The organism is Alteromonas sp. AO-Serp (assembly GCF_017849675.1).
In the GTDB taxonomy this organism is placed as follows: Bacteria; Pseudomonadota; Gammaproteobacteria; order Enterobacterales; family Alteromonadaceae; genus Alteromonas; species Alteromonas macleodii.
In genome coordinates, this window is the sequence record NZ_JAFLMX010000199.1 from 1 (window position 1) to 45,117 (window position 45,117).

Annotated in this window: 57 protein-coding genes; 39 read left to right on the forward strand and 18 right to left on the reverse strand. The window is 44.9% G+C overall.

The annotated features are described in order from the left end of the window. Positions 1-270 precede the first annotated feature (270 nt). The 15 genes from QVA83_RS13390 to QVA83_RS13460 all read right to left on the reverse strand — a co-directional run bounded on the left by QVA83_RS13390 (position 271) and on the right by QVA83_RS13460 (position 8,719). Complete coding sequence (locus QVA83_RS13390) at positions 271-1,272, reverse strand: phage integrase central domain-containing protein (RefSeq protein WP_287498549.1); 1,002 nt, start codon at positions 1,270-1,272, stop codon at positions 271-273. Between the two features lie 3 nt (positions 1,273-1,275). After that, positions 1,276-1,482, reverse strand: a complete 207-nt coding sequence (locus tag QVA83_RS13395; protein WP_118494580.1) for a DUF4224 domain-containing protein — start codon at positions 1,480-1,482, stop codon at positions 1,276-1,278. A 1-nt stretch (position 1,483) separates the two neighbouring features. Further along, entirely contained in the window at positions 1,484-2,989 is a 1,506-nt protein-coding gene (locus QVA83_RS13400; protein ID WP_287498550.1) for a DNA cytosine methyltransferase, read from the reverse strand. Between the two features lies 1 nt (position 2,990). Next, complete coding sequence (locus QVA83_RS13405) at positions 2,991-3,254, reverse strand: hypothetical protein (RefSeq protein WP_287498551.1); 264 nt, start codon at positions 3,252-3,254, stop codon at positions 2,991-2,993. 5 nt (positions 3,255-3,259) lie between these two features. Next, a complete protein-coding gene (locus QVA83_RS13410; protein WP_287498552.1) occupies positions 3,260-3,484 on the reverse strand; it encodes a hypothetical protein in 225 nt (74 codons plus the stop codon). Further along, positions 3,481-3,894, reverse strand: a complete 414-nt coding sequence (locus QVA83_RS13415; RefSeq protein WP_287498553.1) for a hypothetical protein — start codon at positions 3,892-3,894, stop codon at positions 3,481-3,483. The genes QVA83_RS13410 and QVA83_RS13415 overlap by 4 nt, the downstream gene beginning before the upstream one ends. Next, positions 3,891-4,286: a hypothetical protein gene (locus QVA83_RS13420; RefSeq protein WP_287498554.1), complete on the reverse strand. Its 396-nt coding sequence runs from the start codon at positions 4,284-4,286 to the stop codon at positions 3,891-3,893. The genes QVA83_RS13415 and QVA83_RS13420 overlap by 4 nt, the downstream gene beginning before the upstream one ends. Further along, positions 4,286-4,468, reverse strand: a complete 183-nt coding sequence (locus QVA83_RS13425) for a hypothetical protein (protein ID WP_287498555.1) — start codon at positions 4,466-4,468, stop codon at positions 4,286-4,288. Before QVA83_RS13425 ends, QVA83_RS13420 begins: the two co-directional genes overlap by 1 nt. 4 nt (positions 4,469-4,472) lie before the next feature. Then, complete coding sequence (locus QVA83_RS13430) at positions 4,473-4,640, reverse strand: hypothetical protein (protein ID WP_159613765.1); 168 nt, start codon at positions 4,638-4,640, stop codon at positions 4,473-4,475. 39 nt (positions 4,641-4,679) lie between these two features. Continuing rightward, on the reverse strand, positions 4,680-5,537 hold the full coding sequence (locus tag QVA83_RS13435) for a DUF2303 family protein (protein WP_287498556.1): 858 nt from the start codon (positions 5,535-5,537) through the stop codon (positions 4,680-4,682). 2 nt (positions 5,538-5,539) lie between these two features. Next, positions 5,540-5,908 (reverse strand): YfdP family phage-associated protein, encoded by a 369-nt coding sequence (locus tag QVA83_RS13440; protein ID WP_118494597.1) that lies wholly within the window; start codon positions 5,906-5,908, stop codon positions 5,540-5,542. Between the two features lie 29 nt (positions 5,909-5,937). Next, positions 5,938-6,141, reverse strand: coding sequence for a hypothetical protein (locus QVA83_RS13445; RefSeq protein ID WP_118494599.1), 204 nt, complete (start codon positions 6,139-6,141; stop codon positions 5,938-5,940). Beyond that, entirely contained in the window at positions 6,141-7,016 is an 876-nt protein-coding gene (locus QVA83_RS13450; RefSeq protein WP_287498557.1) for a hypothetical protein, read from the reverse strand. Before QVA83_RS13450 ends, QVA83_RS13445 begins: the two co-directional genes overlap by 1 nt. A 517-nt stretch (positions 7,017-7,533) precedes the next feature. Beyond that, the gene (locus tag QVA83_RS13455; RefSeq protein WP_287498558.1) at positions 7,534-7,668 is read right to left on the reverse strand and encodes a hypothetical protein; all 135 of its coding nucleotides are present in this window, start codon (positions 7,666-7,668) and stop codon (positions 7,534-7,536) included. 604 nt (positions 7,669-8,272) lie between these two features. After that, positions 8,273-8,719: a helix-turn-helix domain-containing protein gene (locus tag QVA83_RS13460; protein ID WP_287498559.1), complete on the reverse strand. Its 447-nt coding sequence runs from the start codon at positions 8,717-8,719 to the stop codon at positions 8,273-8,275. Positions 8,720-8,926: 207 nt separating this feature from the next. Here QVA83_RS13460 and QVA83_RS22445 point away from each other — a divergent pair, with 207 nt between their 5' ends. Beyond that, on the forward strand, positions 8,927-9,160 hold the full coding sequence (locus QVA83_RS22445) for a helix-turn-helix domain-containing protein (RefSeq protein ID WP_353844110.1): 234 nt from the start codon (positions 8,927-8,929) through the stop codon (positions 9,158-9,160). Positions 9,161-9,166: 6 nt separating this feature from the next. On the opposite strand, the gene QVA83_RS13465 is transcribed toward QVA83_RS22445, so the two are convergent. Next, positions 9,167-9,334, reverse strand: a complete 168-nt coding sequence (locus QVA83_RS13465) for a hypothetical protein (RefSeq protein ID WP_287498560.1) — start codon at positions 9,332-9,334, stop codon at positions 9,167-9,169. Positions 9,335-9,416: 82 nt separating this feature from the next. Here QVA83_RS13465 and QVA83_RS13470 point away from each other — a divergent pair, with 82 nt between their 5' ends. Further along, positions 9,417-9,893: a hypothetical protein gene (locus QVA83_RS13470; protein WP_287498561.1), complete on the forward strand. Its 477-nt coding sequence runs from the start codon at positions 9,417-9,419 to the stop codon at positions 9,891-9,893. On the opposite strand, the gene QVA83_RS13475 is transcribed toward QVA83_RS13470, so the two are convergent. Beyond that, the gene (locus QVA83_RS13475; protein WP_287498562.1) at positions 9,835-10,035 is read right to left on the reverse strand and encodes a hypothetical protein; all 201 of its coding nucleotides are present in this window, start codon (positions 10,033-10,035) and stop codon (positions 9,835-9,837) included. The two genes, QVA83_RS13470 and QVA83_RS13475, sit on opposite strands and share 59 nt — an antisense overlap. 85 nt (positions 10,036-10,120) lie before the next feature. On the opposite strand from QVA83_RS13475, the gene QVA83_RS13480 reads away from it, so the two are divergent. From QVA83_RS13480 to QVA83_RS13655, 37 genes are all read left to right on the forward strand, one after another. After that, positions 10,121-10,276: a hypothetical protein gene (locus QVA83_RS13480; RefSeq protein ID WP_287149881.1), complete on the forward strand. Its 156-nt coding sequence runs from the start codon at positions 10,121-10,123 to the stop codon at positions 10,274-10,276. Beyond that, entirely contained in the window at positions 10,273-10,527 is a 255-nt protein-coding gene (locus QVA83_RS13485; RefSeq protein WP_287149883.1) for a hypothetical protein, read from the forward strand. The genes QVA83_RS13480 and QVA83_RS13485 overlap by 4 nt, the downstream gene beginning before the upstream one ends. Next, a complete protein-coding gene (locus tag QVA83_RS13490; RefSeq protein WP_287498563.1) occupies positions 10,527-11,021 on the forward strand; it encodes a hypothetical protein in 495 nt (164 codons plus the stop codon). The genes QVA83_RS13485 and QVA83_RS13490 overlap by 1 nt, the downstream gene beginning before the upstream one ends. An 83-nt stretch (positions 11,022-11,104) precedes the next feature. Continuing rightward, on the forward strand, positions 11,105-11,848 hold the full coding sequence (locus QVA83_RS13495) for a hypothetical protein (protein ID WP_287149886.1): 744 nt from the start codon (positions 11,105-11,107) through the stop codon (positions 11,846-11,848). A 43-nt stretch (positions 11,849-11,891) separates the two neighbouring features. After that, positions 11,892-12,494: a replication protein P gene (locus QVA83_RS13500; protein WP_118494621.1), complete on the forward strand. Its 603-nt coding sequence runs from the start codon at positions 11,892-11,894 to the stop codon at positions 12,492-12,494. Between the two features lie 2 nt (positions 12,495-12,496). Then, positions 12,497-12,847 (forward strand): hypothetical protein, encoded by a 351-nt coding sequence (locus QVA83_RS13505; RefSeq protein WP_287498564.1) that lies wholly within the window; start codon positions 12,497-12,499, stop codon positions 12,845-12,847. Positions 12,848-13,028: 181 nt separating this feature from the next. Continuing rightward, complete coding sequence (locus tag QVA83_RS13510; protein ID WP_232368916.1) at positions 13,029-13,466, forward strand: M15 family metallopeptidase domain-containing protein; 438 nt, start codon at positions 13,029-13,031, stop codon at positions 13,464-13,466. A 9-nt stretch (positions 13,467-13,475) separates the two neighbouring features. Then, a complete protein-coding gene (locus QVA83_RS13515; protein WP_287498565.1) occupies positions 13,476-13,880 on the forward strand; it encodes a hypothetical protein in 405 nt (134 codons plus the stop codon). A 72-nt stretch (positions 13,881-13,952) separates the two neighbouring features. Continuing rightward, on the forward strand, positions 13,953-14,201 hold the full coding sequence (locus QVA83_RS13520; RefSeq protein WP_159613732.1) for a phage holin: 249 nt from the start codon (positions 13,953-13,955) through the stop codon (positions 14,199-14,201). 105 nt (positions 14,202-14,306) lie between these two features. Then, positions 14,307-14,786, forward strand: coding sequence for a hypothetical protein (locus tag QVA83_RS13525; RefSeq protein ID WP_287498566.1), 480 nt, complete (start codon positions 14,307-14,309; stop codon positions 14,784-14,786). After that, positions 14,719-16,785, forward strand: a complete 2,067-nt coding sequence (locus tag QVA83_RS13530) for a phage terminase large subunit family protein (protein ID WP_287498567.1) — start codon at positions 14,719-14,721, stop codon at positions 16,783-16,785. Before QVA83_RS13525 ends, QVA83_RS13530 begins: the two co-directional genes overlap by 68 nt. After that, positions 16,785-17,297, forward strand: a complete 513-nt coding sequence (locus QVA83_RS13535) for a hypothetical protein (protein ID WP_287498568.1) — start codon at positions 16,785-16,787, stop codon at positions 17,295-17,297. The genes QVA83_RS13530 and QVA83_RS13535 overlap by 1 nt, the downstream gene beginning before the upstream one ends. 3 nt (positions 17,298-17,300) lie before the next feature. Then, positions 17,301-18,860 (forward strand): phage portal protein, encoded by a 1,560-nt coding sequence (locus QVA83_RS13540; protein ID WP_287498569.1) that lies wholly within the window; start codon positions 17,301-17,303, stop codon positions 18,858-18,860. Beyond that, a complete protein-coding gene (locus QVA83_RS13545; protein ID WP_287498570.1) occupies positions 18,857-20,746 on the forward strand; it encodes a phage major capsid protein in 1,890 nt (629 codons plus the stop codon). The genes QVA83_RS13540 and QVA83_RS13545 overlap by 4 nt, the downstream gene beginning before the upstream one ends. 59 nt (positions 20,747-20,805) lie before the next feature. Further along, positions 20,806-21,054 (forward strand): hypothetical protein, encoded by a 249-nt coding sequence (locus QVA83_RS13550; protein WP_118494640.1) that lies wholly within the window; start codon positions 20,806-20,808, stop codon positions 21,052-21,054. A 2-nt stretch (positions 21,055-21,056) separates the two neighbouring features. Next, complete coding sequence (locus QVA83_RS13555) at positions 21,057-21,338, forward strand: hypothetical protein (RefSeq protein ID WP_136781622.1); 282 nt, start codon at positions 21,057-21,059, stop codon at positions 21,336-21,338. A gap of 2 nt (positions 21,339-21,340) precedes the next feature. Then, a complete protein-coding gene (locus tag QVA83_RS13560) occupies positions 21,341-21,892 on the forward strand; it encodes a hypothetical protein (RefSeq protein ID WP_287498571.1) in 552 nt (183 codons plus the stop codon). After that, the gene (gene gpU, locus QVA83_RS13565) at positions 21,892-22,290 is read left to right on the forward strand and encodes a phage tail terminator protein (protein WP_287498572.1); all 399 of its coding nucleotides are present in this window, start codon (positions 21,892-21,894) and stop codon (positions 22,288-22,290) included. Before QVA83_RS13560 ends, gpU begins: the two co-directional genes overlap by 1 nt. 2 nt (positions 22,291-22,292) lie before the next feature. Beyond that, a complete protein-coding gene (locus QVA83_RS13570; protein ID WP_287498573.1) occupies positions 22,293-22,712 on the forward strand; it encodes a phage tail tube protein in 420 nt (139 codons plus the stop codon). A 38-nt stretch (positions 22,713-22,750) separates the two neighbouring features. Further along, a complete protein-coding gene (locus QVA83_RS13575; protein ID WP_287498574.1) occupies positions 22,751-23,179 on the forward strand; it encodes a hypothetical protein in 429 nt (142 codons plus the stop codon). 29 nt (positions 23,180-23,208) lie between these two features. Then, positions 23,209-23,487, forward strand: a complete 279-nt coding sequence (locus QVA83_RS22495) for a phage tail assembly protein T (RefSeq protein WP_502711465.1) — start codon at positions 23,209-23,211, stop codon at positions 23,485-23,487. Continuing rightward, the gene (locus tag QVA83_RS13580; protein WP_287498575.1) at positions 23,487-25,886 is read left to right on the forward strand and encodes a phage tail length tape measure family protein; all 2,400 of its coding nucleotides are present in this window, start codon (positions 23,487-23,489) and stop codon (positions 25,884-25,886) included. The genes QVA83_RS22495 and QVA83_RS13580 overlap by 1 nt, the downstream gene beginning before the upstream one ends. Then, on the forward strand, positions 25,887-26,480 hold the full coding sequence (locus QVA83_RS13585) for a hypothetical protein (RefSeq protein ID WP_287498576.1): 594 nt from the start codon (positions 25,887-25,889) through the stop codon (positions 26,478-26,480). After that, positions 26,477-27,103 (forward strand): hypothetical protein, encoded by a 627-nt coding sequence (locus QVA83_RS13590; protein ID WP_287498577.1) that lies wholly within the window; start codon positions 26,477-26,479, stop codon positions 27,101-27,103. The genes QVA83_RS13585 and QVA83_RS13590 overlap by 4 nt, the downstream gene beginning before the upstream one ends. 3 nt (positions 27,104-27,106) lie before the next feature. After that, a complete protein-coding gene (locus QVA83_RS13595; RefSeq protein ID WP_287498578.1) occupies positions 27,107-29,998 on the forward strand; it encodes a phage tail protein in 2,892 nt (963 codons plus the stop codon). Positions 29,999-30,044: 46 nt separating this feature from the next. Next, entirely contained in the window at positions 30,045-31,403 is a 1,359-nt protein-coding gene (locus tag QVA83_RS13600) for a hypothetical protein (RefSeq protein WP_287498579.1), read from the forward strand. Further along, complete coding sequence (locus tag QVA83_RS13605) at positions 31,393-34,290, forward strand: hypothetical protein (protein ID WP_287498580.1); 2,898 nt, start codon at positions 31,393-31,395, stop codon at positions 34,288-34,290. Before QVA83_RS13600 ends, QVA83_RS13605 begins: the two co-directional genes overlap by 11 nt. Positions 34,291-34,301: 11 nt before the next feature. Continuing rightward, complete coding sequence (locus QVA83_RS13610) at positions 34,302-35,096, forward strand: hypothetical protein (RefSeq protein WP_287498581.1); 795 nt, start codon at positions 34,302-34,304, stop codon at positions 35,094-35,096. Between the two features lies 1 nt (position 35,097). Next, positions 35,098-37,905, forward strand: coding sequence for a PKD domain-containing protein (locus tag QVA83_RS13615; protein ID WP_287498582.1), 2,808 nt, complete (start codon positions 35,098-35,100; stop codon positions 37,903-37,905). 290 nt (positions 37,906-38,195) lie between these two features. Beyond that, complete coding sequence (locus tag QVA83_RS13620) at positions 38,196-38,888, forward strand: tRNA-uridine aminocarboxypropyltransferase (RefSeq protein ID WP_014949607.1); 693 nt, start codon at positions 38,196-38,198, stop codon at positions 38,886-38,888. A 74-nt stretch (positions 38,889-38,962) separates the two neighbouring features. Then, positions 38,963-39,460 carry a thiol peroxidase gene (gene tpx / locus QVA83_RS13625; protein WP_014949606.1) on the forward strand — a complete coding sequence of 166 codons (498 nt, stop codon included), beginning with the start codon at positions 38,963-38,965 and terminating at the stop codon, positions 39,458-39,460. Between the two features lie 122 nt (positions 39,461-39,582). Then, entirely contained in the window at positions 39,583-40,413 is an 831-nt protein-coding gene (locus QVA83_RS13630) for a sulfurtransferase (protein ID WP_156078392.1), read from the forward strand. An 82-nt stretch (positions 40,414-40,495) separates the two neighbouring features. Beyond that, positions 40,496-41,221: a Sir2 family NAD+-dependent deacetylase gene (gene cobB, locus QVA83_RS13635; RefSeq protein ID WP_101564704.1), complete on the forward strand. Its 726-nt coding sequence runs from the start codon at positions 40,496-40,498 to the stop codon at positions 41,219-41,221. Positions 41,222-41,233: 12 nt separating this feature from the next. Further along, entirely contained in the window at positions 41,234-41,860 is a 627-nt protein-coding gene (locus QVA83_RS13640; protein ID WP_156078391.1) for a LysE family translocator, read from the forward strand. 82 nt (positions 41,861-41,942) lie between these two features. Then, positions 41,943-42,674, forward strand: a complete 732-nt coding sequence (locus tag QVA83_RS13645; protein ID WP_014949602.1) for a YciC family protein — start codon at positions 41,943-41,945, stop codon at positions 42,672-42,674. Continuing rightward, positions 42,667-43,458 (forward strand): glucosaminidase domain-containing protein, encoded by a 792-nt coding sequence (locus tag QVA83_RS13650; RefSeq protein ID WP_014949601.1) that lies wholly within the window; start codon positions 42,667-42,669, stop codon positions 43,456-43,458. The genes QVA83_RS13645 and QVA83_RS13650 overlap by 8 nt, the downstream gene beginning before the upstream one ends. Then, entirely contained in the window at positions 43,455-44,102 is a 648-nt protein-coding gene (locus QVA83_RS13655; RefSeq protein ID WP_014976627.1) for a DUF2987 domain-containing protein, read from the forward strand. Before QVA83_RS13650 ends, QVA83_RS13655 begins: the two co-directional genes overlap by 4 nt. A gap of 14 nt (positions 44,103-44,116) precedes the next feature. Here the strand turns inward: QVA83_RS13655 and QVA83_RS13660 are convergent. Then, positions 44,117-45,117, reverse strand: a 1,001-nt coding sequence (locus QVA83_RS13660; protein WP_287498583.1) for a patatin-like phospholipase family protein, incomplete at its 5' end; no start/stop codon positions are given.

Sequence of the window (45,117 nt, forward strand, 5' to 3'; positions counted from 1 at the left end):
AATATAATTATATCTTATTGATAACGTTGTTTTTTATATTGTGATTTAAAATCCCTCGCTGGTAACAGCGTGCCGGTTCAAGTCCGGCCCCGGGCACCAATACAAAACCTTTTAAATACAGTAACTTACAAGGCGTATTCACTTCAATCAAAACGCAGCAAAAACCCATTTCATAATATTTCAGAATATAATTTCAGAATATTATCGCTTTTCAGGCACAAAAAAACCGCAACTAAGCGGCTTTTCAACTTACCGGAAATTCCGGATAGTTCACTTCTTACTCTCCACTGTTGGTACCACTGCGACCTTTCTGTCATACACACGAACCTGGCTTTCTGTCTTGTGGCCACTGGCTTGTTGTTTTTCGCTTACTGTTCCTTCAAAGTCACTAATTCCTTTTGCTTTGATGTCATGGAACGTGAAATCTAAAGGTAGCTGAGTTTCTTCGCGCGCCTTGATGATAGCTTTGCGCCAGCGCTGATCGAAACTCGCTACTGCGAACGGGTGACCGTTCTTCTGGTGAAGTACAAACATGCTGAATACGTCTGGGTTTATTTCATTTGCTGTGCTTACAGCCTTGCGTAGTCGTGGGCCCCATTCCTTAATTTGTTTCTTACCCGTTTTACCTTGCTGTATGAAAATACCGTCTTTAAGTAGCTGGCTTTGATGCAATTTGACTACGTCAGCTTTACGGGCCATGCACAAATAGCTAATTTCCATTGCTGCTTTAACTACTGGGCAAGCTCTCTGATAAACCGCGTCATACTCGTAGTCTTCAATATAGCGGTCTCTCGCTTTCTCTTTGAACTGCTTAACGCCTTGGCATGGGTTGCGCTGCACTTTGCCGCGTTCGTATGCCCAGCGAAACACCCGAGATAAGAACGCTTTGTGTCTATTCGCTTGCACTGGTGACTTTTGGCCAAGAATGTCCATGAACTTTCTAACATGAACAGGGGTAACCGTGTTCGGGTCCATTTTGCCAAATGCACTAAGTACTTTCTTGCTGTACTTCTGATAGTCTTTGCGTGTGTGTAACGATAACTCGCGGAAATCAGCGCTCTCAAAGAACGTTTCAATTAGGTGTTGAACAGTGTGCTTGTTGTTGGCTATGGCCATATACTTTTCGTAAGCAGCCCATACTTCCGATTGTTTGGCATCGATATCACAAAGGCGCACAGTTCCACCACCTACAGGTTTAAACTCGTAAGCGCTGCGCCCCTTGTACACTCGCTGAGGCATCCATTGATCTTCTACTTTACGTTTACGTGGCATAATCTATTTCAAAAAGTTAGGGTTAAAACCGTCATCATTTGCTGCAGCTGGCGCTTTGTCGCGGCCATTTAGCCAGTCGTCGGTTGTCCACACTTCCCCTTTAGCATTTACGCGGTAGGTGATACCGTTCTCTTCAAACCAGCGTACTTGAGAGCTTCGCTTTTCGTACCCGGTCATTGTCGTTATATCTGAGCCTATTACAATTTGCATCTTACGCGACCTTTGATAAACGTTGTTTGCACATTTCTGGTAGGTTTGCTTCTACTAAAGCTTTGGCGAATGGAGGCGGTACCGCATTTCCACACCTAGCTACTTGCTTAGTTTTTGAAATAGGCTTTCCGCTTGGATCAACATCAATGATGTAGTCTTCAGCAAAGCCTTGCGCTTTGAATAGCTCACGCGGCTGAAGCATGCGCATACCAATATCAACAATCTGATAATCGACACCGTGTATAGTTACTAATCCGAAGCGCTCTTTGGTTGTAATAGTTTGAAGTGGCTGATCGGCAGGGTGGCCAATATTGGTGCCGTAATACTTTAATAAAAAGGCTCTAACTTCCCCCAAATGCAACCCGCCGGCTGTAATTGTATGTGCTGGTTCGTCTGCACGGTGCCCAATGTTAGTGCCGCGCATCTTGATTAAATGACTAGTTACAAGTGCGTTGTGATCTACAGTTGTAACTGTTGGGGTAGGGTTATCAATTGGCGCACCAACAACACCTGTATAGTGTTTTGCTAGAAACGCAGAAATCAATTGACTCTTACCTCCACCACCACAGGTAATGGTAGCTGAAGGTATATCAATAGCGTGCCCAACGGATTTCCCAAACTGACGTCCAATAAAAGGTGAGATAGTTGCATCTACGATGTAGTGATGATTACCTGTTGTTTGAGTGGGAAGAGGGGGTTCGACATCGCTAGGAGCATGCCCAGTAGTGTTCGTGACGATGAACGGTTTTTCACATTCAACAACAAACTTGTGAATGCCTTTAGCAATCCTTTTAAGTGTGTTTTCAGCCAACGGCTTTTTACGTTCAAAAATAGAAGGGCATGGAATTGACCAATCGATGCATTCTGCAGCTGTGCGCCATGGCTTCAACTTACCGCTTTTAACTTCTGGTGCATCTGGTTTGCCGTGGGTAGGTTTCGGCCACACAATTGGACGACCATCGCGGCGAGCCACCATGAAAAGACGCTTGCGGATAGTAGGTGCACCATAGTCACATGCGCGAAGCTCTTTGAATTCAACCTGATACCCTTGGCGCTCTAAGGCTCTTACAAACGACTGAAAAGTTTTACCCTTGCGTTCCGGGCAAGGTTTGCCGTCCACTATTGGCCCCCAAGTTTTAAATTCTTCCACGTTTTCCAACATGATTACTCGAGGCTTAACCGTCGCAGCCCAGCGAACAGCCACCCATGCTAATCCACGAATTTTCTTTTCAACCGGCTTGCCACCTTTAGCTTTACTGAAGTGCTTACAATCAGGGGAGAGCCAGCACAGGCCAACAGGTAAACCATTTACAGCTTCACGTGGATTAACATCCCAAACGCTTTCGCAATAATGCTTTGTTTCTGGGTGATTAATAGCGTGCATAGCAATAGCATCAGGGTCATGATTGATAGCAATATCAACACTTCTACCAGTAGCCATTTCAATTCCCGAAGAAGCACCACCGCCCCCAGCAAAATTATCAACAATGAGCTCTTTAAATAACATGTTAAACCTCAAACATTTTAGCCTGGTGTGGCTCTAGCGGCTCTGGCCTGTTCGTAACTTCGAATACCTCAATTAATGAGTCATGAACGAAGCTGCTGCAGATTTCAGTGCAAAATACCTTTTTACTATGCGCTTCACAGGTGCCGAACTGGGTTCTGTCTTTCGCACGGCCTGTATACTTTTCAACGTAAGGGCAGTGCTTATCTTGCTTATACCCTTCAACTGAAAAGTGATTACAGGCTATACATGCCTTAGGTAACTTCATTTGCATTACCATGGCGCACCGAATAGAGTAAAAAGCCCCATAGCGATGGTGAATATCAAAGCAAACATCCACACTTCACATATTATTTCCATCACCTTTGAAAAAACTGGCGGCTCTGGGTTTTCTAACGTGTTATAGAACGTGAATAGTAAGTAGAGGCCTACGCCGATCAAGAGAGAAGTGACAACCAACACAACCCAGCTTACGTTAAACATTATTTGGTAAATCATTGGTCTTGCTCCTTGCGTAGCTGTTCTTCACCTATTAAATTGGCCAAATTAACAATGCGCTTGTAACCAATTCTAATGACCTCTTTTAAATCCTCATTCGGCGCGTTATTTAATTTTTGTGCCCACCAAATAAGAAGCTCTGCGGCTGCATTCCCGTTTATATTTTCGCACTCTAATTTAGCAACACGCTCATTAGCCTCTGCTAGCTGCTCTTTGAGGTTCTTTATTTCATCAGACGCAGCTTGTGCCAGCTCATTAATACTGACTTCACACGAACCTTCGCGGCCTTGGTTGTCTTCGCCAAAAACCTCCATGCCACCGTCTTCAATCATTTCCACTTCAGCAGCAGCGAACTCACCAAGGATGAAGAGAAGAGCACCCCCAAATTTATTTGTGTTTACATTACTCATGCGCTGGCCACCTCTTTCCATTGATCACGTTCACGAGTGACCTGGTTGATTTGTTCCTGCAGCTGCTCACACTGTTTTTGTAATAGGCCGCATTCGACGTTACCGTCATTAATGGTTTCTTCATGTTGCTGCAGTTCAGACATAGCCAAACGCTTTAAGCGCTCATTTTCTGCATTAACGCGCGCCAGCTCCTGAATAATTGCATCAGCTACACATTCACCTTCGCTGACCAAGTTGTTAACACCACAATGCTCAAGCAATTTTTCAAGGCTTTGCTCATTACGTGTGGCAGCTTCAACGATTGGGGAAAATGCTTCTCTAACCTCATTAGCTGAAATTAGGGCGCCATTAACAGGGCAGTGGCCTAAGACCTTAAAATCAAGCTTAATCATTACTGCATCCCCAAATCTTCAAGTGTTACGCCTAGTTCTTTCGCCATTTCATGTGCTTCTATGCGACGACGAACGCGGCAAGCTTCAAGTGACTCTTGCTTAGTGCGGCGCTTCTCAGTTGATCCTTTGCCGCGAAAACATGAATCTGTGAATTGTTGAAATACATCGTTATGCGGTCTCATTTGCCTAATCCTTTTTGCTTGTTTCTTCTAGCGCTTCAGCGCGTTCTAACTGAATGGCAAGGCTCTCTAACTGGCGAACCTCATCAACGCTAAACTGAACCGGCAGGTTCGAACCAATCACCTTGGCCAACGCGCTTACTCCGGTACCGTTCAATTGAAATATATGTTTCATAGTTACTGAGTGGGGCAGCGCCCCACACCTTATTGATGGTTAAGCGCGAAAGCCGCCGATAAAGACTTCAACGGGCAACTCGTGTAGGTTGTCTGAAATCTTCTCTTTGAACTCTTCAGAGATTTGTTCGTTGTGCTCTTCTTCACCCACAATGCGCAGCGTGAAGGCAATGCGCGCATCACCAGTGAGCATTGAAACGCGAATTCTGAAAGTAACTTCTGATAGGCCTGCATAGGGCACGCATGTAAAATTAATATAGGCTGGCAAGTCTTTCTTGTTCTTGGCCGCTTCACGTTCAGTCACGCTTGCGCTGTTCTCGAACTGGTCTATTGAACTTTCAATTTCTCGTACACGCTCAACGGTTACCGTTCTTACTGCGTTAATGGCCACAGCTAGATTCATTTGTTCGCCTGAAATACCGTCTACTGTGATGCGGTCTTTCCAATCTTCAATGAAATCACTAAGGTCTTGCTGACCAGAACGTCCACCGCATGCAGAAATCAACGCCTTATAAGCAGCTGTTTTTGGGATGCTTAGTGTAGCTTTGTGATCACAGTGACCAGGCACAACTAAATCACCCACGTTTAAAACGGCCGCGGCTTTCATGTCTTCACCGTCGATAAATACTTGCGCGTTAGGGTAAAGCGGCGTTTCTTCACCTACGTACTCACTCACGTACGCAACAAAGCTTTTAATATCTTCAGTAGTGAATGAGCCGCGAAAGCGTGTACGGTTTTGCAACTTATATTCAATATCAAGCATGGCAAAATTATCCGGCACTATCAGCGCAGGCATATGTTCTTGCTGGTTTGCTTCAACTGCGTCTAATAACTGCGTGTTTACTTGCTTGTAAAGCTCGCTTTTTTGAAGCTCTAAAAGTGTGTCGCGATCGAACATAGTTATTCCTTAGTCATCTTAGTTACATTGGCTTGACCCGCGAAAAGGTCATCGTGGCTTTTGGCAAGCAAACTGATTGAGCCATCCTTGTTCACCCACATAGGGGTTTCAGTGGTGGTCTCTTCGTTAATCTTGCCCGTTGGGGTAGGACGTGAATATTTGGCAGTAGAAACCACCTTCACTTTAATGCCTGCGCCGTTTTGGGCAGACGTTGCAGCCGGTTCAATTTTGAAGGTAACGTCTAACTTGCCCCCCTTATTGAATCGAAAGATTGATTTGCTCACCTCTGTAAGAAAGGCAGTTAGCTGACGCTCAAATGCACCGCTATCTACTTCAGCGAGAAATTCATTTAATGGGCCTTGTTCGCTCATTGTTTTTCCTTTGGTTAAGCTGCTAGCAGCTATTCAATAAAATCGTCTAAACCGCGTTGCTGTGCTCTTCGCTTGAACTTCTCAAGCGCGGTTTTTTCTAGTTTGTCGATGCGGTAAACGTTGCAGCCGCATACTTCTGCAATAGCGTCACGAGTAATTATTTGCCCTGGCTCGATAAGTACACTTAGCACTGCCAAGCCAAGGTCAATGTTTAACTCGTCTTCGCGCTTCATTAAGCATTAGCAGCTAGCGCTGCAGCTTTAGCTTGCAAACTGAAGTAGCGGTCTAGGAATAGTTCTTTGGCGCCCATTGGTGGAAGCGGATGAATGACCTCTTCACAAGGCACTTGATCACTAATGAATGCCCAGTGAGCAGGGTGAGGTGTCATTAGGTCGCGCACCTCGGTAGCTAGCATTTTTACGTCAGCGTCTTTTACGCATGCATGAACTGGCCATTCAACGCCGACACTTCTGTAAAGGTTCTGTTCAATAGTGGTGTGAATACTTTGGTAGACAGGTAGCAACTGATTTAAAGGGGAAACCATGTCACCACAGTATGCTTCTGCAGCATCATGAAGTAGGGCAGCTAGCGCATGTTCTTCTGGTACCAACTCACTAACAAGAACGGAATGTTGCGCAACTGAGTAAAATTTATTGGTGTGGCCGTTGAAGCGGCACATGTTAGAAAGCGCGTGTGCAATGTCTTCAATATCAAAAAGCATGTGCTTAATGTTGGTGTAATCAAACACGGTACCAGAGCGCAGCTGAACTTTCGGAGGAACGTGAGCGTTTGATAGAGGTACCACATTATTCGGCTTAGGCTGGCTACTGGTAACTTCAACATTAAATTCTTTGCAGATTTCACGAAGCTTACTTACTGTCTCTTGGATCTTCTCAAACAGATAGTTTTCACCAGGCCATGAGTTCGCATTGCTTAAATAACAATGATTGAGACCATCTTTCCAAACATCGATAAAGAAATAACCTTTATCTAGGGCTATTTGGTGCTGAACACTAAAGCGAACATCATCGGCGATAGCATTTGTAAGAAGCAGCATTTCATCTTTGCCAGCTGCGATTGATTCTTTAAGTATTGAATTTGATTGCATGTTGATACCTTGTACACAGTTGTGATGTTTTTAATTTTTCAAAACGTGTACTCAGTATTTTTCATAAATATGAATTTGTCAACACGAAACGTGTACAAATGTAAAACAAATTGATATGATGCGCTTCGTAGTCGATTGTTAGTGAAGCTCAATACCTTTAGAATCATTAGGCCTGAAAATAGTTTTTGGCAATAATATCTAAGGATTTACATGAAAAAGCATTACCAAACAATCGCTTGCATTTTATGCTCTGCCGCTGTATTTTTATTCACTCCCGCTGCAATGGCGAGTGGTAACGGAGGCGGAGCGGAGCCGCCCAGCACAACAACAAGGAGTTCGGTGAGCTTTTGCTCTATCTTGCCTTTTATCTGTTTTACGACGAACAGTGGTAATGGGGGAGGAGTAGAACCACCAATCAAGCAATGATTGAATACTTATTCGAAATTAATAAGATGTCGCTAGCAATAGAGTTGGCGGCTCTTTTTATATTAGCCACGATTCACTTTTTAACTTCACGTCATTCACGGATATTCACTGCTTTTCCATTGGTAGTGTCTTTAATGTGTGCAACATCCTTACTGCATATTGGAATAGAGTTCGCTTCTCGTATGCTTTGGAGCTCAGAGTCCACATTGGCGTTAGGGTCTGCCATCTGGTATCTAGGCTTTGCTTTAACTGATTTTTTGTTTGTTGTTGCTACTGTTTTAGCGTGCAGAAAATATAATTTGAAGCGAGACTCTTTGAGCGTTTTTATACTAATTGCGTTCTTTATAATGGGTTTTATCCAAGTCGCCCGATACTGTGATCGATACATTATCCAGATGAATGCGCTAGGAGACTTTTACACCTATTCCATCCTAATTTTGAACTTAATGACCACAGTCGGCACAAGCCTTTTTGCGCTTAAGTTTTTAGCTATCGCACTGTTTATTAAAAATTCGAAAGGCGTCCAAGCCACCAAGGGGGCATTATAATGATTCTATCTGGCACATTTGAATATGTATTATTACTAGCATTGGTTGGTGCATTAGCTGGATGGTTCTTATATAGGTTCTTGAAGGATGATAAATACAAGCATGATCACTCGGCCAGTAAATACAGGGAATCTGACGAACTTATAGATTGGTTCTTTAAAATCAACAAACTTTCTGATTTCAAAGTTCAGCGTGAAGAAATGGCGGCATGGAAAGAGGCTGCGATAAGAAACCACGAGATTCGACACAGACAGAGTAGTTCAACTCTACCTGCAAATGTCACTAGCGTGCTTGAGCATCGCGCGAGAACTCGTGGTCAGAGCTAGCGTTTGATATTTTTGCTAGCTCTTCAGAGTACACTTCAACCAGTTCGGTGGCGCTTAAGCCTGGCTCCAACTTCAAGCGCCCAAAATCCATTGCATCGCCGATGACACTTTTGAATACCTTAATTGCTTTATCAATTGTAAGCGCTGGCAATTGAATCTTAGAATTAAGCTCACTTGGCCACAGGCCTTGGACTAAGTAAAAATTCACGTATTTACCTAAGAAAGGTTCTAGAGCGTCTGATATTTTATTTATTTCTTCTATACCTGCAGCTCTAATGCCGTTTTCATAATTGGAAAGTCGTGATTTTGTCCAGTCACATCTGAAGGCGACTTGATCTACAGTAAGCCCTGCCTTTTCACGCGCCGTTCGAATTCTTTTCCCAACCAGAATCTTAGTTTCCATGCCTGTTTCCCGATTTTCATACCGCGTATAAGTATATCAAAAAATAATATAATTACACGTTCTGTGTTGCTTAACCAATCAAAACGAGCAACAAGCCTCTTTCAATCTGCAACTCACAGCAAATTAACTTTATTGAAAAACACACTATTGTCTTTGGGACACGTATCGTGTACTTTATAAATATTGAAACGTGTACTTGTGAGAATTATGAACAACCTTAAGCAATATCGAGAGGAAGCAAATTTAACTTGCAATGATTTAGCAGCCTTGTGCAATTGGAAGCGCGGTTCGCGAGTGAGCAACTATGAGCAAGGCATTCGCATCCCTACTTTAGATGACTGCAGGAAGTTGGTTTTTGCGATAAATCGTCAGGGTGTTTACTGCACTCTGGATATGGTTTTCCCACCCAGAAAAGATATACAGCAAGGGTCTGCAGCATGACTCTAGCTAGGACTTCTCATCAAGAAGCGCTTTATGAATGCTTAACTCGCACTTCAAACATTGCACGAATAACGCTAAATCGTCGTCACAGCCATTCAGCGAAAGTGGCCGCAACGCTTCAACAGCTTCTTTTAATAGAGCAAAAGCCGCTTCTAGGTTTTTTTGTTGTTTCATCACAATACCTTTTAAACAGTGTTTCACTCGAAAGCATAACTGAAGCGCTGCAAACCTATAACTGTACTAAGGAGCGGAAATCGTGAGTGCAATTAACCAGACACATGCAACAGTCATAGACGGTATTACTGTTAGCCTTTCTTTTGAGATTTCAAAAGAAGCTTGTGAACGCCTTCTTGACAACCCAGAACTTTGCGATAGAGATTTATTGATTTCGCATCTCCAGAATCCATTAGGGGCCGTAGCAATAGACCAGCTTCATGAAGCAGCTTCGAAGCTTGTTCTAAATCTTTCTGTTCAATCATGTAAGTTCCTTGAGTCAAGACAGACTCATTCATCTTTAGCAAATGAAGATCCTCAAGAGGTCGAGCCTGCAGACGATGTTTGGCAAATAAGCATTCGTGGCGAAAAAGCTTCATTAACCAGATTAGAAAACGGTAAGCCAGCAGAAAGCTACCGGGCTACCGATAAATTGATGGCATTAACAAACTTGGGATTAATCATTCAAGGTTATCAACCTGTACGTTTCCCTCGTCATCTCGATAAACCATCTGATTAAACTCAACTTGGATAAGGGTGTCAGAGCGACGTTTTAATCGGTAGAAATCAAGTGAAGAGAAGTCGAGCTTCATATTGTCATCGATACCTTTTAGCTGCTCTTTGAATTCACCGACTGTTATTAGCGGTAATTGTTTTTTCATAGTTTCATTCCTTTGGTTGCGGGCTGTTTTTTTGTCCGATTTGCAGCTTAGCAGCCTTTGGAATGACTTTTAATAGGTAATGGTTATGTCTACAAAAAATAAAGCAGTTAAAGGTCACCACCATATGTGGCACCAGCCACCACTTTCTGTGCGCTTGGTTAGAGCAGCTTTGCTCACCATTTCGCTTTTTGTAGTCGCTATGCCGTTCGCTATTGCCGCTTACGCTTTGGTGACCTTATGAGCGCACAAGGCCGAATGATGAAGTACATGGGCTTACCACCAACCCGAAAGAAAATTTTTAAGGTTGGTGATGCAGTTCGGCCAATGCCAGGCGCACGCACATTAACTGAATCCACCATTCTTGATGGTAAGAGCTACGGAAAGGTAGCCATTGTTTTTGAACGCATCATACACGTTGATGACGACTTGAACGGGCGCATTCATTTAGCGCCTGAAGACTTAATTCTGATCACTGCCGCAGAGGACCAGTAATGTTTACTGACACTGATTTACTGAATTGTTTTAAGCCTAACTGCACATATAGCCGCGACGCTCTCGCTGAAGCAATTGGTGCTGTTGAATTGCCACCACTTTCTGCGGCATTGGGCAGGCTAAGCGGGCAGGGCTTTATCATTAAAGATCTTGCTGAGAAGACATGGACGCTCACGGCCAAAGGTAAAGCAGCTATTTACTTCGAGCCGATTGGCGGTACTGTGGCTTCACTTAACGACAAAGTGAAAGATATCAGCGCAGCACGAACTGCTAAAGACCAAAAGCAGGAAGACCCGGTTCACACATCCATTAAAAGCTTGGAAGCATTGTTCATCGCAATTAGACGTAAACCGCAAGACCTTAGCATTAAGCGCGAAACACTAAATGCGTTAGCCAGATTCATGGATCCAACCATATCAAGTAAGCTAGTTGAAATAGCAGACGACCTGCTGCAGCTGGAAGCGATAACCAAGCTAGGCGAGGGCATGCAGTGAATCAGGCCGAGTATGAAGCGCTAAGCGATAACTGCTTGCCTCCATTCGCAGTTACGCTATACATACGTTGCTTTCGAAAGAAAATGAGATATAGTGACGGCTTAGTGCATGTTTCCTTACGCTCTATGAAAGAGGAAATGGAGCACACCCCCCCTCGTGGCTCTAACACGGTTGAGCCCAAGCCTACCACTGAGAAAATACGAACAGCAGTTCGACAATTAGAGCGCGCAAACCTAATCGAACTGGTTAGAAAAGGCTCTATTAAAGAACAAAAAGCAGCCTGTTATCACTGCTCTTTAGCCTCGACAGATTTATCAGGTTCAAATGAGGAACAACACGAGAGCAACACGGGAACAACACGCAACAAAAAAACGCCACAACCCGCACCACATAAGCGATACGGCGGGAATGTCTTAAAATTTCAAAAGTCCGATGAACAACACATATCCGTTATATCCGATATAGAAGAAGAAGATAGCGCGTGCGCGCGCGAAAATCTGAATTTCTGTAACGACTGGGTAGGTTTGGCCAAGCAAGTTGGTCTTTCAGTCAGTACGGATGAACTACAAGCGATTTTCAACAAGTGGAAGTTTAGCGATACGGGTAACACCTATCGCCACATAGCCACACATCGAAAGTACTGGATGCGTTATTGCGCAACCATCAAGCACAACCAAGTCAAAGGGGGCAGTCATGCACTCAAGCAGCAATCTAGTCAACAAAGTGGGTATCGCAATGCAACCGCAACCGCATGGCGAGACTGTTATGAACGAGCGCAACGAGGTGAAGGGGTCGAAGCGTTCGACTTCTCTACCGAGCAGACTTGATACTGTCTACCAGTTTTGCCTAACGAACTTGAAACCAGTGTTGATGGAGTACTGGCCTGAATTCGTGAACAAGTACCCAGAACTGGATATGCAGCAATGGGCCATTCGTGAATACGCTAAGCAGATGGTTGACGAGGGTGTTTCCAGTAGTCGACAAATTCAATCGGGTATTGCAAAGGCGTGTAAGCAGCAATATCGCCCACGGCCTACAGAGTTTGCGAAGCTTTGTAAGCCTACGCCTGAGGAGCTTGGAATACCCTCACTGCGTGAAGCTTACGATGAAGTGATCGCCAGACGCGGAAGATTCAAAGGTAAAGACTTTGAATTTAGCCATCGCGCGGTTGAGCTGGTAGACGAACGTGTTGGTCATCGTGTTTATCAAATGCGAGACGCAGACTTCATGGAACTGTTCAAAGGTGAGTATGAGTACTGGGTAGGCAGAGCTATGACAGGTGATTTGCCTGAAGCGAAAAAAGCGCTTGAATACTCAACACCGAAAAAGCCGGTTATCGACAGTTACGTGGCTAAGCACGGCAAGCCTATGCTTGGGGATGACCTGGTTAGTCAGAAAATTAAAGAGCTTGGCATGCTAGTTTCTAGAAAACGCCAAGCGCACATAAGTACACCAGACGATAAGGTAGCGTAGTAGTGACAGACGTTCAGCACGATACAAGCGAAACCGAGACTTTGCTTAACGAGTGGGGCAAATGGAGCCGAATGGGATTAGGGCTCAATATCGGCAAAAGCGATAACAACAACGTGTATTTCATCAATGACGATATGGCGCTTTTGGTAGACCGTCTTGTTGCAGAACTGAAGCGAGAGCGACCCGTATTGGCCAACATAGTCATCATGTACTATCGAAGCGATTACAATTATCCAATGATTTCTAACGCGTTAAATATTGGTGAGACAAAAGCAAGAAGTCTACATAAATCAGCTATTTGTTGGGTTGATGGGGCTTTGATTGGTTTCACCCTAGACGTTAAATTGGCATAATTTGAAAAAACTTGTTGATCTGCGCGCGCGGATCATCTACTTTACTTCACGTAAGCTAAGCGAAGCTGCACTCGACAGAAAGGTCACTCATTGAGTGGCCTTTTTTTGTGCCTGCTTTTCTCTGCTTGTTGTGTCTTGTTTATCCCAACCTTGCCTCACCTTTGGTGGGGCTTTTTTATGGATGAAGATTATGTTTCCCTACGGCAAAACTTCACAAGCCCGTCTTGATACGTGCCATGTTGATACTCAAACGATATTCAACGAGGTGAAGAAGTTCATTAACGCGTCGATCTTTTGCGGCTATCGCGGTAAAGATGAGCAGAACAAAGCCTTTGCCGATGGTTTGAGTCAATTGGAGTGGCCTAACTCAAAGCACAACACTTTTCCTTCCATGGCCATTGATGCTGGCCCTTACTTCGTAGAATTAAGTAACACAGACTGGAAAGACGAATTGGCTTTCGCTGTATTCGCAGGACATGTCATGTGTATTGCTCGTCAGCTATACGCTGAGGGTAAAACAACCCACTTGCTTCGCTGGGGTGGTGATTGGGATATGGACGGTAGAAGCCGTGATGAGCGTTTCCGCGACTTACCACACTTTGAGTTATATAAGCCATAAGGTGAAATAATGAATTGGTTAAAACCTCTAAGCAGCGCTATTGATGGTGTTGTTGGTATCTTCAAGAGTAAGCAAGAGCAAAAGGCAAACGCTGAACAGGCTAAGGCAAAGCTTAAGCAAACTAAATTACAAGGTGAGCATGAGGTTACACTTACTGACGCAGAGGGAGAAGCGCTATTAGCCCAGGGCTTAGAGAGCAGCTGGAAAGATGAGTACGTTACCGTTCTCGTTACCTCACCTTACGCTTTGTTGGTATTAGGCGCCATATCGTTAGCTGTATTCAATGACTCTCGCATGTTGGATGCAGCAGTACTGGCCATCAGTAATCTTGAGAAAGCCGGTGTTGATTTAGACTTTCTGTTCAAGGCTGTAGTGTTATCTGCTATTGGCCTAAAGGTATGGCGTGGTAAATAATAACCTTACGTCTAATACACAATGGAACAACAATTGAATAATCATGTTATGGGCCCTACAGGAGTGCATAACATGTCAGCATATAGCGACAGATTTAAAATGAGTGATAAGACCACAGCTACTAACTACACAGCCAGTGGCCTTACGGCTTTATGGGGAATGGTAAACATCGACCATCTAGTAGCAGTGATAGGTATTATCATAGCCATAGCCACCTTCGGCGTTAACGTCTACTTCAAGCGCAAAGAAGACAGACGACAAGAAGAGCTTCATGCCAAACTTATGGAAGCATCACCTAACAACGAATGCATTCCTAAATAACTTTCATAAGAATATTTTCGCGGGTCCTTTTGGAGGCACCCCCTCACACGGCGCATAGACTCGCGTTTTTTTAACAGCTATAAAATCCCATAGGGGGGTTATATTTTGTTTGATTTAGATGATAAAGCTAAACAAACAGAATTCGCTTCTTTGGTTGGTGCTTCACAACCGGCCATTCACAAACATCTCGATAACGGAACCTTAGTTCGTGGCGGTACCTACCGCCAGTGGTTACGTGCTTATTGCGAAAAACTACGCGACGAAGCCAGCGGAAGAACCGCAAGCGACCAGCGCTTGAAGTTAGACGAAGCGCGAACGCGCGAAGCTTCTGCCAACGCGAGAATGAAAGAGCTCATGCTATTCAAAGAGGAACAGCTAATTCTCGACAAGGCACAAGTTCGTGAGGCTATCGACGGTTGGATTGCCCTGGCGAAATCTGAGTACACAAACTCGATAGAAAAAATCTTAGCTATGCTGGAAAGCCAGCATGGTATCACCATAGACAGAGAATCAATTGATGGAACCACAGCTGCTGCCATGCGAGTTATTGCAGACTTCCAGTTCCAATCTACAGACTCTGATTGACGAATGCCGTGCTGGGTGGCTACCACCTGAAAACATTCCAACGCGCGAATGGCTTGAAAAATACTTTCGACTACCTGCTGAAGACGCAGACTTTGCTGGTTTGTATAACGCGGATTATGTGCCGTACTTCTGGGGTGTAATGCATGCCCTAGATAATGACTTTGTTGAAATGGTCGGCTTAATGAAAGCCGCGCAAATCGGCTGGACGCTGCTTGAAACTGGCTGGATAGCAAAGCGTATTTGCTGTGAGCCCAGTCGAATTCTTGGGTTGTTTCCTAAAGATGATAAAGCACGCGACTTCATTGAAGAGAAGTTCGAACCTGTTATCAGGGCCACGCCAGAGCTTGCTAAAAAAGTTGATGTTAGCAGCAGTAGAAAGGCGGGTAACCGAAGTAACAAAAAGAATTTCCCTGGGGGTTCTCTTAAGGTTTTTGGCTCTAACTCAGTCAGTAACGTTAAGTCGACGCCATCGCCAGTGGTGCTGGTTGAAGAACCCGACGACACAAACGGTAACGTTGGTGATCAGGGTGATGCGATACGCCTAGCGCGTGAACGCATTAAGCGCTTTCGAAAACGTAAGTTTGTTCTTGGCGGTACCCCTTCCGTCGAGGATTTAAGCGAAGTTGAGCATTACATCAACCTCGGTACCCAGCGAACTCTGCCAGTGGCCTGCCACGATTGTGGCGAAAAGCACGTTTTAGACTGGGAAAATGTCAGCTGGGTAGAGCAAGATGAAGGCCCCGTTCACCCTGTTTACGGTAGAAATTTACCGGAAACGGCGGTTTATGCCTGTCCTCACTGTGGTAGCGCGTGGAATGACTGGCAGCGTCAGCAAAACATTTTCAATACCTGCAGAGTTGCAGAGGAAGAAGGTGATAAGTTCTGCGGTTGGGTGCCAACAGTTAACACTGATGGCGTAATTGAAACCTTCAAAGGGCTGTCTGAACTTTACGTTTGTATTCCTGGTACCTCGCTTTCTAGTTTGGTTAAGGACTTTCTTGAAGCAGAGCATGAAGCTGCAGCTGGTGATGAAGCCGGTAGGATAATTTTTCAGAATTCTAAACTGGGTAAGCCTTACGCATACCGCAGTAAAGATAACCTGAATCACGAGCAGCTGCAGGCGCTTGCCGACGACTACCCAGAGTTAACGGTACCAAAAGGCGGCTTAATTGTTACCGCTGGTGTCGATGTTCAGCACGATAGGCTAGCTATCATCATTCGGGCGTTCGGCAGAAACGAAGAAAGCTGGTTAGTCCTTTGGAAAGAGATAGCCGGTGACTGTGTTGATAAAGCTGACCCGGTCTGGGATGAGTTAGATCAGATACTTTTCAACGGTTTTGAGCACGAAACCCTAGGCAGGATTTACTTGTCAGCGGCGAGTATTGATAGTTCTGACGGTGGTACCAACCAAGCGGTTTATCACTACGTTAGAACGAGAAGTAAGAAACATAGACGCGTTCACCTTATGGCTATCAAGGGTGACAGTAACGATAACGGCAAGCGTGAAATATTCCGCTTACCTTCTGCCAAACTTGACCACAACAACGCCAAACGCTCAACCAAAGCCGATAAACACGGCGTTCTTGTTTACCTGGTTGGTACTCACAAGGCTAAAGATCTTCTATCAAAACGGCTTCAAGGTACCAGTGCTTTCATGCACAGCTACAAAGATGCGCGCGCTGACTACTGGGAACAAGTCACGGCTGAGGTCAAAGCGCCAAGTAAAAAGCTTCGCGGCCAAATGACTTGGCAATGCCGGAGCGGTAGACGAAACGAAGGTACCGACTGCGAAGTGTATGCGCTTCACGCGGCCATGTCTCAAAAGGTTCATGCCAAAACGAGCGCTCAGTGGGATGCATTAGAGAGCAGTTTAAGCCAGAAAGACATGTTCAGCGCTGAATTAGAAAGCGAAGTTGAACAGAAAGCTACCAAGCGAAAACGCCAATCATCTGCCACTCGCCCACGGCGAAAGCGTGGCTTTAGTACTCAGGTTAGATAATGAATGAACCAAAACGTTTAGTAAAAGGTGACTACGCCAAGTGGTCACGCAAAGTGGCGAACTCATCACACACTTACCAGTACATTCTGGTTGGCCCCGAAAGCAAATTTACCATCGACACGACTGTGGTTGATGGGGCGCTTCATGTTGACCTTGGTTCTGAAGAAACGAAAGCGTACCAGTCTGGTGAATATCGCTGGCATTTGTTTAGTGATGATGGCACTGGCCGCAAAACAGTAGACCATGGCTACATCATTATCGACGCTAACCCTCATGATTTAGAGTATTGCGACACAACCAGCCATGCAGAACGTGTTTTAAAGGCGATAGAAAAGCGTATTGAAGGCCGCATTCTTTCTGATCACGAAAACTATACCGTTGATGGTCGCAGCTTAACTCGCATACCTATTGAGCAGCTTGAAAAGTTAAAGCGCAAATATAGCTGGCGCGTTCGCAGTGTTAGGCAGAAGAAAGGCCTAACTAAACCCCCACGTCGAGCTTACTACAGGTAGTGTATGTTTAATCTCTTTAAAAAGTCGAAAGGCGAAACCGAGCGAGTTGAACCAGTTCTTGGGAAAGGCGCTGGTTCTAGCCGTGATCGTCAGCGTCATAAATTGCATGCACAGGAACGCTTTGCTGCAGCAAAAAGTCCACGTATCAGTTCAAATAATTTCTTTGGTTCTGGTCTTAGCATTGATGAAACGTTAAGACGCGATTTATCAAGAATTAAGGCTGCTAGTCGCAAAGCTGGTGAAGACGTTGGCTATATGAAGCGCTTCTTTTCCATGGTGCAGACTCACGTTGTTGGTGATAAGGGGCCGCGCTTACACGCTGAAGTTCGCGGAAACGATGGGAATTTAGACCGCGTAGCTAATCAATCTATCGAAAAAGCGTTCGCTAAGTGGTGCAAAATTGGCGTGTGTGAAATAAGTGGGCGCATGGACTTCATTGGGGCCATGCAGCTCATTGCAAAAACCGTATGCCAAGACGGTGATATTATCATTCGTCATATTCACGGCGCGCCCAATAAGTTTGGATATGCCATTCAGTTGATTGAAGCTGACCTGTTGGACGCCACTTTAAACAAAGATTTAGGGAACGGCGTTCGCATTAAAATGGGCGTTGAAATAGATAAGTGGGGCAGACATGTTGCTTATCACTTATTAACCAATCACCCTGGTGAACATACGTGGCGCCATGATAATACTGGCAAACGCTACGTTCGTATTCCTGCAGATGAAATCATTCTTCCTTTTCCAATGTTCCGCCCTGGTCAAACTCGCGGTGTTCCATGGGCTCACGCATCACTCTTAGATTTTCACGATATAGGTGGTTACCGCGAATCAGCGCTAGTGGGTAGTAGGGTTGCAGCTAGCAACATGGTTATCTACGAACGCGACCCAGAGCAAGAAGCCCCTGAAGAAGAGGATGAAGGTGATTTCATTTTCGAACTTGAGCCAGGTGGCGCAGCAATTACCCCAGAGGGTTACCGCGCAAAAGAAACAAACTTTCAGCACCACGGCGATACGGTTGAAGGCTTTCAGAAAGCCTCGCTAAAAGGTGCGTTTGCTGGTGTTGATGTCAACTACAACACAGGCGCGAACGATTATGAAGGTGTTTCTTGGTCAAGTCTTCGTCAAGCAGTACTCGAAGATAGAGAGCACTGGAAGCGACTTCAAGGCTGGTTGATAAGTCAAGTGGTTGGCGCGATATACCAACGCTGGCTTAAACATGCACTTTTGAATGGCGCCATAGATAACTTAAGAGGTTATGACCTAGAGCGCAGCGTTGATGCATTCTCATTCAAAGGCCGCAGATGGCAATGGGTTGACCCATTAAAAGATGAGCAGGCCATCGGCGCTGCCATGGATAACTTCACCGTGAACCCGATGGATGTTCTGAATGAAAAAGGTGTTGATGTCGACGAAATGGCTGAAGGCTGGCAGCAATATCTACAGATACTAGGTCCAGCGATGGAGCTGGCCAAAGGTTTTGGTATTGGCAAAGGGGCAAAAGTTGCAGCTGCAGCCAATAAGAACGCCCCTAAAAATGATGAAGAAGAGGGCGAACAGTGAACGTAAACAAAGTTACTGCAGCCATGTTGCGCAAAGGGCAATGCCCTGTCATGCAGCGCGACATGGAAGCGCAAATTGAAAAGGTAGACGAAGAAAGCCGTATCGTCACCCTTAGCTTTTCCAGTGAATATGAAGTTGAGCGCTGGGGATGGGTAGAAACCCTTGGTCACGAAGAAGGTGAGTGTGACCTGGCACGCATCAACAATAAAGGTCCGTTCCTTAGTGATCACAATTGGAACGACCAACGCGGCGTTATTCAAAAAGCATGGATTGAGAAAGGCCGCGGCTACGCTGAAATAAAGATGAGCCGCAACCCGCTCGGTCAGCAGCTTCTTATCGATATGCAAGATGAGATTCGTGTGAATGTATCTGTTGGCTACCGTATCCACGCCGCGAAATTAACCCGCGAAGAAAACGATTTAGATTACTACCGCGTTACCCACTGGGAACCGCTAGAAATATCTTCTGTATCAGTACCGGCAGACCCTACCGTAGGTGTTGGTCGAAACGCTGAAACAAACGACAACCCCGTAAAAATAACCACCACTGAGGTACGTAAAATGGATGATATCGAAATCCAAGACAACAACGCCCCGGATGAAACAGCCGAACGTTCGGTATCACCGGAAACGACTAACCAAACTAAGCGTGAATTCGCAGAGCCACGTAAAGTTAAAACTTCACCTGAAGCAAGCGATGCTCAACGTATTGCTGAAACTGCACGTCAGTACGGCGCGACTGAACTAGGTAACGACTTCATTGCTAAAGGTCGCAGCTACGAAGAGTTCAACAAAGCGCTTATTCGTGAGCTTCACGGCAAGCGAAAAGATCCCGAAGCCGAGTCCACTATGATTAATTTGGACATTGGTGAAAACGAGCTTCGCAAGTACAGCGTTATTAATGCGCTTCGTGCGGTTGCTACGGGCAATTTTAAGAAAGCTGGCCTTGAACGTGAAGTGTCAGAAGCTATCGCTAAACGTGTTGGTCGAGATGCTGACGGTATTTACCTTAGCTATGAAGCAATGGGTTATGGTTTGCGCCAAATGCAACTTGCGCGCATGCAATCAGCTGGCGGTGCGGGTAAAGGCGCTGAGCTTGTAGCTACCGAACTTCATGCTGAAATGTACATTGAAGCACTTCGCGCACAAGCAGTGGTGGGTCAATTAGGTGCACGCATGGTGTCTGGCCTTGTGGGTGATGTTGATATTCCTAAACAGAATGGTTCGGCAACCTTCTACTGGGTAGAAGAAGATGGTGCGGCTACAGATAGCGACCTGTCTTTCACTACTGTACAGCTGCGACCTAAAACGCTAGCTACTGCAGTTCCTATCACTCGCCGTATTATGAACCAGTCTACGCCAGATATTGAAGCGCTGGTTATGGCTGACATCATGCGTGGTCAAAGCTTAGGTTTAGATCAAGGCGCGCTTTACGGTTCGGGCATTGGCAATGAACCTACAGGTATCGCTAACACCAGCGGTATCGGCGCAATTTCGTTCGCTACACCAAATAGCCCTACATGGGCTGAAACAGTTGCATTTGAAACTGACGTGGCAGAAGCAAACGCAGACGCTAACACTATGGCTTATCTAATGCGCCCGTCTTTACGTGGCAAGCTTAAAACAACTGAGAAAGCTTCAGGTACAGGTCAGTTTATTTGGCAGAATGGCCGTGTTAACGACTACAACGCTGCAGTAACAACACAAATGAACGCTGGCCAGATGTTGTTTGGTGACTTCTCGCAAGCGCTAATTGGCTTGTGGGGTGCGCTTGACGTGGTACCTGATCGCGCTACCAAAGTTGCTAGCGGTGGTCTTGTTATGCGTTTGTTCCAAGACGCAGACGTTGCGGTTCGTCACCCTCAAGCTTTCTGCTTGGGTGAGTAATTCACATAATTTTTAACTAGCAAAGCACCTTCGGGTGCTTTTTTTTAAGGTAAAAGAAAATGGCTAGAGATAGTAAAAAAGTAAGCTTTGAGCTTACACGCGGTGTGCGCCTTATGGGTAAAAGCTACTTTCCTAAGGCAAAGGGTAAAACAATCATCTCGATTGATGCTTCGATGGCAAAGGAACTGCAGGCAGCGTCGAAAGGTAAAATTGTCGACGCAAAAGCTAATACTGAAATCGAAGTGCCAAAAATCGATGACGGTTTAGACGCGGCGTTTGGTCCAGAAACCGATGGTGAAAGCGAATAGCTATGAGCTTTCAAGATGATCTTGCCGCAGATATGGAGTCAGTTTTTTTTGCTGACTTTAAACATGTGGCGGTTATCTCTGGTGTAGAGGTGAACGGATACCTTTACACCAGAGCGCATGAGTTCGGTGAGTTGGACACTAACCAAGTTCAGTTCGACACGCCGAAAACATCGCTACCAGCCATAAAGCGCAGGGAGCCTATCACGGTAAATGGCGTTAAATACCTTTTCGTGACAAAGCAAGAGTCGGGCGAAGTTACCAGCTTGATCCTTGAGCGAGTTTAGTAATGTCAAAAATTGTATCGGTTAACTCAAAGCAAACCTTAGATGAAATGAAACGGATGAGTCGGCGCTTAGACTGGCACCGAAAAGGTGACGCGAAACGTGCAGTCGCAGCTGCAATTAATCACAGCTTAAACAAGTCGAAAACAAAAATAGTTCGGCGCGTGTCTGATGCTATGCAGATTAAGCAAAAACCTATAAGGCAGCGTGTAAAAATCACACGAGCAAAAGTGACTGCATTAAATGGGAAGGTGTGGATCGGCACCAATAGGATAACCGCCTCAGGGGCAGGCGCTAAGCCGCGAGGTGATGGCCATGCGGTTGGTCCTTACGAGTGGCCAAACACATTTTCCAATAAAAGTTTACGTAATATCTACGTTCGTAAAGGTCAGGGCAGAGGGAATATTGAGGTCGCCGGTTTTGGAGAAAAGTTCTCAGAAGTACTTCTTAAAAGAGCTGCTGTCGAAGAAACAAGGGATTCTCTGAATAAAGATTTTCCTGTAGAGCTATTTCGTCAGTTGACCTGGCGATTAAATAAAGCGCTAGGAATTAAGTAATGGCCACACGTTCGCAGATACGAGAAGCAATCCGCGCGATAGCGGAGCCTGCTGGCTTCTCAGCTACATTTAATTACTCTCCAGCGCAGATATTCGAAGACGAACTACCTGCGTTAAAGGTGTTCTTTAATTCTGGTGAAACTGAATATGACTTCGATGACACCGGAATTACAGAGGCACAAGTCATTGTTGAAATCATGCTTCGTGATCCGGGCAATATTGATGATGCATTAGACCAAAAAGCCACTGCAGTGCAGCAGCTGCTGCGCGAAAAACCCCAGTTAGACGGCCTGATTGAAGGCATGAATAGAACCAACTTTGCATACGACCGTGACAGTGAAACGACTATCGGTGAATTGCAGCTTACTTACACAATACAATACCTAGACGAGGATTAATCATGAAGGGTAAATTAGTCTCATTGCACTTATCGCCGGATGGTGGCACTTCTTTCGGTGAATCAATAGCAAATATTATGACCATGGAGCCTGGTGAAATGACCAGTGAAGTGGTTGATGCAACCCAGTATGGTACCGAACATGACTGGAAAGAGTCGGATTACGGTTTACGTGATGGCGGTGAATGGAATGTCACGGTTCGTTATCGCGAAACGCAGACTGATATTGAAAGTATTATTGATGCTTTCCATAACGGCACGAAAAACCACGTACAGGTGCAATTCCCCGCGCCAATTGCTAAAACGTTGTCATTCCGATGCCTAACTACAAAAGTTGGTTATGCAATCCCAAAAGAGGGGCAAGTAGACAGAAGCTTAACGCTAAAAGTCGACGGTCCAATTCTTGAAGAAGATCTAGTTTAATGCTTGGCTTCTTTAAGTGTTTTATCGCTGAGCGTAAGATGCCGAAGGATAAAACCTTCGCGCATCGCGCGCAAAGTGCAGTAGCTAAATTAGGGCGATGGCTTATTGTTGAGCTTTCTGCAGCAGATGCTGTAGTGATCATGGACCAACTCAATCTTATTCAACGTTCCCATGCTGACTTGGAAGAGAAAGGGCGCAATGTAATGGCACTAAGGTACCAGGCTATTGCAATGTCGTTACGTACAAAGTCTGGGCGTATACCTTTAAAGTGGGATAGTGAAACTGACCTTCTGTTTCTTGCATCATTCCCGCAGTCGAAAATTTCATTAGTGCTTGCAGAGATTGCCAGTGTTTCTGATATGCCTTGGATAGACCCCCTCTATCAACCGCCGAAAAGTGAAAGTGACTCTCAATCAGAAGAGCCCGAGCCGCTAAGCGACGAGGATTTAGCAAGAAACCCCTCATAGGCCAGCCCTATCGAACAGCCACACTTAGGCTGGCCTTAAAGCTAGGCTGTGAAGATGCAGATTCCCTTCTAGATAGACTCAGCGCTTCAAAGCTTCTCGAATGGTTACGATTTGGCGAAATCGAGCCCTACGGGGGAAAAATAGACCAGTTTCAAGTGGCTGGTTTGCGCGCTCAAGTGGCAAATTACTTAAGTAAAAAGGGTGATAAACCCTTCGAATCTAGCGATTTTATTGTTGGATATCGCCCCAAAATGCAAATCAAACCTATGTCTGTAGACGAGCTTTATAAGCGCTTTACGAGAAGATAATGAATAAAAAGAACTACGAAGTTGAGTTAACAGGTAATACTCGGTCTTATCGCAGCGAGTTAGGGCGTGCGATTGCAAGTAGCGACCGCTTTAACAACTCAATGCGTGGATTATCACAGGGTGCACAAGCTATTCAGGGCCCAATGGGTGGCGTGGCAAGTCGGGTATCTGTCGTTAATTCATTGTTTTCTTCTGGTGCTGCAGTCACTAGCGGATTAGCTGCGGCATTAGCTGGCCTAGTTGCGGTTGGCTATAAGTCGCTGCAGGTGTTCAATGAATACGAAAAAAGCCAATTAAGAACCGAAGCACTAGTTAGGGCTACTGGTAATGCGGCTGGTTTCACTGCTGAGCAACTACAACAACAAGCAAACCAAGTTGCGTTAAGCACGCTGGCGAGTGTGCAGGGAATAACCGAAGCGCAGAACGTTCTTCAGACGTTTAAGTCTGTAAGCGGAGAAACCTTCACCCAGGCCGTGGAACTTTCTCAGGATATGGCCGCTGTTTTTGGCGGTACCGCTAAAGATAAAGCCCTGCAATTGGGTAAAGCATTAGAAGATCCTGTAGCGGGTATTAATGCACTTAAGCGCAGTGGTGTTAGTTTCACTTCTGCGCAGAAAGACATGATTCGCTCAATGGTAGAAATGGGCGATACTGCAGGCGCTCAAAAGGTCATTCTTGAACAGCTTGCGGGGCAAGTAGGCGGGGCTGGTTCTGCCGAAGCTGGCGGGTTAGCAGGTTCAGTAGACACGCTTGGCCAGCGTTGGGATGAATTATTACTCAGTTTTTCTGAAAGCTCATCTTTAGGTGGTGGCGTTAAGAAGTGGCTAGATGGTATCTCGTATTCACTTGATAAGTTGCGCGGCAAAATTGCGCCAACTATTGAAGAGTTACAAATAGAGCTCCAGTACCTCGAAAACACCCAGCAGAAATCAGCGACTAAACGCGGTGCCAACGCGGCAAAAGCAGCTAATGCTATTCGTTCAGCGGAAGCCGATGAGCTCAGAGACCAAATTCTGCAGATGAAAGCAGAACAGGGCGACCTGCAGGCGTTAGATCAGCTGATAGAACAACGAACCAGTGAACTTGGCAATTTACGCCAGCGCCTACCAAATGCGAGTTCGGAAGGTACCGGCTGGTTCGGAAGTGGTGAGTCAGAAAAAGAAGAGTTACAGAAGCAACAAAGAAAAGCTGCTGCAGAACTTCAAGAATTTAAGCGACAGAAAAAGCAACTTGAAGCAGCTAACCAGGCGCACGTAGAAACGCAAGCCGCTATCAAAGAAGAAGCAGATCAGACTGCACAAGTTAAGCGCGAAGAAGAAACTGAGAAAATGGCTTCAAGCCTTCGTGCGCAGTATCAGCGAATCTACGACGAAGCACTGGCAGCTGACGGTAGAGAGGTAGAGTTAACTAACTTGCGCTACGAGCGCAAGGTTGAAGAGATGAACGCAGAGCTTGAGCTTATGCGTGAAAAGGGGCTGCTAACTCAAGAGCTCGAAAAGGAACATCAAGAAGCACTGAATAATCTTCTACTAACGAAAGAGGAGAAGGTTGCAGAACTGAACCAGCGCGAAATAGATGCGGCAACGGAGAAGTATGCTGCAATACGTGAAGCTGCGCTTGAAGCTGGCGGAAAAGATGAAGAATTAGCCCAGTTTAGGCATGACAAGCGTGTAGAGGAAATTGAAGCTGAGCTCGACATGCTACGCGAAAAAGGCTTAGCGACACAGGAAATTGAGGCCGCACATAAGCAGGCAATGGAAGACCTGGAAGCCACTCACCAAGGAAAGCTTGCTGAAATTCGCGATGAAGCAAGAGAAGAAGAACGCAAGAAGGAAGAAGAGAAGCAAGCTCGTCAGCAAGAAGGTTACGGAGTTCTCTTTGATACGGCAAACAGCTTTTTCGATGGTATGGAAGGGCGTGAAGCCGGCTACGCACGCATGGCTTTATCAATCGGTGAAACGTTACTCAACGAGAAGAAGCGAAAAAGCCTGCAGTCTATATGGACTAACACCATGGATGCGGCAATGGGTGCTTATAACGCCTTGGCCAGTATTCCCTATATTGGGCCAGTGTTAGGTGGTGCTGCTTATGCTGGCGTAGTCGTAACAGGTGCGGCAGCAGCGGCAAAGTTAACGGGTATGGCGCACAGCGGTATGACAAACATCCCTTCCGAAGGTACCTACCTATTAGACGGTGGTGAACGGGTTGTTCAACCAGAACAAAACCGTGATCTCACACGCTTCTTAAGTTCATCAGAAACCAATAATTCTCAGAGTATGAGCTTTAAAAACGAAACGCATATTCACGGCGATGCATCAAACCGCGACTGGCGAGAGGTGGCATTGCGCGACAAGCGTTTCATTCGCTTGTTCAAAGCACGTCTTGAGAGGCCAGTATAAATGTCTGCTTTTCCTATTCAGTTTTTTAGACAAGTCGAAGTTACGTTAATTCTCGACATTATCAAGCCAGAAGAGCGACTTTACGAAAACAAATCATTGGGGAGCGAAGACCCTTATTACCTCTTCGCGCTTACCTCAGTGCCTGTTAGTCATGATGATGCTATGGAAATCAGTGGCGTTCTTGACTGGTACAACGATTCAATTAGGAATTTTCTTCTACCAAACCCACTAAAGTCGGTTAGAAAGCACAACGGTCTTTATCTAACAACGAGTGGATTTGTTGGTAGTCAAGTTTTACATGTTGCAGGTTTGCCACCATCACGCGCAAAGGCGGTGTGGGGTGGGGATTTTGTTCAACCCGACATTAACACCAAAGGCTATCGGATTGCCTTCAGTGCCAATTCAGACGCAACAGGCCGCGCCACAATAACGCTTACTCAACCACTTTTACACAATATTCCTGCGGGTACACAGATTCGCTACGGCGATGATGTCAGCTTTCAGGTGTGTGTAAAGAACCGTAATGGTGGTGAGTTCGGCGTTAAAGATGCGGGAAAAACCATCTTCGATTTAGAGTTAATGGAGCAGCTGTGAAGAATTTGTCAGCGTCAGAGATTGAACGTTTAAGAGGTTATAACCCGACTCGCTATCAAACATACCTGGTCAAGATGAATATAAATGGAAATATGCTTTATCTGACAGATAGGGATGCCCCTGTTTTCTATGGAGGCGTTTACTATCAACCGGGTTACATAACGTCTGACAGTATTGATGAAATTGAGGTTACGTCTGAACCATCTACAAATGAATTTAATACTACGTTAGATGCGCGCGACGGCTCGTTTATCCCTTATTTTCTAAATAAAGGCTGGAATAACTCTGAGGTAACAGTTTATGAACAGCACGGCGATAAATTAGGCGTAATCATTACCCTTAATGTGTTCGAAGGCTTCATAGATTCTCGCGATATTCTGAAAAGAACTAGGAAAATCGACGCGGTTTTAGCATCAGTCTGGGCTGACTTCGAAAAGCAAGCTGGTACCAAAACCAATTCAGGGTCACATCAAAAATACTACCCAGATGATACGGCTTTTGAGCATGTGGCCAGAGCCAAACGAAAGATTTATTGGGGCAAAAATGCGCCCGTTGCGTCAAGCAGTGGCGGTTCCTCTGGAAGCGGCCGCTTCAATCCGCCAGGTATAACACATCAGGTTTAAAAAATGGGCTTTTTAGAAGATTTAGGCGGAGCTGTATTTGGGTGGTTAGCACCTGAAGCGCCGGAGCCGTTGCCACCTGGTACTGAGCTTACGTCAGCGCAGACTGATGCGCATATTGGCAAGGTGATTGGTAAGGTCAACAAAATAACAGGCAATATTATATTCAAAGAGACTAATGATGGTGACTCTGACGATATTAAAAATGACTTGCTACATATCATTGTCGTGTGGGCTGAAAAAGTCGTGTCAATTGATGAGGTTTATGTAGACGATATTCCTGTTTCTTCTGATAACCCTGCGTTTTTCCATGATGATGGCGGGCGCGTGGTGCACATGCGTAATTTTCCTGATGGCATGGACAGCTATGAAGATCCGCTACTTACTGCTGCAGGGTGGAGATTATCAGACAAAGCTTCAGGGAAAGCGTGTAGCTACATTCGTCTTGAATATCATGGCGGTGAATTTGCTATCTCTTCAGAGCCAAAGATTACCGCTGATATAACGGGTACAACTCATTCAAACCCTGCTTTAGCGTTACTTGACTACCTCAAAGATCCGCTATACGGAAAGGGGCTATCTTCTCACCTAATCAATACAAACTCTTTCTACAAAGGTAGGGACCTTTGTGATTCTTTAGTCGATGAAGTTGTTGGTCAGCCCAATCAAAGACCGCTATTTAGCTGCAACTGCAAGCTAGACACCAGTAAAGATATATTGGAAAACGTCAATGTACTGTTAAAGCCAATGCGGGGCTGGCTACCTATTATAGATGGCCAGTTAACTTTAGTTATTGAGCAAGATGATGACCCCGTAAACATACCAATTCTCGAAAAAGATATTATCGAGATGGATGGTGTTTCTGAAGGTAGCAAAAACAAGCGGTATAACCGTGTTGCTGTAACGTACTATGAGCCTGCAGCAGATGGTACTGCTCAGGAAGCTGTTTATCCACCGAAAGGTAGTGCGTTAGAAGCTCAGCTATTAGAAGAAGATAACGGCTTCATTAATGAAGGTACGGTAGACCTAATTACTTGTAATAATTATTACGAAGCTATTGAGTTCGGTAAAACGTGGCTTGAAATTTCACGCGAACAAACAAAAACCCGCATACATTTGCCTAAGTGGGCGTTGATTTATGACGTGGGTGACATTGTTCCTGTTTACGATTCGTTTTTAGGCTGGGAAGGAAAGCTATTTCGGATAGAGCGAATTTCCTCTAATAAAAAACGGGTAACACTAACAGTTCGAGAGCATCAGCCTTATATATATGACTTCTTTGGGGAGGGGAATAAACCCGAAATACCTGATACCACATACAGCTTTACTAATCCCGATGAGCCAAGCGACATAACGATTGAGCACGTATATTCAGCGTTCGTTCAAGTTAAAATCTCTTGGTATTCTGAAGCATCACGTTTTCTATATCAGGTGTTAGATGAACAAGGATTGCTAATAGAAACTGACTCAATAGCGCGTTATCACGTAAACCTTTCAGGCTACGCGCTTGGTACCTACCGTTTTAGAGTGATGGCGTTAGGTGGGCTTTCTGCACGAAGTGGATGGGCAGAAATACCGTTGATAATGCAAAAGCCTGGCGTTCCAACTGACATTACGATAAACCCCACAGCTACAGAGTTGGAAGTTATCCCATACTTGGCCGGCTCTGATAGCTCAACCGCGTTTTTGTATTCCATTAGTCACGACCCAACAGATGAAGAGCCGCCTTTGCCATATCGTGGGCCAGCTCATGCTTATACGTTCCCTGGCTTAGCACCAGAACGTGATTTCAAAATATGGGTTTGCTCATCCAATGCTCTGGGCGAGTCGCAATGGACATTCGTAGTTGCACGAACCTCTGCAGTTGATGAATTTTGGGGCAATATTGTTAGAACGGTAATGTTACCAGGCTTACCTGAAAACCTTGGTAACACTATAAACAGTGTAGTCAATGATGTGGCCAACTGGTCACAGCAGACTAATGAGCTAGGCGAAGAGTACTCGACGTTGCTCTACAGCGTGACTGAAGTAGCACAAGAAAACCAAGTGATCAGCTTGGACGTGCTTGGCGTCAAGCAAAAGATAGGGAATAAGAGCGTTCAAGCTCAAATTGCAGATTTCAAAAATGCTCAGATAGGCTATGAAGATGAAAACGGTGAATGGATAGAAGGCGCTGCTTTCGCTCAAGCTTTCCAAGAGATAAAAATAAACAACTTGGATGGTGATCAGGTTAGCGTTTTTTCATACTTCGAAGCACTGGAAAATGCAATCGGTGAAGTAAGGGGGCAGATTCAATTCGCTATCGATGTGAACGGCCGCTTAACTGGTATGTTCATTGAAGGTAGTGAAAGCGCCAGTTCAATTATTCTGGCTGCTGAAAACGTTAAGGTCACCAGTCAAGATGGTGTCGTTTGGCAAGAGTGGGACAGTGTATCAGGCACCGTTAGGTCTTATGCAACAATATACGCAGAAAACATCGAAGGGGATATAACAGATGGGGCTGTGTTAGATATGCGGCCTATTACGTTTGATGGTTCTGGCACACCAACCCAAGAGCACGTACTTGTTAATTTTCTTATCAAAAAGCAACCATTCGAACGTGTTGCTTATGTTCACCCCATTCCAATTCAGTGGGGTAGCCTGGATAGCTTATTCATCACTGCAGATGTTAATGGCAGCTCAGTACATGTTATCTCAACACCCGGCGATACATTCAAAGGAGACAGCCTTTCTGGTGTCGTTGTGAGAGTACCTTCAGATACCGATGTCGTTGTGAATGTCAAAATTCAGGGTAACAGCAACAATGGAACATGCATCATAGACGGTGATGTTTTCGTGCAGGTATTTAAACAGGCATTTGGTATACAACAGCTTCAGCAGGGCCAACCTGTCCAATAACAACGGCTCTAAATAAAGCCGTTTCTTCTCAGATATCGGAAAAACAATGAGTACCTACGTTTTTAGTCTCAACGACATCAGTGTTGAAGACGGTAGCCCACTAGTGTCTGTAAATAACTCAGATTCGTTCTTTGGGTTGATCGAGGGTAGCCAGTTATTCATCGCTGGCAAATTACCAGCAACAATTATTGATCATGACACTACCGCCAACACGCTAACGCTTAAATATAACTGGCAGCAAGGTGATTTAAGCAACGTGGCAGCTCAAGTAGTGCCAATAGGGGCGGTGGGTGTACTTCTTCAAGCGTTAGAAAATAACAGAGCTGCTTATGCCGCATTTTTAGAGAATGCGGGGAGTGGTGAAGTTGAATGGGAGAGTATAAACAACCCTCCACAAACTTCGCTTAGATGGCCAAACTTTTCTGAGCTGGCTGGCAAAATATCGAAAGAGCAACTGCCAGACGATATTGACACAGACAACAAAAAAACTCAGGCGATGAGCCCTCCGGTTCGCCAAAATCAAAGTCTAACTCATATTTTGAGTGACTACCCAACGCTGAAAAAAACTGAAGAGTTGCCCAGCGATTCCCCGAACAATGAGCGCCAAATAAGATTTGATGACGTTCGCGGATTAGTACATCTATCTCTAACAGATAAGTGGTTAACGATTCCAACAACTATAGCGACGAGAAAATTCGCGATCTTCTGGAGAGGTCTAATCATTCGGCTTAACTCGGCCTATACGGGCAGCATAAAAATGCGCGTATATCCGATGGGAGTAGGCGGTAATGGGCTTCCTAATAACCCCACATTAGCGAATCATCAATGGCATGAGTACGAAACAACTGTAACAAACCTATATAAAATTGGTGAATTTAACAGTGAATACTTCGAAGGGATTATAGATTACGTTGAACTTGATAGTTCATGGGCTTCTTTAGATTCTGACCATTCATACTATCGTGACTTAAACGGCTATTTTGATGTCGCTTTTGGCACGCTAAGAAGCCCGTTTAAAACATTCTATCTGCGCAGCGATAACCATTGGTATGGGGAAGACATAACTCCTCAGACGCCGAATTACATGGGAGCTAGTTGGCAACAAGACCCGAACGACTTCAGGCGATATACCGTCACTGATGCGGACGGTGGTACTGATGCGCTTCGATTGTTTGGTGATAACTCGGACGAATATAGCTTCGAAATTATTCTCATTGTTCACTCTCTCAATCGTGACATGGCTATAACTATTTCAAATAGCGCTCCAAACATAGCTTACGCCGCCGAGCCATATCGCTTCATAACCGAAGCTGAACGCATCTACTTTAAAAGAAAAAATGGGGCTATTACAGGAACAATGACCATTGAAGCAGTAAGAATTAGGATTCCAGCTCATGAGTATTAATCGCCTTTTTGATGTGAACTTAAAAACCGCTCAAGGGTGGACACAAGGCGAAGATTGGTCTGAGTGTAACCCTGTTCAAGATTTGAATGAAATCTATCATCGTGTATACAGTAATTCTCCTGAGGATGATCCTAACTTCAGACTTGAGAGAGGTGATAATTTCTACATAGGTGCGCATCCTTCAGAAATACGCGACTGGACGCCCAGAAAAGCACCATGGAACTTTGATATCGACGAGGCAAGAGAAGGAGCATGGTTCTCTTTTTACTTTGGCCTGCAAGTTGGTGAAAGCGAAATAGACACGAGTTTAGATAATCATTCACCTTGGATTATCAACGCGCCTGAAAACTTCATTTTATTAAGCGCGGATTACCACCGCTTTTACAGCGTAAAAATCAAGGACTCTCAAAACTTTCTAAAACTGACTAAAGACAATCGTGGCACCGAAATACATGGCGCGATTATGAGTAACGCAGGGCTAATAAACACAGGTGGATACCGTATGTTTGATTGGGTTTTGAGAAGTTTAACGTTTATAAAAACCTTACTAAAAGCTTTAGATATTCCTATTGGCTCTAGCAACGTATCTATGCAAGGTTTTGATATTACCGGCTCTGGCGATATTGGCATTGCAGTGAGAGCTGGCCATTCTGAAATAGAGATTATTGGCGGTAAAATTGTAAATGAGAATAACTTGTTTGCTGAAAATCCTACGCCTTTTATTGGGGTCCATTTAGAGCAAGGTTCTAAAGCGATTGTTCGGTATGTCGAAACTCAGGGTTTCAGCGATGAAGGGTTTAGGTTTGAATGCCCTGTTGATGTTAAGGGTTTAACGTCAAGCTACGATTGTAAGGGTATTCATTTTTCTGAAACTTCTACCGCTAGAGATTGCATGGTTTCATGGACGCGCAGAGTGCAGGGTGACGGGTTTGCTTACGAGTTCAAAAAAGATGGTGAGCTTAACAACTGTGGATGCAACTTAGATGAAACCAGCGGGCTTGGTGTAATTGTAGGTCATGCTGGCTCTACTATTACTATTAACGGGGGTGATTATAAGGCACTAGCCCCCTTGCCGTTTGTGTACGCTCGTGGGGCTTGTACCTTTATTTTAAACAACGTTACCGTGAACGGTGAACTGTATAATGAAACCGTAGAGTTAAGTGAAGGCGAAAGCTGGCGTGGTGTAAAAGCTGAAGTATTTGACGATCTACTACCAGTGTACGCAAATAAAACACTGTCTCTACCTTACATGCACATTCCGCAACTAGATAATGCGGTGTCAGTGCAGGGTGCTGAAAATGCTTTTTCTAGCCAGATTGATTTGCCTAGTGGGGCGAGAATCGTGCCTACAGGTGATGGCTCTTTAAGGTACATGCCTTTAGATAATTGGTTGCATTTAGACCCGGGTGAAGAAGCTATCGATTACTTCAGATACAGTACTGAAAACTTTATCTACATGCACCGATTTAAAATACTGCCTTCACCCGAGGTAGGTGCAAAGGTAGTTCAACCTGATGCGTTTAGCGGTTCTGGCTGGTCTAAAAGTGGTGGTAACTATTATGCAAACAGCACAAGCAGCCCGCTAAGTGCCAGTTACAATTTTGAAGAAGGTGAGGTTTATCAAATCTCTTTAAAGTTGGTAGGAAGCGAAGCCGGTTCAGTTACACCCAAAATTGGCAGCACAGTAGGCCAGTACAGCCATAGTTTAGAAGGTACAGAAGTTTGGTTAATCCGTGCGCCAGCTAACGCCACGCAAATACAGGTAACGGCTTCTGACTACAAAGGCAACGTTCAAAATATTTTTGTGCGTAAGCTGCTTAGAACCGAAACCCCAGCAGTACCAGAACTAAATGCAACGGTTAATGGTAATACCGTCAATTTAGAGTTCGATGTAATGCCAGTGCTTCGTCTTAAATACATTCATACCGCTGACGTTTATAAAACAGGCGTACTTGCGCAAAATGAACAAGACGGTTACAGAGCGTCAGATTCTTCGAAACATTACCTTTTTGAAAACGTCGAGGTAAGCAATCGTAGGAACGGTGTAAACCTTCGTGGTGCAGAATCCCTCGAGGTTTATAAAATGAACTTCCTCGGTGGATACACTGGCACAAACGAACGTTGGCAAACGGCGATAGTAGGTGATTTGCACGGCCCGTTTGTAAAAGTGCAGCAAATACTATTCTGCACCGTTGATTTGATGCTTGATTCTAACTACGGCGATTACCAATCCCAGTTCGGGAATTCCGACTGCGTTGTAGTTAATGGTGCTTACCACGGCGAAGACGCGTTCAAATATTCTGCGCATATATACGGAAACGATTTTAGAAATAGTTCGGATGGAGTAACGGATCTCAAAAAGCGAAGTGAGATAAATTACTCGCGATACGAAGGCGGGTGCAAAATGCTGCGATCCCACTCCAAAGGTTCAGTTACTGTGTGTAATACAGAATTTGTTAGAACTTCTGGAGTTCGTGAGGTCTTCTATCCAAGCCACTCAAGCCCCTATATCGAAATTTGGAACTGCGCTGTAGATAACGTTAGGTGCGTAAGCAAAGAGCAGCTAATGAACCAGCCGAAAGGCTTTGGTACCTACAGCACCTTCAGTCCGTTAAGGACTCGACCCAAATTAGTCCATGTTTTAAAAACATATCCCACATTGAATGATTTAAACCGTGCGGCAATGACAGACATGGAGTTTCAATTTTCGAGCAATGCTGGCGCAGACTGGCAAACTCTTGATGTTCCTAACACTGGTTTACCCGGTGTAGTTGGGTGCTTTAAGCGTTCACTGAACTTTTCTTCAGGCACATACAAGATCAGATGCCGTTGCCTAAACGGTGCGCTAACTGGCGCATGGTCTAATGAAATTACAATTACAGTATAAGGGCTCTAATTATGGCTACTTTAAATTTTGATGGGGCAAATGGTAACTATGGGGATGGCTTCTTACAGGCTGGTTCATGGATTTTAGAAGATGGAATTTTAAGAATAACGGGGTCAGCCCCAAGTGGCGATGCTCGTATTCTGTGGGAATCTGCAAGTAATGGTTCGTTGACGTTGCGCGTCCTCGACCCGAAAACAAGTCCCTCTTATGCTGCGATTTTCTTCAGGGCTACAGACTTAAATAATGGCTTTCATTTTCTAAATCGCGCCCAAGATAACCGTCTTCGCCTTATCAAGGTTATTGATGGTGTAACCCAATCCCCAGACTTGTTGGATATAACGCCGGCAGGAATTGGAGGGGCATCAAATAGAACTTTGAGCGTAGAGTTGGATGGAGACACAATTAGATGCTTCCAAAATGGTACGCAGGTCGGTGGAGATATAACAGACACGTTTAATCAGAATGCAACCTTGCACGGTATTCGTACAGGTTCTGCAGACTATGACTTTGACTACATCACAATTCCTGATCCTGCAGTAGCGGCGACAAAGAGTATTACTTTTGATTTGCATCAAGACTTAGTTGGGGTTTCAGGCGTCAACTTCTTAATTTCACCTACTCCTCTAGGTGACTCGATTACTTCAGGCGCGTTAGATACTTCTTCTAGCACCGTAACTATTGATTTAGATGCTTTCCCTTCAGTAGCTGCTGGTGAAACTCTTATGCTTATTGCTACTGATAAACAAGCTGCAAATGACGATGCCGACATTATTGCGTGGTCTTCAGCGACTGTAACGGAGGCGTAATATGGCTAACTCAGCATTATGGCCACAGCGCCTAAGTTCATTTAACTACGTTGATAGCGGTGGCGCTATTCCTGACTTGCCTGCTCTACCTCTACCCCAGTTTGTCAGCGGGTTCAAAAGAAAGATAAACAAGATAGGTAAGTTGTTTGATAAACCTGCCTCTATGGTTGATGACGAGGAGTTTTGGGCTCGTGTCTATAAGACCGTTTATATTCCTGGTTGGCCGAGTGAAATTTACCCGTTAATCATGTACTCATCTTCTGACCATAGTACAGGCAATGGCGGTATTTATGTTCGTGTATGGAGAAAAGCAGACGGGCCACTAACAGACGGGGCGGCGTGGCACGAATGGCAAGATGTATCAAATGAAACATGGTTCGATCACATAGTTCAGAAAACTAACCCTATCTACTACAAAGAGGTGCAGACGGAAACACCACAAATGATAGTAGATCAGGGATTGGTTTATTTATTTACTCACGATGGTGCTGTGAATGCGGGTAGTGAATACGGCGGTAATGTACAAGCAACCACATACGCCACAGGCTCAAACGGAATAGATTTTACGTATAAAGGTATCATCAATGCCTACAACCCTAAGCTTTTCTCAGGGAACGGCCATGGTGGTTACTTTGATGTAGGGCTAAACAAAAACCCTGCTATCCCGTTTAAATGGATTGCTAAACAAACCAAAGGCGGTGGCTTTGACAACCGTGGACCCAGTGTTCGCATAGTGGGTTCAAATACCCTAAGCGCTCGATACTGGACTGAAATTGCAGACGTAGGCCGAATGCAAGGTCAACTTAAACAGTACAGCCCCGCAGGGAAAGAAGACTGGATTTACATACCAGAAAATCCGCATAACCAAATTAAAGAAGGCGCTTACTGGAAAATTAAAGGCACTTTTAGACCCAACGTTGTAACTGGTGGTGTAGATGCGGGGGCGGTTCCGTGCGAATTTTTAGTTGATGACTACTTTAATTTTGTGTCAGAGCCTAATGTTATGGGCGAGCTTGGGGCCGCTGGCGAGTTCGATGATGATGAACTTCAAAACTTTCACGAACTTGAATATGAAGGTGTTGTGTATGGCTTTTATAAAGCCATGCAGAATGGCGCTTCAGTTAGCTCAATCGGTATTTGTACGGTTACCGAAGAAGCCGCTGACTGGGAAATTTTCAACCCTTTAAGTCAAAGGGCAGTGCAGCAATCCTATGCCTCTGATGGCGTTAATTTACCCACAGGGCTAGCGGTCACCCCCAGCCTATCAAACTACGATTTAGAAGGGTTGAGCTGTGTATCGTTGTTGTTGGACATGGATGAATCTGAATCGTCCATAATCTCAACGCAAGGCATTACCCCTAAAGACCACGACATCATCGATGTAATGTTCAAGAACATCGGGAAAGACACGTCTGATGCGATGCTTGTTGAATTTGGTTTAACCGATAGTTTGACCGCGCCAACGGTTCAGTTTAACTATCGATGGAATCCTAGAGCGACAGCAACTACAAGTGCCGCACGCTCTGAGAAAATGGCTATAGACACGTTAGGTACATCAAGCGATGGTACTACGTTATCGCGTAACTATTTTGGGCAAAGTGGTGGGCGCAACTCAGACAAAGAACAAGATGAGTCTAGCCAGTCACGCCACAATGTTGGCTTGCGCCTTGTGCCCGCAACTGGCCAGTTGATCGTACTTGAAGGTGTAGCTGGGCAAGAAATTATTGATATAAGCGGGTTTGACTATAACAAGCCACTTTATGTCTTTATTAAAGCGAAGCTGGACAGCTCATTAGGTGCTGACCCTGCAACGGCTGACGCTGCCGTTACATTTGAGAAAATAGACCTAATCACATATAGCGCTGAAGCAGTAGCTGTGCCGCAAGCGCCAAGCCTCGCGACGTCTAAAACCAGTGAGTCAATTGCTTTAAGCACTAACACCGTTCCTGGGGCTACGGGCTATAAATTCTTTTTAGACAACCAACAAAATGAAACAGGTTCATTTACTGGCTTAGAGCCAGAAACAACCTATACCGTTTATGCTCGTGCGTTCAATACCCATGGCGATTCAGCACCGAGCGCAATACAAACTGTGACCACAGATGAGGCAATACCAGTGAATCAACCCCCAACAGCAAACGCTGGCACAGATCAATCAGTAGCGGCTGGCGTCGAATTTACACTTGATGGAACTGGCTCCCAAGACTCTGATGGTACAATAGTCGAATGGCGCTGGTCGCAAACGGCTGGCGATCCTGTCATTCTTGATACTTCAAACCCATCACAACCAAGAGCAACAGCACCAAGTAGGATCTCAGCACAAACGCTTACCTTCCAGCTAATAACGGTTGATGATGAGGGAGAGGAGAGTGCGCCTGGTACCGTAAATGTAAATGTTGCTGCTGTGGTTTTATCTGAAATTTTGAAGGTCTTAGAAAGACTAGATTTTGATTTGGTAACGCAAGGTGATGTCAACGCGTACTATGGGCGCGCCAACAGAGAAGTTATGAAGCTTAAACCGTCAGACCCCACAGGGCTGGCGCTTGATGCAAATGGCTTCATGATGCTCGACAGTAACACCATAGAAGAAGTAAAAGTGATTGCTGAAGGCAGCTCAATATCCTCCAATACTGATTCAATTAATCTGGACGGTTCAGAAATGTTGGTTAGATTGGGCGATTTGGAGGCCTCTAAAAACGGTAATATTTACTTCTCAATTGTCGTTTTTGTCGAAGGTGATACTAAAGGCGTTGTTGTATCTTCGAAGGGGTCTAGTGGCAATAAACCGATGTCATACGTGACACTTTAGCTTCATAATATCGGTGTTTTTTTAACGGTATAATGCGGCCTCTAGGGCTGCATTATATTTTGAAATATAATTATATCTTATTGATAACGTTGTTTTTTATATTGTGATTTAAAATCCCTCGCTGGTAACAGCGTGCCGGTTCAAGTCCGGCCCCGGGCACCATTTATCTACTCCCAATTTTCCAAACTTTAGTTCAAAAAATTGATAAGACAATTGCGCTCTTTTATCACAAATTACTATGGTAAAATCCATAAAAATATTGGCAAAGACGTACTATCTTGAATTCTGTTATGTCACTTCGTTTAGACGAGTTATCTCGTGCTGAACGTCCATTCCACGCTCGTGGGAGTAAAGTAGTTCGCTGCGACGCGTGTCTGCTTCCAACGCAAAACTGTATTTGTGAATTTAAGCCTGAGGCTGGCACTGATGTGGCGGTTTTGTTCTTGATGTACAAAGGCGAATATTATAAGCCTACTAATACCGGTCGTTTAATTGCGGACGTGGTTAAAGATAACCACGCATTTTTGTGGAAGCGCACCGAGCCAGAAGAGGCGCTATTGGCGTTACTTCGCAACGAAAAATATTTTCCTATCGTGGTATTTCCACACGAATATGCTGCAGCTGAACGTTGTATTGATACGCCACCATTGAATACTGGGAAAACGTTACTATTTATTTTCTTGGATGGAACGTGGCGTGAAGCAAAAAAAATGTTCGTGAAGAGCCCTTACTTGCATGACTTTCCTGTGTTGGGCGTGAGTATGGACGTAGCGTCAGATTATTTACTACGCGAATCTACCCATGATTTCCAACACTGTACTGCTGAAGTTGGTATTAGCGTTTTAGACCTTGCGCAGCAGAAGCAAGGGGCGCAAACCTTAGCGCATTATTTCAGTGTGTTTAGACGGGAATATTTAAAAGGTAAGCCGCATTTGCAGCATAAGCTTGCGTTTGCAGAGTCGCAGGTTAAAAGTAACATTTAAAAAGCGTCACTTTTATTTGCGAAAGTATTGTTTTCCATCCACTATTTCATATTAACAAAACACGGAGAAAGCGAATGGCATCAGTTACTTTTCAAGGCAATACAGTTACGACAAAGGGTCAGCTTCCTGAAGTAGGCACATCTGCACCAGACTTTACATTAGTGAAAGCAGATTTGGGTGAAGTAACACTGTCTGAGCTTGCAGGAAAAAATGTGGTATTAAACATTTTCCCTTCTATCGACACGGGAACATGTGCAATGTCTGTCCGTAAATTCAACGAAGAAGCGGCAAAATTGGATAACACTACAGTTATCTGTGTATCGGCAGATCTTCCGTTTGCAGCGGGTCGCTTCTGTGGTGCTGAAGGTATTGAAAATGTACTTACAGGCTCGACTTTCCGCTCAAGCTTTGGTGATGACTATGGTGTTACCTTTGAATCAGCGCCGCTTACTGGGCTGCTGTCTCGTTCAGTAGTGGTTATCGATGCCGAAGGCAAAGTGGTTTACACAGAGCAAGTTGCAGAAACAACAGAAGAGCCGAACTACGACGCGGCTATCGCAGCTCTTAGCTAAATAGATCCGCAACATAGGTTAGTTAATTAGCTAACTATGTGATGTGTTTGAATACGTACCGATTTGTTTTATCGGGGTATTACAGGGCACTCACTGATGTGGGTGCCTTTTAGGAGAATGTAATGGCATTGGTATTGCTCTCAGTTGGTGAATTAGCCAATGTAATGCAACAAAAGCCGGTAACGCTTGTACGAGCGTTAATGGACGACCCCGTTTCAAAAACACCAGATACGCGCACGGCAATGGTTTTACCTGCGTCAGTCGACTTTGACTTAGATAGTGAAGGTAGCGATCACACTACAGGTCTCCCTCACAGTATGCCTTCTGCAAATGACCTTGCTATTTATCTTGGTAATCAGGGCATAACAGCGAATACACCTATTACGGTATACGATACCCGTGGAATATATTCTGCGCCAAGAGTGTGGTGGATGTTAAAAGCGTTGGGCCACCAAGATGTTTATATATTAAATGGCGGACAGCCTGCATGGGAAAAAGCAGCGCTGCCGGTTTCAGAACAACAACAATACGGAAAATTAACCTATCAAGCTACACCTAGGCCTGGTTGGTTCGCAAATTCCGGTGCAGTACTTCAGGCAATAAATACTGAAGCACAACTTGTTGATGCGCGCAGCGCGCCGCGATTCAAAGGAGAAGTGTCAGAGCCTCGTGAAGGAGTACGTTCAGGTCATATGCCTGGTGCGTTTAATATTCCTTTTGACACCTTACTCAAAAGCGGGCATTTTTTGCCAGTTGAGCAGCTTAAGGCTGTTTTTGACCGCGCTTATATCGATTTACGCAAACCCATTATTTGTACGTGTGGTTCTGGCGTTACCGCCTGCATAATTGGAGTGGCGGCATTATTGTGTGGCGCAACGCAGGTTTCAGTATATGATGGCTCTTGGTCAGAGTGGGGCGCTGATACTCAATATCCTGTGGTCAAAGATATGTAAAGAGTCGCGGATTTTAACTAAGTAAATATACAACATGCTAATCGTATAATTAGCGCAATAACAACAGAATAAGAACAACCTGATGCCATCTGATCAATCTCTACCCAATATTGTTATTCTTACCGGTGCGGGGATTTCCGCTGAATCTGGATTAAAGACATTTCGGGATAATGACGGCCTTTGGGAAAATCATCGCGTAGAAGAGGTGGCCACCCCAGAGGCTTTTGAACAAAATCCTAGCTTAGTTTATCGCTTTTACAACGCTCGACGTGCGCAGTTACAGCAAGACGACGTGAATCCTAATGCAGCGCATGAGGCGCTGGCCAAACTTGAGAAAGCGTTCGGTAGCAACCTGATGTTGGTTACTCAAAATGTGGATGACTTGCATGAGCGCGGTGGAAGCCAGTCTGTTTACCATATGCATGGCAAGCTGCTATCGGCGCGCTGCGCTATAACCCAGCAAACTTTTGACTGGAGTGATAGTTTTGATCACACCACTAAATGCCCGTGTTGCAACAGAGTAACCTTACGACCGGATATCGTGTGGTTTGGTGAAATGCCCATGTATATGGAAGAGATTTACGATGCGCTTTCAAAGGCTGATGTGTTTATTGCTATTGGCACATCAGGTAATGTCTATCCTGCCGCGGGTTTTGTTCAGATCGCTAAAGAAAGTGGCGCACACACCATAGAGGCAAATTTGGAGCCGGGCGTAACTAATGCATTGTTCGATGAATCGCTAACAGGCCCTGCTTCTCACATCGTCCCACAATGGGTTGATCAATTAATATCAAAGTACGCGCTGTAGGAGGCGCATAACATGCAGTATATGAATGAGTTTCTTACCATTGCGTTGGTACACCTTGTGGCTGTTGCTAGCCCAGGGCCAGATTTCGCGGTGGTAGTTCGAAACAGCGTGGCCTATGGCAGACGTATCGCCATGTACACCAGTATAGGGATTGGCTTAGCTATATTACTGCATGTGGCTTACTCGTTAGTGGGGCTTAGTGTGGTTATTGCAACTACTCCATGGTTATTCACCACATTTAGCTATGCCGCCGCAGCTTATTTACTGTACCTTGCATTTGGTGCGCTTAGAAGCGGGCCTGTAAAGCAGGACCAGGCAGTTAACGCTGAAAAGAAAACTCCCCACATATCGGCAAAGCGCGCAGTTTGGATGGGCTTTCTCACAAATGGACTAAACCCAAAAGCAACGCTATTTTTCCTCTCATTGTTTACTGCAATTATTAGTATTGATACTCCATTTACAGTGAAACTTGGCTACGGTATCTATTTAGCTATAGCTACTGGACTGTGGTTCTGTTTTCTTTCATACCTTTTGAGCACCAGTAAAGTAGCTGAGCTTATTGGTAAAAAAGGGTATTGGTTAGACCGTGCGATGGGGGTGCTACTCGTCGGTTTAGCTGCGAAATTAGTACTAGGTTAACGTTTGTTTACCTTACAAACAGGCATTTGTTTTTGTGAATTGGTATAATCGCGCCGATTTTTCAAAAAGATAAGAGAGTTGTGTGAAAGACGTAAACCAAGACCGCCTGAACAATACGTTGTCTAAACAGTATCAATTTGATACCAAAGGTCTATTGCGCCGCGCTGCCGGTTTAACAAAGGCAAACTTTTCATCATTGCTGCAGGGAAGTGTTGTTCTATTTTTGACGTTTGTCGTGTTGGGTGTATTTGCTCAGCAGTACATCACAATAAATGACGATGGGACCTATGTATTCGAGCATCAGTCTATCATAGAAATTGTTGCAATCTGCATCGTTGCCCCGCTGTTGACGGGGTTGTATATGATGGGCGTTTTTGTTGCCCGCGGCACTAAAACTTCAGTATTTACCGTATTCCAGTTTTTCCCCTTGATATTTTTGCTGGCGCTAACTCAGCTAGTGAACAGTATTCTTGTTCAACTAGGTATGATGTTGCTTATTATACCCGGCGTTTATTTTTATTTAGCCTCGTCCTTTTCACTTATGTTGGTTGCTGACAGAAAGTTAACGCCAATTAGCGCGATCATCCTGTCGTGTCGTGTATTTAATGCATACTGGGCTCAAATCGCCAGCATATTTGGTGTGTTCTTTTTACTGTTTGTGTCGGTGCCATTAACGCTGGGCTTTTCACTTATTTGGGTATTACCTTTTTATTTTAGTATGATGGGCTTGCTCTATCAGGAACTGATTGGCGAGCAGGGAGTAAGCACGGAAGCATCTGAAAACGATGTGAATGAGTCTAGCTTCGATGCATAAGCGTGAAACCTTTAAAATTGTCCTCATTACGTTAGGCGTATTGGCGGTAATCGTCATTAACGCCATAATTTTTACTGAGGACGAACCGGATATTTTAGATATACCGCAAACGGTTGAAGCTAAAAAGCCGGTGCCTAACTTCTCTGCCTATACAGATGTAAAAGAGAAGAAAGAGGCATTTTTTAACTATTTACGTCCCGAAATAGAGAAGCAGAATGCGTATCTACTCACGCTAAGACATTACGTACAAACCTTATATAGAAAGGCGTTAGCTAACGAGACGCTCTCTGAAGAAGATATGGCAAGGCTTGAATGGTTAGAAGAGGAATATCGAGTTAAGCCAACGCAGCCGCTAAAATCAAAATTGCTAGCTTTGCTACAAAAGATTGATGTTCTACCAGCCGAACTCGTGCTCGTGCAAGCCGCGAATGAGTCAGCTTGGGGCACCAGCCGGTTCGCAAGAAAGGGCTATAACTTCTTTGGCTTATGGTGTTTCTCTAAGGGGTGTGGTTTTGTTCCTAACCGTCGAAACGATGGGGCATCTCATGAAGTTGCCAAATTCGACAGTTTGTCGCGTGCAACGTACACCTACATGCGAAATTTAAACCGCCACGACGCGTATGCGGATTTAAGAGAGATCCGCAGTCGACTGCGTGCAAACCAAATTCCTATTACTGGTGTTGCGTTAGCTGAAGGGCTAATGAACTATTCTGAGCGAGGAGCCGCTTATGTTGAAGAGCTTCAAACTATGATCCTATTTAACGAGGAGTTTTTATCCGAATGATACGCGCTGCTTTATTTTTTGCTTCATCTCTGTTTATTGGTGTAGGCAGTTCTTCCGTTGCTGCTGAAACGATAGATGTTGAGTACAGCCGTTTCTATAGCCATGTTAAAAAGCTGGATAATGAAGATACCCAAGCACTTCAGTTTGCATTCGGGTTTGTTCGTGTTGGCGAAGGGCGTTTATGTGAAGTTAACGGAGCGTCTATCGTAACCGATAAGAAAACAATGCCCTTAGAAGTGAGTGGTGAAGGGCGATTCACGGTGCCTACTGAAAAGGCCCTGAAACTTGCCAACGCACTGGTTCGCATCGATTTAAACGAACGCGCGAACGTGTGTGATATGTCGGTACAACTTGAAACCAAGCCGGAATATCTTAAGCAGTATTACACAAAAGACGACCTTACGTTTTTGTATGGTCAGTACGAAGCTTTCTTTAATGAAATGGGAAGCTTTTTGTCTTTCATGATGCCTTCGGTAAAGGGCTTGATGATTCAGTTTGATGACAAGAATTTAGATTTCATTACACCACAAGGTGTGCAAATTAATAACGGCGTGTTGCATCTTGAGCAAGATTGGATCAACGACGCAAAAGGCTTAACACTGCCTCATGCGCCGCTACGTGTTACCGCTATGGCGTCAAGCTAAATGCATATTTGGGGTTAGGTAAGAAGCTGATACCTAATTTGCTCTGCTAAACGCGCGATGGTCTCTTCGCCCTTCGCGCATAGCTCTTCGGCTCTGTGGAATTCCATAATACCCACGTCGGTAAGCTGAGGCTCAATAAGAATGTCAGGCGGATCGCCAGCCAAACGTGAGCGTGTAACGCGAGCTTGAAGTATCTCAAGTGAACTGCTCATCACGCTCATAATTCCCGGCGGGTTTCGCTTGTTCACTTTAGCGGGGACTTCGGTCAACTCTTCTTCCACTTTTTCAATCACATCAGAAGCAATGCCTTCTTCAGTCTTTACGTTGCCAGCCGAGACGCTGTCTTTTTCATCTTTTTTCTCTAGGGCTTTTTCTTCTTTGTTGTCAGGAGAGAACCATTGGCGTAGTACGTTTTGACTCTTTGTAAAAAAGTCCTCGGTTTTGCGCTGGTTTTCTTCATGATCTTGTCTCAACTTTTCAAGACGAAGTGGTCGAAAATCGGCGTTAAGGTTAACCGCGATCACAAAATCGGCCCCTAATTGGCGACATAAGTTCACCGGTACAGGGTTTACAACGGCACCGTCTACCAACCAACGATCACCGTGTGCTACAGGCGCAAAAAGTGCGGGAATAGCGCAGGATGCTTGAATGGTGTCTCCGATAGGACCAGAGTTAAACACCACTTCACGGCCTGTATAAAGGTCGGTAGCCACAGCCGCAAACGGCTTAAGCATGTCTTCATAAGTCGATTCACAAAACTCGCTTGCTAGTTTGTCGAAAACCTTCTGTCCGCTTGCAATGCCGCCGCGTCTAAGTCCTACGCCCATAAGAGCAAGTACCTGCCAGTCGCTGAGGGAACAGGCCCACTCTTTCAATCCTTCCAGCTTGCCACTTGCGTAGGCAGCACCAACATAGGCACCAATAGAGCATCCCGCAACAACGTCAATTTTTACGCCGAGTTTTTCTAATGCTTCAATTATGCCAATGTGAGTCCAGCCCCTTGCGGCACCGGCAC

Coding starts and splice junctions, on each gene's coding strand:
- QVA83_RS13390 (WP_287498549.1), bottom strand. CDS start 1,272: ATGCCACGTAAACGTAAAGTAGAAGATCAATGGATGCCTCAGCGAGTG.
- QVA83_RS13395 (WP_118494580.1), bottom strand. CDS start 1,482: ATGCAAATTGTAATAGGCTCAGATATAACGACAATGACCGGGTACGAA.
- QVA83_RS13400 (WP_287498550.1), bottom strand. CDS start 2,989: ATGTTATTTAAAGAGCTCATTGTTGATAATTTTGCTGGGGGCGGTGGT.
- QVA83_RS13405 (WP_287498551.1), bottom strand. CDS start 3,254: ATGAAGTTACCTAAGGCATGTATAGCCTGTAATCACTTTTCAGTTGAA.
- QVA83_RS13410 (WP_287498552.1), bottom strand. CDS start 3,484: ATGATTTACCAAATAATGTTTAACGTAAGCTGGGTTGTGTTGGTTGTC.
- QVA83_RS13415 (WP_287498553.1), bottom strand. CDS start 3,894: ATGAGTAATGTAAACACAAATAAATTTGGGGGTGCTCTTCTCTTCATC.
- QVA83_RS13420 (WP_287498554.1), bottom strand. CDS start 4,286: ATGATTAAGCTTGATTTTAAGGTCTTAGGCCACTGCCCTGTTAATGGC.
- QVA83_RS13425 (WP_287498555.1), bottom strand. CDS start 4,468: ATGAGACCGCATAACGATGTATTTCAACAATTCACAGATTCATGTTTT.
- QVA83_RS13430 (WP_159613765.1), bottom strand. CDS start 4,640: ATGAAACATATATTTCAATTGAACGGTACCGGAGTAAGCGCGTTGGCC.
- QVA83_RS13435 (WP_287498556.1), bottom strand. CDS start 5,537: ATGTTCGATCGCGACACACTTTTAGAGCTTCAAAAAAGCGAGCTTTAC.
- QVA83_RS13440 (WP_118494597.1), bottom strand. CDS start 5,908: ATGAGCGAACAAGGCCCATTAAATGAATTTCTCGCTGAAGTAGATAGC.
- QVA83_RS13445 (WP_118494599.1), bottom strand. CDS start 6,141: ATGAAGCGCGAAGACGAGTTAAACATTGACCTTGGCTTGGCAGTGCTA.
- QVA83_RS13450 (WP_287498557.1), bottom strand. CDS start 7,016: ATGCAATCAAATTCAATACTTAAAGAATCAATCGCAGCTGGCAAAGAT.
- QVA83_RS13455 (WP_287498558.1), bottom strand. CDS start 7,668: ATGGCAGACCCTAACGCCAATGTGGACTCTGAGCTCCAAAGCATACGA.
- QVA83_RS13460 (WP_287498559.1), bottom strand. CDS start 8,719: ATGGAAACTAAGATTCTGGTTGGGAAAAGAATTCGAACGGCGCGTGAA.
- QVA83_RS22445 (WP_353844110.1), top strand. CDS start 8,927: ATGAACAACCTTAAGCAATATCGAGAGGAAGCAAATTTAACTTGCAAT.
- QVA83_RS13465 (WP_287498560.1), bottom strand. CDS start 9,334: ATGAAACAACAAAAAAACCTAGAAGCGGCTTTTGCTCTATTAAAAGAA.
- QVA83_RS13475 (WP_287498562.1), bottom strand. CDS start 10,035: ATGAAAAAACAATTACCGCTAATAACAGTCGGTGAATTCAAAGAGCAG.
- QVA83_RS13480 (WP_287149881.1), top strand. CDS start 10,121: ATGTCTACAAAAAATAAAGCAGTTAAAGGTCACCACCATATGTGGCAC.
- QVA83_RS13485 (WP_287149883.1), top strand. CDS start 10,273: ATGAGCGCACAAGGCCGAATGATGAAGTACATGGGCTTACCACCAACC.
- QVA83_RS13490 (WP_287498563.1), top strand. CDS start 10,527: ATGTTTACTGACACTGATTTACTGAATTGTTTTAAGCCTAACTGCACA.
- QVA83_RS13495 (WP_287149886.1), top strand. CDS start 11,105: ATGAGATATAGTGACGGCTTAGTGCATGTTTCCTTACGCTCTATGAAA.
- QVA83_RS13500 (WP_118494621.1), top strand. CDS start 11,892: ATGGAGTACTGGCCTGAATTCGTGAACAAGTACCCAGAACTGGATATG.
- QVA83_RS13510 (WP_232368916.1), top strand. CDS start 13,029: ATGAAGATTATGTTTCCCTACGGCAAAACTTCACAAGCCCGTCTTGAT.
- QVA83_RS13515 (WP_287498565.1), top strand. CDS start 13,476: ATGAATTGGTTAAAACCTCTAAGCAGCGCTATTGATGGTGTTGTTGGT.
- QVA83_RS13520 (WP_159613732.1), top strand. CDS start 13,953: ATGTCAGCATATAGCGACAGATTTAAAATGAGTGATAAGACCACAGCT.
- QVA83_RS13530 (WP_287498567.1), top strand. CDS start 14,719: ATGGAACCACAGCTGCTGCCATGCGAGTTATTGCAGACTTCCAGTTCC.
- QVA83_RS13535 (WP_287498568.1), top strand. CDS start 16,785: ATGAATGAACCAAAACGTTTAGTAAAAGGTGACTACGCCAAGTGGTCA.
- QVA83_RS13540 (WP_287498569.1), top strand. CDS start 17,301: ATGTTTAATCTCTTTAAAAAGTCGAAAGGCGAAACCGAGCGAGTTGAA.
- QVA83_RS13550 (WP_118494640.1), top strand. CDS start 20,806: ATGGCTAGAGATAGTAAAAAAGTAAGCTTTGAGCTTACACGCGGTGTG.
- QVA83_RS13555 (WP_136781622.1), top strand. CDS start 21,057: ATGAGCTTTCAAGATGATCTTGCCGCAGATATGGAGTCAGTTTTTTTT.
- QVA83_RS13560 (WP_287498571.1), top strand. CDS start 21,341: ATGTCAAAAATTGTATCGGTTAACTCAAAGCAAACCTTAGATGAAATG.
- gpU (WP_287498572.1), top strand. CDS start 21,892: ATGGCCACACGTTCGCAGATACGAGAAGCAATCCGCGCGATAGCGGAG.
- QVA83_RS13570 (WP_287498573.1), top strand. CDS start 22,293: ATGAAGGGTAAATTAGTCTCATTGCACTTATCGCCGGATGGTGGCACT.
- QVA83_RS13575 (WP_287498574.1), top strand. CDS start 22,751: ATGCCGAAGGATAAAACCTTCGCGCATCGCGCGCAAAGTGCAGTAGCT.
- QVA83_RS13580 (WP_287498575.1), top strand. CDS start 23,487: ATGAATAAAAAGAACTACGAAGTTGAGTTAACAGGTAATACTCGGTCT.
- QVA83_RS13585 (WP_287498576.1), top strand. CDS start 25,887: ATGTCTGCTTTTCCTATTCAGTTTTTTAGACAAGTCGAAGTTACGTTA.
- QVA83_RS13595 (WP_287498578.1), top strand. CDS start 27,107: ATGGGCTTTTTAGAAGATTTAGGCGGAGCTGTATTTGGGTGGTTAGCA.
- QVA83_RS13600 (WP_287498579.1), top strand. CDS start 30,045: ATGAGTACCTACGTTTTTAGTCTCAACGACATCAGTGTTGAAGACGGT.
- QVA83_RS13605 (WP_287498580.1), top strand. CDS start 31,393: ATGAGTATTAATCGCCTTTTTGATGTGAACTTAAAAACCGCTCAAGGG.
- QVA83_RS13610 (WP_287498581.1), top strand. CDS start 34,302: ATGGCTACTTTAAATTTTGATGGGGCAAATGGTAACTATGGGGATGGC.
- QVA83_RS13615 (WP_287498582.1), top strand. CDS start 35,098: ATGGCTAACTCAGCATTATGGCCACAGCGCCTAAGTTCATTTAACTAC.
- QVA83_RS13620 (WP_014949607.1), top strand. CDS start 38,196: ATGTCACTTCGTTTAGACGAGTTATCTCGTGCTGAACGTCCATTCCAC.
- tpx (WP_014949606.1), top strand. CDS start 38,963: ATGGCATCAGTTACTTTTCAAGGCAATACAGTTACGACAAAGGGTCAG.
- QVA83_RS13630 (WP_156078392.1), top strand. CDS start 39,583: ATGGCATTGGTATTGCTCTCAGTTGGTGAATTAGCCAATGTAATGCAA.
- cobB (WP_101564704.1), top strand. CDS start 40,496: ATGCCATCTGATCAATCTCTACCCAATATTGTTATTCTTACCGGTGCG.
- QVA83_RS13640 (WP_156078391.1), top strand. CDS start 41,234: ATGCAGTATATGAATGAGTTTCTTACCATTGCGTTGGTACACCTTGTG.
- QVA83_RS13650 (WP_014949601.1), top strand. CDS start 42,667: ATGCATAAGCGTGAAACCTTTAAAATTGTCCTCATTACGTTAGGCGTA.
- QVA83_RS13655 (WP_014976627.1), top strand. CDS start 43,455: ATGATACGCGCTGCTTTATTTTTTGCTTCATCTCTGTTTATTGGTGTA.